General features: G+C 63.6%; 31 protein-coding genes (1 of these 31 running past the window's edge). 24 read left to right on the plus strand and 7 right to left on the minus strand.

Features of this window, described 5'->3' with window-relative positions; genetic code table 11:
• Positions 1-22187: tandem-95 repeat protein (locus Q1L59_RS10630; RefSeq protein ID WP_300332003.1), on the minus strand; the 22187-nt coding region annotated here is incomplete at its 3' end.
• Positions 22188-22382: 195 nt separating this feature from the next.
• Positions 22383-22898, minus strand: coding sequence for a hypothetical protein (locus Q1L59_RS10635; RefSeq protein WP_300332006.1), 516 nt, complete (start codon positions 22896-22898; stop codon positions 22383-22385).
• On the opposite strand from Q1L59_RS10635, the gene Q1L59_RS10640 reads away from it, so the two are divergent.
• Positions 22897-23076 (plus strand): hypothetical protein, encoded by a 180-nt coding sequence (locus Q1L59_RS10640; RefSeq protein ID WP_300332009.1) that lies wholly within the window; start codon positions 22897-22899, stop codon positions 23074-23076. The two genes, Q1L59_RS10635 and Q1L59_RS10640, sit on opposite strands and share 2 nt — an antisense overlap.
• A 322-nt stretch (positions 23077-23398) precedes the next feature.
• Here the strand turns inward: Q1L59_RS10640 and Q1L59_RS10645 are convergent, their stop codons facing one another.
• From Q1L59_RS10645 to Q1L59_RS10660, 4 genes are all read right to left on the minus strand, one after another.
• Positions 23399-23668, minus strand: a complete 270-nt coding sequence (locus Q1L59_RS10645) for an oxidative damage protection protein (protein WP_300332012.1) — start codon at positions 23666-23668, stop codon at positions 23399-23401.
• A 66-nt stretch (positions 23669-23734) separates the two neighbouring features.
• On the minus strand, positions 23735-25054 hold the full coding sequence (gene argA / locus Q1L59_RS10650) for an amino-acid N-acetyltransferase (RefSeq protein WP_300332014.1): 1320 nt from the start codon (positions 25052-25054) through the stop codon (positions 23735-23737).
• Positions 25055-25078: 24 nt separating this feature from the next.
• Complete coding sequence (pap, locus tag Q1L59_RS10655; protein ID WP_300332017.1) at positions 25079-26779, minus strand: polyphosphate:AMP phosphotransferase; 1701 nt, start codon at positions 26777-26779, stop codon at positions 25079-25081.
• On the minus strand, positions 26772-27542 hold the full coding sequence (locus Q1L59_RS10660) for a 16S rRNA (uracil(1498)-N(3))-methyltransferase (RefSeq protein WP_300332019.1): 771 nt from the start codon (positions 27540-27542) through the stop codon (positions 26772-26774). Before Q1L59_RS10660 ends, pap begins: the two co-directional genes overlap by 8 nt.
• Positions 27543-27620: 78 nt before the next feature.
• On the opposite strand from Q1L59_RS10660, the gene Q1L59_RS10665 reads away from it, so the two are divergent.
• The 16 genes from Q1L59_RS10665 (at position 27621) to Q1L59_RS10740 (ending at position 48626) form a co-directional block, all read left to right on the plus strand.
• Positions 27621-28187: a thioredoxin family protein gene (locus Q1L59_RS10665; RefSeq protein WP_300332022.1), complete on the plus strand. Its 567-nt coding sequence runs from the start codon at positions 27621-27623 to the stop codon at positions 28185-28187.
• Entirely contained in the window at positions 28184-29041 is an 858-nt protein-coding gene (locus tag Q1L59_RS10670; RefSeq protein WP_366145647.1) for an inositol monophosphatase family protein, read from the plus strand. Before Q1L59_RS10665 ends, Q1L59_RS10670 begins: the two co-directional genes overlap by 4 nt.
• A 966-nt stretch (positions 29042-30007) precedes the next feature.
• A complete protein-coding gene (locus Q1L59_RS10675) occupies positions 30008-31390 on the plus strand; it encodes a TIGR03013 family XrtA/PEP-CTERM system glycosyltransferase (protein ID WP_300332025.1) in 1383 nt (460 codons plus the stop codon).
• A gap of 78 nt (positions 31391-31468) precedes the next feature.
• Entirely contained in the window at positions 31469-33568 is a 2100-nt protein-coding gene (gene prsK, locus Q1L59_RS10680; protein ID WP_300332027.1) for an XrtA/PEP-CTERM system histidine kinase PrsK, read from the plus strand.
• Positions 33565-34923 (plus strand): PEP-CTERM-box response regulator transcription factor, encoded by a 1359-nt coding sequence (prsR, locus tag Q1L59_RS10685; RefSeq protein WP_300332029.1) that lies wholly within the window; start codon positions 33565-33567, stop codon positions 34921-34923. Before prsK ends, prsR begins: the two co-directional genes overlap by 4 nt.
• Positions 34924-34960: 37 nt before the next feature.
• Entirely contained in the window at positions 34961-37747 is a 2787-nt protein-coding gene (gene prsT, locus Q1L59_RS10690) for an XrtA/PEP-CTERM system TPR-repeat protein PrsT (RefSeq protein ID WP_300332031.1), read from the plus strand.
• A gap of 71 nt (positions 37748-37818) precedes the next feature.
• The gene (locus tag Q1L59_RS10695) at positions 37819-39099 is read left to right on the plus strand and encodes a nucleotide sugar dehydrogenase (protein WP_300332033.1); all 1281 of its coding nucleotides are present in this window, start codon (positions 37819-37821) and stop codon (positions 39097-39099) included.
• Positions 39100-39165: 66 nt separating this feature from the next.
• The gene (locus Q1L59_RS10700; RefSeq protein WP_300332035.1) at positions 39166-40080 is read left to right on the plus strand and encodes a transglycosylase SLT domain-containing protein; all 915 of its coding nucleotides are present in this window, start codon (positions 39166-39168) and stop codon (positions 40078-40080) included.
• A 68-nt stretch (positions 40081-40148) separates the two neighbouring features.
• Entirely contained in the window at positions 40149-40907 is a 759-nt protein-coding gene (locus Q1L59_RS10705) for a serine protease (RefSeq protein WP_300332037.1), read from the plus strand.
• Between the two features lie 192 nt (positions 40908-41099).
• The gene (locus Q1L59_RS10710) at positions 41100-43064 is read left to right on the plus strand and encodes an ATP-dependent DNA helicase (protein WP_300332039.1); all 1965 of its coding nucleotides are present in this window, start codon (positions 41100-41102) and stop codon (positions 43062-43064) included.
• 5 nt (positions 43065-43069) lie between these two features.
• On the plus strand, positions 43070-44407 hold the full coding sequence (locus Q1L59_RS10715) for a hypothetical protein (protein ID WP_300332040.1): 1338 nt from the start codon (positions 43070-43072) through the stop codon (positions 44405-44407).
• Positions 44404-44925, plus strand: coding sequence for a molybdopterin-guanine dinucleotide biosynthesis protein B (gene mobB, locus Q1L59_RS10720; protein WP_300332042.1), 522 nt, complete (start codon positions 44404-44406; stop codon positions 44923-44925). Before Q1L59_RS10715 ends, mobB begins: the two co-directional genes overlap by 4 nt.
• A 37-nt stretch (positions 44926-44962) precedes the next feature.
• Positions 44963-45214 (plus strand): molybdopterin converting factor subunit 1, encoded by a 252-nt coding sequence (gene moaD, locus Q1L59_RS10725; RefSeq protein WP_300332043.1) that lies wholly within the window; start codon positions 44963-44965, stop codon positions 45212-45214.
• Between the two features lies 1 nt (position 45215).
• Positions 45216-45668, plus strand: coding sequence for a molybdenum cofactor biosynthesis protein MoaE (locus Q1L59_RS10730; protein ID WP_300332045.1), 453 nt, complete (start codon positions 45216-45218; stop codon positions 45666-45668).
• 83 nt (positions 45669-45751) lie between these two features.
• Positions 45752-48331 (plus strand): ATP-dependent chaperone ClpB, encoded by a 2580-nt coding sequence (gene clpB, locus Q1L59_RS10735; protein WP_300332046.1) that lies wholly within the window; start codon positions 45752-45754, stop codon positions 48329-48331.
• A gap of 94 nt (positions 48332-48425) precedes the next feature.
• Positions 48426-48626 carry a DUF3460 family protein gene (locus tag Q1L59_RS10740; protein WP_300332048.1) on the plus strand — a complete coding sequence of 67 codons (201 nt, stop codon included), beginning with the start codon at positions 48426-48428 and terminating at the stop codon, positions 48624-48626.
• A gap of 11 nt (positions 48627-48637) precedes the next feature.
• On the opposite strand, the gene Q1L59_RS10745 is transcribed toward Q1L59_RS10740, so the two are convergent.
• On the minus strand, positions 48638-51328 hold the full coding sequence (locus Q1L59_RS10745) for a bifunctional acetate--CoA ligase family protein/GNAT family N-acetyltransferase (RefSeq protein WP_300332050.1): 2691 nt from the start codon (positions 51326-51328) through the stop codon (positions 48638-48640).
• Between the two features lie 247 nt (positions 51329-51575).
• On the opposite strand from Q1L59_RS10745, the gene Q1L59_RS10750 reads away from it, so the two are divergent.
• The 7 genes from Q1L59_RS10750 to Q1L59_RS10780 all read left to right on the plus strand — a co-directional run.
• Entirely contained in the window at positions 51576-52112 is a 537-nt protein-coding gene (locus Q1L59_RS10750; protein WP_300332052.1) for a class I SAM-dependent methyltransferase, read from the plus strand.
• 123 nt (positions 52113-52235) lie between these two features.
• Positions 52236-52985 carry a hypothetical protein gene (locus Q1L59_RS10755; protein ID WP_300332054.1) on the plus strand — a complete coding sequence of 250 codons (750 nt, stop codon included), beginning with the start codon at positions 52236-52238 and terminating at the stop codon, positions 52983-52985.
• A gap of 41 nt (positions 52986-53026) precedes the next feature.
• A complete protein-coding gene (locus Q1L59_RS10760; protein ID WP_300332056.1) occupies positions 53027-54742 on the plus strand; it encodes a phosphate ABC transporter substrate-binding/OmpA family protein in 1716 nt (571 codons plus the stop codon).
• A gap of 13 nt (positions 54743-54755) precedes the next feature.
• The gene (locus Q1L59_RS10765) at positions 54756-55559 is read left to right on the plus strand and encodes an ABC transporter permease (protein ID WP_300332057.1); all 804 of its coding nucleotides are present in this window, start codon (positions 54756-54758) and stop codon (positions 55557-55559) included.
• Positions 55556-56410, plus strand: a complete 855-nt coding sequence (locus Q1L59_RS10770; RefSeq protein WP_300332059.1) for an ATP-binding cassette domain-containing protein — start codon at positions 55556-55558, stop codon at positions 56408-56410. Before Q1L59_RS10765 ends, Q1L59_RS10770 begins: the two co-directional genes overlap by 4 nt.
• A 49-nt stretch (positions 56411-56459) precedes the next feature.
• Entirely contained in the window at positions 56460-57326 is an 867-nt protein-coding gene (locus Q1L59_RS10775; protein WP_300332061.1) for a hypothetical protein, read from the plus strand.
• 120 nt (positions 57327-57446) lie between these two features.
• Positions 57447-57671, plus strand: partial view of a PspA/IM30 family protein gene (locus Q1L59_RS10780; RefSeq protein WP_300332063.1) — the 5' portion only. The gene runs 486 nt beyond the window's last position; 225 of the gene's 711 nt are visible here — the first part of the coding sequence; it begins with the start codon at positions 57447-57449; the stop codon falls past the right edge of the window.

The following is a 57671-nucleotide window of genomic DNA, read 5'->3' on the forward strand; positions in this document are numbered from 1 at the left end:
TCGCTGACCAGCACCGCGCTCAGGCTGTCGCCGTCGAGGTCGCTGTCGTTGCCGAGCACGCCGTTCGCCGCGACCGTCAGGCTGCCGTCTTCGTCTACCGTGTAGGCATCCGCCACCGCCAGCGGTGCGTTGTTGCCTCCGCCAACGTTCAGGAAGACCGTCGCAGTGCTGGTGTCAACGCCATCCTTTGCGGCGTACACGAAGCTGTCCGTACCGCTGTAACCGACATCTGGAGTGTAGGTAAAGGAACCGTCTGCGTTGAGAACGAGCTGCCCGTGTGCAGGCTCGCTGACGAGTTCGGCGACCAACGCATCGCCTTCGACATCGCTGTCGTTCGCCAGGACACCGCCTTCCGCTACCACCGCTAGCGTGCCGTTGCGCGCCACCGAGTAGCTGTTGTCGCGTGCCACAGGGGCATCGTTGACCGGACGGATACTCAGGCTGACGGTGATGTCGTTGCTGATCGTAACGCCATCGCTCACCCGGTAGATGAAGCTGTCGCTACCGTTGTAGTTGGCATCCGGGGTATAGGCGAAACCGCCGTCGGCGTCCAGCACCAGTACGCCATGCACCACGTTGCTGACCAGAATGACGCTCAGGCTGTCGCCATCGACATCGCTATCGTTGGTGAGAACGCCATTGGCGGCCGACACGCTCAGCGTATTGTCTTCATCGACCGCGTAGGCATCTTCTATCGCCAGCGGTGCGTCGTTGACCGCACCGATCGTCAGGCTGACGGTGACGACATTGCTGTCGGCACTGCCGTCGTTCACCTTGTAGCTGAAGCTGTCGCTACCGTTGTAGTTGGCATCCGGAGTGTAGGTGAAACCGCCGTCTGCGCTCAGAGTCAGCGCGCCGTGCGCAACTCCGCTGACCAGGATCACGCTCAGACTGTCGCCGTCGACATCGGTATCGTTGGCGAGCACGCCATTGGGCAGAACCTCCAGCGCTACGTCTTCATCGAACGCATAAGCTTCGCCAACAGCGACCGGCGCGTCGTTCACCGCGTTGATTGTCAAACGAACGGTCGCCACGTTGCTCGTGGCCAGGCCATCGAACACCTGATAGGTGAAACTGTCCTCGCCGTTGAAGTCGGCTGTCGGCGAGTAGCTGAAGACCCCGCCGCCAAGCTCGACCAAGTTGCCGAAGCTCGGCGCGTTGAGCACCTGAACGACGCGCTGCGGACCATCAGGATCGTTGTCGCCACGCGCCAGGTCGATGACCATGGCCTGATCCTCGTCGCCGACGAAGCTGTCATCGCCAGCATACGGGATCTGGTTTACTCCGAAGTCACGCGTTTCGCTACCGCCGCTCGCCATGAAGACGTCGAAGAAGTTGGCGGTGGTATGCGTCCAGCCTCCGGGATTGAGCAAGGTCACGCGATGCGTGCCCGGCCCAACGCCGGCGATACGCCAGGCGCCACCGACGCCGGTGGTCGTGCTCGTTTCGTCGACGTCAAGCGCACCATCGCCATCGGCGTCGATGAAAACGGTCATTTCCGGCAGACCGCTGTCGGAGATCCCCGGGTCATACCCCCCATTGGCGTCAAAGTCATCGAACACCGTTCCACTGATCTCGCCCAAGCGGAAATTACCGAAGTCGCGCTCGGCAATGTCCTCGCCAGCCGCGACGTGCACGGTGTGGCTCGCCGGCCCGGCGATCAGACCAACATTTGGATCGTCGTCAGTGCTGCCGCCACCACCGCCATTGCCGCTCGTGCTCAGGTTGCGAATGGCATTGGCCAGGGCAAGGATGTCGAGCGTGCTGAACGACAAGCCGGTATTGGCCACGTTGTCGTTCTCGTCGTCGCCGTCCAGGATCGTGTTGCCACTACTGGCCAGCAGCGCGGCAAACTCCCCGGTCGTCAGGTTCCGATGCAGATACTGCTGCGCGACATCCTGCGCCAGCGTGGCGATGCCCGCGAGATACGCCGACGCCTGGCTGGTTCCGTACATGGTGACCGTGCCACCCGTCGCGTTGGCACCGAGCATGCGGGTACCGGGAACGAAGGCGTCGAGCTGGGTATCGTCGCGTTGTGAGAACGCGGCGATTCGGCCGGCGCCGGTCGACACGTCGATGGCGCCGCTGCCGTAGCGGTACTGGCCGCCAAAGTCGCCACTCCATACCGCTCCGGCAGCAACTACCGCCGGGTCGGCGGCCGGATAGGCGACGCCGAGCTGCCCGCTATATTCGTAGTAGCTGTTGCCCGCAGCAGCAACGATGATCACCCCGTGCGCTGCGAGCGCGGCAAGTTCGTCGCCGATACCGTACATCGATGCCGCATCAGCCCAGTTCTCACCGTCGCCCAGCGACATGTTGATGACGCCGATGTGATAGCTGTCGGCATGGCTCAGCGTCCACTGCAACGCTTCTTCCAGGTCGCCGAAGTTGCCGCTGCCCGCGTCGGTAAATACCTTCAGCGCGATCAGATCAGCTTGCGGAGCCACGCCTCTGGCCAGCGCATCGGACGACGCGATCAAACTCGAAACGTTCGAACCATGGCCGTGCCGGTCTGATGCGTCGGCATCGTTCTCGGCGAAATCCCACTGGAAAACGATGCGGTCGGCGATGCCATCGGCGTTCGTGTCGGGCCCGAAGAAGCTGTGGTTGAGGTCGATTCCGGTGTCGATGACGACCGTCGTTACGCCCGCGCCATTGAGCGCCGCGTAGTCGGCATTCGCCCGATACGCGTCGAGATTCGTCAGATGCTCGGCCAGCGTGTTGCTCAGCACTTCGTCCGCGCTGACGTCGGCGCGCACCAACTCGTCGGGAAGGCTGAGAACCGCGGTCGACCCGGTGAGCGATACCGTCCGTGCGGGAGAAACGCCCGGATACGTTTGAACCCAACCCGCCTGCATGACTTCCGCAACCGTGTAGGTGCCGGGCAGCAGATTGTCGAAGCGGTAGCTGCCGTCGGCCGCGGTCGTCGTATGACGCTCGCCGCTTTCCAGCACGCCGTTGGCATTGCGATCGAGGTAGATTGTCCAGCCGGCCAGGCCACGATCGTCTTCCGCATTCCATCGCCGATCGCCGTTGACGTCCTCGAACTTGCGGCCGGCAATGCTCCCCGCCTGCACATTGGCGAAGTCGTTGCCGCCGATGTCCGCGCCCGAGGTCGGACTGACGCTGTAGTACCCGCTGCTCGGTGCCGTCTGCAGCCAGCCTTCCCGCTGCACTTCACTGACGCGGTAAACGCCCGGACCAAGATCGGTGAAGCGGTAATAGCCGTAGTCGTCAGTCGTCGCGCTGGCATCGATCGTCCCGTCGCCCCCGCGATCGAGCTCGATCGTCCAGCCGGCAAGCCCGCCTTCGCCTTCATCCTGGCTGCCATCCCCATCCAGGTCATTGAACTTGAGACCACCGATCTGGGCGAGGGCAAAGTTGCCGAAGTCGGCAGTCGACTCTTCGCCACCGACGATGGTGATCTGGCGACTGCCGGCAGCGGGGTTGATCGCCATCCAGCCGCTGCGCATTTCCTCGCCGACCAGGTAGTTTCCAGCGACCAGATCAGCGAAACGGTAAACACCGTTCGCGTCGGTCAGCACGCTGACTTCGCCAGCGTCGAGCGTCCCGCTCTCGTTCGCGTCAAGGTAGATCGTCCAGCCGGCCAGGCCGTTCTCGCCGACGCCGCGGACACCATCACCATTCACGTCTTCATACTTCACGCCAGACAGCGAGCCGCTGCCGCCGGCGATCGTGGTGACCGTGTCGGCGTCCGCCGGTGCCTCCTCCTCGTTCCCGGCGTTGTCGCGCGCGGTGCTGTAGAACGCGTAGGTATGGCCGCGATGCCCGGTATAGATCGCTTCGGTCGACGGCGTATTCAGCCGCCAGATCGAGAAGGCTCCGCCATCCACCGAAACGTGGATCGTGTAGTCGGCAATAGCGGATCCCCCGCTCTCGTCGCTGCCGCCCCAGCTCACCAGGAACTCGGTCGCATCGCCCGTCGCCGGCAGAATGCTCGCCGGCAGAGGAGCCACCTGGCTGCTCGGTCGGCCGGAATCGAGCGTGGCAAAGATCGTCGGCGTGACAATCGGCGCCTGCGTGTCGAAGACGATGCTCGCCTGCGCGTCGACCCGCGTACCGCTGGGACGCCCAGCTTTCGGGCGCACCGTATACGAGACGAAGCCCTCACCGCGATGCGTACCTTCGACGACGACCTGGTGGTTCTCGTCGTAAACCGTGTCGTTGACCGGGAGGAAACCGATGCTCGCGTCGGCCGGCATTTCGCCGGTCGCCGGATCGATCGTTGTCAGCGTCCAGGTGATGGTCGCCGTCGGCACGTCCACGCTGGCCACCACATCGACGTAATAGCCGCGGCTCGCCGTCAGGTCTACGCGACCGCTGTACTGCAAGCGATTGACCGTCAGCTCCTGGCGGAAATCGCCCCAGCCGAAATCATCCGGCCGGAAGGTGCGCGGATCGAGATCGGGATCGAGTATCTGCGTGATGACGACCTGTTGCGCCGGTGCGCTGGCATCCGCTGCGTTCTCGAAACGAATCGTGTACGCCTCGGTCGCACTGGCGGTAATCCAGTTCTCATCACCAAAGCCCTGCGGCCCGAGGATGTCGTTCGGGTCACGTGGACGCACCGCGCAGGGCTGATAGATGATCGTGCGCTCGATGCACTCTTCCGGATCGTACTGCACGTCGGTACCGCCGCCAGGCCGGCAATTCGGTGCGTTCTCGGTCACCTTCTTGATGTCTTCCGGCTTGCACTTGAAGCACTCGTCGGGCGGCGGCCCGAACAACACGCCAGCCAGCGTCTGCGCCTGCAGCGGGACATCGCTGCCGTTCAGGCTGAAGCCGGTCGTCGCGCTCACTTCGCTGGCACCCAGCGTTGCCGAGAGGAGCACCGGCGAAAAGGCGCTGGCGCTCGACCAGACACCGCCCAGGTAGCGCGCGCTGCGCATGCTGGTCTCGCTCGAATCGCCGGCAGCGCTGACGTCTTCGGTCCAGAACGCAGTCAAGGTGCTGCCGACCAGGCCGAGTTCGAGCTGTCCCAGCGTCGCCGCTGCGGCAATCTCCTGCGCCGCGCTCCAGGTGCTGCCGTTCCAGCTTGCGCTGAGCAGGTGCTGTATGCCTGCGCTGTCGGTACTGATCCAGCCGGCAATTACCTTGCCCGCGGCATCCTTGCTCAAGGTGATGCCCCCATCCTGACCAGCGGTGGCGGCAAGCACCGCCGGAGCCGACCAACTGCTGCCGTCGAATACCGAATACATCACTTCGTTGGCGGCACGCGCGGCCTGCAGGGTATCGAGGTCGGAATTGTGGTTCAAACTGCTCGTGTCGGCGCGCGTCCAGATGACCATCCGGCGGCCGCTCGCATCGGTCATCGTGTTGACACTGCCATTCCAGCCGAGGCTGCCGGCGATCGCCAGCGGTGTGCTCCAGGCGCTGCCGTCATAGGTGGCGACGCGCACTTCGCTGCCGATGTCGCCCAGATTATGCGTCCACGCCGCGTAAGTGCCGGCCGCATCGTGCGCCAACGCCGGGCTACCGTCGTCGTACAGGTCGCTGCCGACATCGGCGAGCACGGCGTTGCCATAGTCGGCGCCGGTACCGATGAGCAAGGCCGAATTCCACGACTGCCGGTACAAGGGGCGCTGCTGCCCAGTCGCGTCCAGCGGCACGAGATCGGACTTTTCGTAACCGAGGAAGTAGGGCTCGGGACTGAAGTCGATACCCCACAGCGTCAGGGTGATGCCGATCTCGCCGCCAAGCTTGGTCAACTGAACCGACGGATAGACGTCGACCTCGGCGACGATGCCGCCTTCGACCTCGAGCTTCCAGTCGTCATCGTCCTTGATCTGAATTCCAGCGTAGGCCTTGACGCTCGCCTCGACGGCAGCCTCCGCGATGACATTCGGCCAGATCCACTCCGGGAAAGGCTCCGCGATGGTCCACCGCAGACCACTGAAATCAAGGCCAATGCTGCCCTTGATGCCGTTGCTTGCTTCGACCACACCGGTCTTGTTGATCGCTGCCGTCGCCCACTCGATGAAGCTTGCAGCGGCCTTGGTCGCCGGCGTCGGAATCGCGCCCAACATCTTGAGCAGGCCGTTCTTCCAGTCGAGTTCGCCGCTGATACCGATCTTCGCCGTCGCCTGATGGAAATCCCAGTCGTGCGCCGCCAGATCGACCCCCCATTCCGCCTCCAGGTCGCCATGGCCCTCGAGCGTGATGCCCAGATTGTCGCTTTCCAGGCTAAGCTCAGCACCACCGCCAACCGTCAGGCTGGCTTCACACTCATTCTGCGTCGCTTCCCCGTGCAGGCCGATCGTTGCCTTGACCTCCATGCCGAGCGCATTCCACGGGCCGTACTCCTTGTCGTAACTGTAGGCAACGCTGGCCTGCGGACGCAGGACGGTCGGCGTCGCCGTCCACAGCAGGGCGCCCGTCGCAACATCGACGACATAGTAATAGACGTCGGCATCGTCCTGAATCGCGACATTTTCCTTCTTGTCGACGATCAGCACCTGACCGCTGCCGATGACGACGACTTCCAGGCCGCGATCGGCGACCACGTCATTCGTCAGGCGGATCGGCGCCGACCACTGGTAGCCGCCACCGGCGCGCGGACGCGCTACGGCGTAGAAGATCTCGCTGTCGTTGCCACCGAGAGCGTCGTTGCCGCCATTCTGCTGCCAGACGGCGATCAGGCCAGGATCCGATCCGTCAAGCACGTTGCCTGCCGCCACCAGGTTGAGGTCGGAAGCACCATCGGCCGACACGGCGCGCGCGTCACGCCAGTTGCTGCCGTCGAACCAGGCGTGCCACGCCTTGCCGTCGCGCAACCAGAGGATGTTGGGCGTGCCGTCGGGCGCGTTCGCCAGCACCGGAGCCGAATCGTCGGTGTGTACGACGCGCGTCGTGTCAAGCACGTAGACGTCGCCCGCCGCAGTATCGGCGCTGAAGCTGACCGCAAGACTCGGCAAGGCAAGAGGCGCACCGCCAAGGACTTCGCCGCTGTCATCCAGCCCGTTGCGGTTCATGTCGAACACGCCACTCGCCAGACCCAGGCTGTAGTTGCCGGGCAGCAGGCCGCTCAGCGTGAAACGACCGTTGATATCGGTCGTCGCGTAGCCGCCAAGGGCAAGCCCCTGGCTCGTCGTCCGATACGCGGCAAGCTGCACATTGGCCAGTGCTGCGCCGGTTTCGGCGTCACGCAGCGTACCGCTCAGATTCGAAGCCGGACGCCAGTCGGGGTGTTGCTGGTAGACGGTCGCCATCAGCGTGCGCACGTCGCGTACCGGGCTGCCCTGCTCGGAGACGAGCAGCATCGCCTGGTTGAGCATGCGCACGTAGTCGCCCCAGGTGTTGCCCATGGTCACGCGAATACGTCCCCAGAAGACTTCCCAGGCGGCGTTCCACTCGTTGCTGCTCATTCCTTCCGGTGCCAATGGCTTGATCGACTGCTCGATTTCGGTCCACTTGGCGCTGTCGATGAGCCGGCTGTCGGTCGATTGCAGCGTGGCGACGCGGATATCGAACTGCCCCTCGCTCATCGGCGAACGATAAAGCAACTGCTGCGTGTAGCCAGTGTCCGGACGCAGGATGTCCATCGGCCCATCGATGCTGGCACCCAGGTAATAGATCGGCTGATCGCGCAGGTCGCTGCCGGTGTAGCCGATCGGAACGTGACTGCGGCTTGAAATGATCAGCAGCGGCGCCATCGAGTCGCCATCGCCCTGGTTGGTGTATTGCAGGTTGAAACTGTTGACGCGGCCGATCGTCACCTGTCTTGGACCTTCGATGATGCTGAACAGGTTGGCTCCGCGCGCGTCGTCGATAACCGTCACCGCGTCGTTCAGCACTTCGGTCTGCCCGGTCGCCTGCACGGCGACCACGTCGTAGCGCCCTTCGGCGGCGAGCAACAGATTGAAAGTCGCGTACACGCGGCTGGAGTCTTCGACAAACAGGCGCGTTGCGTCGTACAGGCGACCGTCCGGCGCACGCAGCGCGAAACGAGTCGCCTCGGAGAAGCGGGCGCCATCGATGCGCAGCGTCGCCTCGCCGGAGTTGCCGACGGTGTCGGTGCGTACTTCACTGAGCGAGAACGGGATGACCGCCGAGCTCAGCGTATAGGCGGGCGCACCGCTGACATCGGCGCCGTAGGCGAGGACGTAGTAGGTGCCCGCCTGAGTTTCGGGAATCAGGACGACCGGATCGGCATCGTAGGCTTCGCGCGAAGCGTAATCGAAGCGGCCAAGGCTGGGCATCGAACCAAAACGTACGTAAAGCTCATTGGCGACGTTGCTGCCCGCACTGTCCAGCCTGATCTGCACCGTTTCGCCGGCGCCGACTTCGAGCTTGTAGTACGCGGCCTGGCGATAGGCCAGTTCACCGCTCACCGATCCACCCAAAGGCAGAACGACGGCGTCCAGCGCCACCGCTTCGAGGCTGGCCGAAAGGTTGTCGGCGTCGCTCGTTTCATTGACGTAATTCAGGATGTCCGAGCGCACGATGACGTGATACTCGCCCGGGTCGACGCCGGGCAGCGCCGCGTGCAAGGTCTGCGTGTATTCTTCGCCGCCGGAGAACGGATCGGCCGCAGCGTAGGTGTTCCACACCGAGCCAATGACGGCGTCACCGATGTCCCAGAGCGTGTCGGTGGACAGATAAAGCGTGTCCTTCCACGATCCGACGACGGCGTTCGCCCCAGCGGCGTTGCTCACCCGATAGGTGATGTCGGCAGCCTGACCCGGCACACCATTGGTCGGCACCGTGATCAGTCCGGCCACCAGGTTGGCCGGCGGCGCCAGGCTGACGTTCACCACGCCGGGTGAGCGCGTTACATTGTTCGTCTCCACCGACTCGGTCACGCTGCCCGTGACATCGGTAACGACGAAGGCATAGAGCTGACCGGTATAGCCGGCCGGCACAGTAAACGCCTGCGTGACATCGTAGTGCTCGCCGACCGCGAGGTCGCGGTACTGCAGCACATGACCGAGATACAGGTCGCTGCTGCGCTCCAGGAAGAGATCGCGCGACAGGTAGACCGAGTCATACCAGTAGCGGGCACCGGTGTTGTCGGTGGTCGACTGATTGGTCACCGTCCACTGCAGCGTAAACGGCTGGCCACTGTAGGCGTCGGCGGGCAAGCTGACCGAGGTCACTGCCAGATCGGGACGCAACTCGGACAACGGCCGTTCGCCGCCTGCCCACGCGGCAATCGCCACGCGAGCTGGCGAACTGGCGATGTTATTCGCCTCGCTCGGCGACTCGACAACCGTATTGTGCTGGTCGGTGCGCACGATGACGTAGTAGCTGCCGGCGGTGATCGCCGTCGACAACGTGAAGCTCGCCTGCGCGTCGTACCACTCGCCGGGCGCGAGCACGTTGTTGTGCCGTACCGAGCCAAGACTGATGTCGCCGGCGCCCAGCTCGGGATCGGCCGAGAGAAAGACATCGTCATACCAGTAATTGACGTTGGTCGGCTGCAGGCCAAGGTTCTGCACACGCCAGCTCAGAGAGAGGCTGCCGCCCGCGGTCGCCTCGGCGGGCAAATCGCTCACCGTAACCACCTGCAAATCGGCCGTCTGGCGCAACACGCTCAATGAATTCACAGCACTATTGTTGCCGTTGTCGGACTCGAAGACCTGATTCCCCGCGTCGGTACGAACGAACAAACGGTATTCGCCGGTGGCCAGGGTGATCGGCAGCGCCACCGAAACGTTGTTGACGCTGTACCCGGCGCCGGCCGCCAGGACGCCGGAGTGCTGATGGCTGTAGAGCGGCACGTCGTCGCCGTTACCGAGCACGTCGTCGAGCGAGGCGACGAGCTGGTCGATCCAGCCGTTCTCGACCGAGTCGCCGCTGCCGTCGTTGCGCACCGTCCACGACGCGCTGATCGTCCGGCCCGCCTCGGCGCTGGCGCTGCTGACAAAACTGCCGGGGACGATGACGAGATCGGCCGGCCGCGAAACAATCGCCATCACGTCACTGACGATCTGATTGTTGCCTTCCGGATAGTAGTTGTTTGCCGGATTGTCCAGGCCCTCGAAGACATGATTCTGCACGTCGGTTCGCATGATTACGCGATACTCGCCGGCGATACCGTTGGGCAGCGTGTAGGTGAAGCTCGCGCTGTAGGATTGATCGGTATCCAGCGCTCCCCAGTGTCCGCGGTCGCCGAGGTGGAGATCCGAGGCATCGAGCACGTTGTCGGTCGACAACCAGAAGCGATCGTTCCAGTAGGCGTTCGGCGTCAGCGTGCCGAAGTTGGTCACCGCATAGGTGAAGGCGAAGCTGTGCCCGGCCTGTGCCGTTGCTGGCAGGTCGATCGCATCCGGTTCGAGGTCAGGCGGTGGCGTCAGCGACACGATCTCGCTGGCGTACGAGTTGTCGTTGTTGCCTTCGCTGACATACTCATACACCTGGTTGCCAACATCGGTCACGACAAAGAAATGGTAGGTCGTCGGCACGCCGTCAGCCGGCAACCCGATCGGCAGTACGATCGACTCGCTGCGCGAATACGCTGCGCCCGCCTCCAAGGCGCCGTCGCGCCACCAAGTGCCGAGCACGATGTCATCATTGCTGTAGCTGTCGTCGACCGACATGTAGGCGCGGTCGTACCACTGCGCCGCCGGCGCAGTTGTTCCATCGCCGCGGTTGGTCACCGTCCAGGACACCGTCGCCGCCTGACCCGACCACAGACCGCCGGGTGCGTTCACGCGTACCGAAGACTCCCACTCGTTGTTGTTCGGGTTTCGCGCCACCACCTGCAGGTCCGGCGGCGGCGTCAGCTCGATGACGACCGCGGCGCTGCCGACGTTGTCGCCCTCGTTCTGATTTTCGAACATGTGGTTGTAGTAGTCGGTCTTGACCAGGTAGTAGTAGGGCCCGGACCATCCCTGCGGCACCAGGAAGTGCAGACTGCTGGTATAGCTGTTGCCGACATTGCCGCTTCCCGCCAGATAGCTCGGGTTGCCGACGACGCCAAGCAACAGGTCGCTGCCGTCGAGAACGTTGTCGGTCGACAGGAAAACCGCGTCATACCAGGTGGGAACGCTGCTCGCGCCGATGCCGGTATTGGTCACCGTCCAGCTGATGACCGTGTCGCCCCCGGAGAACGAGTGGTCAGGCGGCGTGACCGCGGTCACCTGCAGGTTGGGCAGCGCCGGATAACGGACGGTCATCGGCTGTTCGCTGACGCGCGCGTTGTTCGCCTCGCCGGCTGGGTGGCTGGACGGCGTTCCAGGCCGCACCTCATAGTGCTGATTGGCGCCGTCCGTCGTCACGACCACCCAGCGGGCGACCTCGCTGACGTTGCCGACATAGTTGTATGGCAGCGCGATGTATTGCGTGCGGATCGCCGACTCGCCCGGATTCAGCGTGCCCTCGAAGAGGAAACTACCGTAGTGAACGTCGCTACCGGCGACGTTGTCGCTCGACAGTTGAACCAAGTCGTACCAGCCGGAAGCAGCGGCTGTTCCCTGGTTGGTCACCGTCCACGTGATCGGTACCAGCGTGTTGCCACTCGGGTTGAGCACCAGATCGGCGGGCATGCTGACGTTGCTCACGACCAGATCGGGTCTGGCCGGCAAGCGCAGCGTGATCGCCTGGCCGGCGACCGTGTTGTTGTTCTCGTTCGACTCGGGCTGATGGCCAAACGCGTCGGTGCGCAAGATCAGGTAATAGGTGCCCTCGATGGGATCCCAATCAAGCGGCAAGGCCAGATTGATCGTGCTGGAGTAGTCGTCAACCTCGCCGTCGTCCGCCGGCAACGGATTGCGGCTGGCCCATGCGGCGTACAGACGCCGGTCGTTGCCGTCGAGAAGCGCATCCGACGACAGGTAGATCGCGTCGTACCAGTTGTTGCGCGCCGGATCGCTGCCGACGTTTTCGACGCGCCAGATCAGCTCGATGGTGTCGCCCCACAGTGCCGCGGCCGGGTTGCTCAGCGAGATCGCCTGCAGATCAGGCGACTGCAACTGCACGACAGCCGTGTAGCGGTCGTCCGTCTGGCCGTTGGCACCGTCCTGGTTCTGGTCCATGGCGTTGCCCACCCGATCGCCAATGTGCGGGCCAAGCACCATCGTGTACTGGCCCTGCTGCGTCTGTGCGGCAAAATTGACGGTGAGCACGTTGCCCGCCACGCTGACGCTGTTGACGGTGATCGTATTGCCGCTCGGCCCGGTGAAGCTGGCGATGTCCGCCACACTGACGCTGGCTGGATCGAGGTCTTCGCTGAAGGTGAAGCTCATCTGGCTGAACGGCGCCGAAGCCTGGGCTTCCGGGTTCTGGCTGGCGACGTGCGCGCCCGTGTGGTCGACCGTGAAGTGCCCGGTGTAGGCGACGTTGCCCAGCCCCTGCAGATCCTGCACGGCGCCGGCGGCCAGCGTGTAGGCAAAACTGCCCGCCACGTTGGGTGCTGAGACGGAGAAGCGCAGCGTGCGTCCATCGACCAAAGTGACTCCGGTGACTTGGGCGCCGTTGCTCAGCGTCAGGTCGGCCGCCTCGACCGAAGTGGCGAGCAGTCCCTCGGATAGCGTCAAGGTCAGCGTCGTCGGTGGATTCAGGAAATTGGCGCCTTCCGCCGGGTTGCTGGCGACGACCGTCGGCGCCTGACCCGGGCTGAGCACGCTGCCATTCACTTTGAGGATGTACTCACCCCGATTGGCTTGCGCGGAACTGGCGGCAATCACCCGCACTTCGTAGCGGCCACTGCTCGCTGCCGTGTATAGAATGTTCGCGTTGCGTTCGTCGCCGTCAGCACCGTTGTCGTCGCTCGCAACCAGATTGCCGCTCGGATCATAAAGTTCCAGCCGCGCGTCGAGCGTGTTCACCGGCTCGCCCGGCGCGTCGAACGGTGTCGTCGTGCGGATGTCGAGCGCCTGACCTGCCGTGACCTCGATGCTGTAGCGATCATCGTGATCGCCGGCTGCCCAGGCCACCGCTTGCTCGAGCAGTCGATCGGCGTCACCGCTGGCAAGCTGGCCGTAGGCGGAAATCATATAGAGCGGCCCGAGGTACACGCCACGACCGGCACCGACGTCGCCAACGACGACCGCTGGCTGCGTCCCGGCACTACCGACCGAGTTGGCAAGAACGCTTGCGCCGGCATCGACGGTCGACGAATACTCGACGTAATAACCGGGCGCAAAATCGCTGACGCCGGCCGACACCGGATGGTCGCCGACGGTAAGGTCGAGCAGCGAGGCATTCGTCTGGTAAGCGTAGCCGATCGTCGTGTCGACCGGGATGATGGCGTCGATGTCCGCCACCGGCACGCCGGTGGTCGCGCCCGCCGAGTAAATCAGCCAGCCGGTCCCGACGACACCACCGCCGGCTTCGACCCACTGCCGCAAGGCCGGCGCGATCGCCGCGATCTGGCCGTGGCTTGTATTGGAATCGCCCAGCATGACCACGTCGTACGCGGCGAGCTCGGCCACGGTGTCGATCTGCGTGTAGGTAACGCTGGTCGCGATGAAGTTGAACCACGTGTCGTCGTTGAGCTGGTTGACGACCTGATTAGCGGCGCCGCTATTCAATACGGCGACGCGGATGCTCCCCTCGCCGCTCCCGGACGCACCGAGATAACCGACGGCTTGCAGCGTCGGGCCGATGTCCTGTACTTCGCTGACGCCGGGGTTCTCGAGACCAATCTCCGCACCACGCGTGACCAGCAAGCTGTAGGGCAGCGTCGCGGCCGAGGAAACGCGCACGGCGTATTCACCAGCCGCTGGCGCAACAAACTGTGAAATCGCCTGATCGACGTTGCCGGCATCGGCGATTCCCAGGGCCAGCCGCGTCCCAGCGAGATCGTACAACTCCAGGCTGAGGCCGCCGGCACCCGGCTGATCGGTACGCGTCACCGCCAGGCTGGCGACCTGCCCAGCCGCCAGGCTGAAACGGTACCAGTCGGCATTGCCAGCGGTGACGGTGCCTAGCGCTGCGAGACGATCGGCCGCTCCTTGCAGGCCAACCGCCGAAGCATCGAGACTTAGGGCAGCAGCCAGGTCATCATTGGCGGCGCCGCCCCAGGCTTCCGCTTCGAACTGCGCATTGAGCAAGAGCTGGACAACATAGTTGCCTGCCCCAGCCAGCCCGCTGATCCGCAGTGTATGAGTGCCGGCCAGAGTGATCGGCAGATTCGCCAGCAGCAGGGTACCGCTGCCGCTCGTCGTGGCGCCCGGAACAAGGTCGCCGTTCGCGTCGAGCAGTTCGATTCGCGCCGACAGCGCGGGATTCTCCAGGGTCAGACGCAATGATGCGAGTTGACCCGCTTGCAGATCGATGGTGAACAAGTCGACATCGGCGGCGGCGTACAGATTGCTGCCGACCTGCGCATCGTTGACCAGAGAGCCGAGCGGCGCAACGCGGCTGAGCGCGAGCGGGGTCACGCCCAAGGCGTCGACCTTGAAGTCGACGACGAAGTTACCTCCGGCGACACCATCACCCGACGGCAGACTGCCCGCGTACTCTCCATCGAGCAAGTTGCTACGCCGGTCGCGGAAGCCATCGGCGTCGGCGACCAGCGTCAGCCGGTAGTTGCCCTCGGCCAGGTTGCCCAGACTGGCCGATAGCGTTCCGCCGGCATAGCTGACCGACGTGGCAATGGAGACGCCGGTGTCGAGATTGACCAGCAGCACATCATCGGCGCCGAGCCCGCTGCTCGCCAGTTCCTCGCTGAAGTTCGCGCTGTAGACCACGCTGCCCGGGGCCAGCGTCTCGCCGCCGAGCAGGCTGCTGACGGTCACTCGCGGTGGCGTTGCGTCCGTTTCAAAAGTCGCGGTAAAGCTGCTCAGCGCCTGGCCCGACACGCTGCTCAGCGCGCCTGCGGCGATGCGCACGGTATACGCGGCGTCGCCGTGCGCGGCCTGATCGATCGCGAAGCGCAAGGTATCCCCGTCGACCACCGTCACGCTGCTCGCGGCGATGCCGTCGATCGTCAGGTCGGCAGCATCGACCGAGCTCAACAACAGCGCCTGCGAAAAGTCTACGGTATAGGTCGCCGGATAAACGGCAAGGAGTGCCTGGTCGGCGGGAGTTGTCGTCGTCACGTTGAACGGCGGCGGCGTAGCGCTGCTGCCCCTCGCGCTCAGCACGTAACTGCCTTTCGTCTGATTTTCGGAGCGCACTTCGATGCGATAAAGCGCGCCGGCCAGCGCCGCGCCGGATACCGTGTATTCGATGCGCGCATTGCGGCCATCCGCAGCGCCGTTCTGGTCGAGTGCGACAAGGTTCCCGTCTGGAGCATAGAGGAACAGTTGCGGGTCAAGCAGGTTGACCGGTTCGCCCGACCCATCGCCCGGCGTCGCCGTTTCGACGATCAGCACATCGCCCGGGTTGACCGCGTACAGATACTGATCCCGGCTGTCGCCGAAGCTCGGCGTTGGCGTGGTGACCGTAACGATCAACTGGTAGCCGCCGGTTCGGTTGGAATACGAGTCGGCAACGACATAGTAGTCGCCGGTATAGGTCGCCGTATAGCCGATATACGAATTAAGGCCAAAATAGTCGTCGTTGTAGGTGATCCGGCTGCCGCTACTGTTGTACAGATGCAAGAAAGGATCGCTGACCCCAGCGTTGTTCAGATTGATCGCCAGAAAGTCGCCGGCGGCCAGACTGACCTTGAAGAAATCCCAGTCCCAATCGCTGCCGACGCTGATCGTTCCATTCACGGTTGCCCGGTACTGGTTGCCGCCGATCGACGAAAAAGAGCCGTTCAGGTCGTTGGCCAAAGGCAGGTCGGCCGCTGAGCCGCCATTCGCAGCGGTGTCGTTAGGTTCGCTCTCGCTGCTGATCGCGCCGACGAAATTGCCCAGATAGCCGAGGACGCGCCCGTCCCCGGCGCCGTCGAGCGAGAGGGTCATCGCCTGGCTGGCCAAGGTATTCGGCTCGAGGTCGAACTGTGCGTTGCGCAAAACCAGCAAGCTGTAGCTGGCCGGATCGCCGCTCACCCGAACGTGGAAGACACCGCCTGCTGCCGGCGTGAAGTTCTTGATCAAACGATCGACATCCACCGAGCCGGCAAGGCTGCTCGCCAGCCAGTGCCCTGCGGCGTCATAGAGATCGAGCGTCAGATTGGCCGCTTGCGTGCGGTTGTCGCGCGCCAGCAGCAGGGTTGCCGAATCGCCGGTCGACAGGCTGAAGCCGTACCAGTCGACATCTCCCGCGCTCAGACTGCCGCGCGCAGCACCGCGCGCCGCGCTACCGGCCAGTGCGATGAAGCTGCCGTCGAGATCCTGGACATCCTCGCCAGCTTCAACTTCGAGCCGCGTGTTGAGGAAGGCCTGCACCTGATAGGCACCACCGCCGGCCTGCGAAACCGCCCGGATGGTATACGTACCCGCGCTGGTCACCGGCGCCGTCTGCACGACGACGTTCTGCCCGTCGAGCAAACCGACGGCCTCGGCAAGCGGGCTGCCGTCCGGCGCCAGCACGACGATGCCGCCGCGCACACCGGCCGCCTGCGGAGAGAGGATGACGCTCAGCGTCTGCCCGGCGTCGAGGTTCAAGGTGTAATCGTCGCTGTCCCCCGTTCCGTAGAAAACGCCCGTTGCCAGCGGATCGTAGATCAGCGAGCCGTCCGGCTGGATGCCGACGAGTGGCGTTGGATAGGCTGTTGGGCCGACACGGTCGGTGGCAAAGCGGAGAACGAAATCGCCACCCGGCACACTGTTGCCGGACGGCAGGCTGCCCGAATATTCGCCGTCGAGGAGCAGGCCGCCAGTGTCGCGGAACGCGTCGTTCCGACTGAACAGCGTCAGCGTGTAGTTGCCCTCGCTCAGGCCGCTGAAGTCGAGCCGCAGCGTACGGGTCTGGTCGTCGTAAACGAAGCCCGTTGCACTGAGCAACGCACCCGAGGTTTCGTTGCGCAGTTGCACGTCGGACGCGTCAAGGACCGCGGCGAGCAGATCCTCCGAGAACTGGATCTGCACCTGCAGGTCGCCGGGAACGACGACCTGGTCCTGCGCGATGCTGGCGGCGACCACCTTGGGCGACGAATCGTCAAAGAGGAAGGTGGACGCGAAATACTGCACCGCTCGCCCACTCAGGTCGAACATCGTCTCGCCGCCGAGGATCGCCGTATATTCCCCGACGCCATCGAGCGCATTGGCGATATTGAAAAAGACGGTATCGGCATCGGCCATCCAGACGCTTTGCGCAACCGACTCATCGCCGTTCGGGTCGCGGATCACCAGATCCCAGTTGTTGACATGGTCGACGCGCAAGGGCGCGGAAAAATCGAGCCGCAACCAGTTGGGATAAGCAGCGACGGACAGGCCGTCGGCAGGTGCGACGCTGACCACATGCAAGCCCTCGGCGACGCCTGTCGCGCCGCTGCTGTAGAGCACGTACTCGCCGCCCGTCTCGCCCGCGTCGCGCACCACGACCCGGTAGTCGACCGGGTCGCTGCCCGGGACGGTAAGACCCAACCAGGCATTGCCGCCGTTCCAGGCGTTGTCGTTGTCGAAATCGAGCGCTACCGGATTCCCGGCGAGGTCGAACACCTCGATACGCGGATCGAGGCCGTTGACGAATTCGCCGTTCGCGTCGCTGCCCGGCGTGTGCGTCCACAACTCGACGACATCGCCGCCATTGAGGTGCAGCAGGAAGCCGTCGGTCTCGCCGCCGACAATCGCCCCGAGCACCCTGCCCGACGGACCGATCGCCTGATCGCCGCCATTTTCCAGGCCGAAGTCGGCGTTGCGCGTCAGGACCAGGTTGTAGTCACCCGGTGCGGCGCCGAAGACGCGGACGTAAAAGGTCCCGCTCGGTCCCAGGCCGGGGTGGGCAACGAAGTTGGCGATGACGCGCGCGACTTCGCCTGCACCGGGAAGATCAGACGCGACGAGGTTGCCGTTGGCGTCGACGATCTCCATACGCACATTACCCGCCGACTGCGGATTCTGGTGATGCAGCGCGAGAGTGGCGCTTTCGTAGTCGTTCAGCGTGAACGAATACCAGTCCTGATCGAGTCCAATACGCTGGCCCGGCGCGCCGAGAACGCGCACCTCGCCGACGGCGTAAGCGTCGTCGCCGCCGCTCGCATAAACACGCAGATAACGCGCCGAAACCGCCCCGGCAAAATCTACCCCGTCAACGTATTCCTCGCTGCCGGCCACTGTGCTGATCGTATCCATCCCGTAGCCGACATCGCCCAGGTCTGCCGCGACCGCCAGCAGGCGGTTCCAGGTCTCCCCGTCGGCCGACCAATCGACTGCGTAATCGTCATTATTATCAACGCTGAGCAAAAGATCTGCGACTTCGCGTGCGGCGCCGAGATCAAGAACGACGGCCAGGCCATTGCCGTTCTGCGGATCAAACGTCTGACCCCACCACCAGAAATTGCCGCTCCTGTTCCAGTCGCTGCCCTGCACCGGAATGATTCCGTCGGCGAGCAGGCTGGGCTGGCTTTCGTAGCCACCGCCCTCACCCTGGACGGATACCGAGGACACTGCCAGCGGGTTCTCGGTGGTAATGACGACATCATCCCACGAGCGGTACTTCAGCGCGGCGGGATCGTCGAAGTACTGGAAGCGTATGCGGAACAAGCCGTCAAGCGACCATCCGGCCGCCGCCGCAGCGGCGTCAAGGTCCACGCTGTAGGTATTCCACAGGTCGCCGTACTCGGCGGCCAACTGAACGAGCGGGAACCAGTTCTCGCCATCGGGGCTGAGCGCGACACCGTCAGCGTTGACGTGCCCGCTGAAGCCAACGAAGCGGCCCGCCTCGCCAGTCGCGAAACGCTCGGCAGCGGCGTCAAGACCGATTTCGCGAAAACTCAGCGTGGCCTGCGTCAAACCACTCAGATCGACCGCCCACTCCGCTTCCTGCAGTACGCTGTACTTGTTGCCGGCGCCATCGACGTTCGACGAGGAGTTCATCGTCAATTGCCCACTCCCCCCGAGGTTCCAGTCTATCGAGGGCGGGTTCGGATCGCCGGTGATCGTGCGCAGCGTCCACATCGCCTCCGGGTCGCCGGCGAAGGCTTGTTCGGCGACGACGTTGAGCGTCTGCACGCTCAGATTGCCCAGCACCGCGCCGCGCTGTGCACCGTCGCCCAGGTCGATGACGGTCGCACCCAGGTTCTCTGCCGAGGCCGCATCGTTGTTCGTCCCCCAGCCCGCCCGTTCGAGCTCGACCGCCGAGTTGAGCAATACATCGAGTTTGAAGTGACCGGACGTCCAGTTCCCCTGCGCGGGGTCTTGCAGATTGCTGAGCACGATCCGGTAGCGCCCGGCGCTGTCCACCGGCAGGTTGTTCAGACCAACCGCTTCGCCCGCTCCCGTTGCTTCGTAGGCGCCGAGTTGAGTACCGTCGGGAGCAAAGGCCTCGATCCGCGCGCGCAGATCAGGTGCCACCTCGTACAGACCGACCGACAGCCGCTGGCCAGCGTCAAGATCGAGGAAGTAGGTGTCGTAGTCCTCACCCCAAGGCTCGTAGAGGGCACCTTCGCGCGCGGGTTCTGCGCTGCCATAAACCAGCGACCCCGCAGGAGCCCGTCTGACCAGCGGCGTTTGATACGCGGCTTCGTCAATGTCCACGCCAAAAACTAGCGCGCGATCGCCGCCTGCCTGCCCATCGCTATCGCCATCGAGCAGATTTCCCGCCACGTCGCGGAAACCTGTGGACTGGCTGAGCACGCTCAGCCGGTACGCGCCTTCGGCCAGCTCGGGAAACGCGACGTAAACCCGATCGCCTTGAAAATCCAGCAACGAGGCAGCAACCGACCGACCGCTGAGCGTATCGACCAGCCGCACATCCTCCGGCCCCAGCCCAACTGACGACATCATCTCGCTGAAGCCGATACTGAAACCGAAAGCGCCCGCCAACATGCGGTCGCCATCATTGACGCTTTGCCAGGTAACGGTCGGCGCCTGCAGGTCGACATCGAACTGCCGTGTATCTCCCGCGTTGCCAACACTATTGCTCAGATCGTGAATCACATCGGCCGCCAGAGTCATGCTGTAGTGCATGTGCACCGACTGCGCGGCAAGAACGAAGCGCACCGTGGCCGGATCGACGAGCAACGCATCAAGCACCTCGACCGGGTTGCCGTCGCCATCGCTGACGCTCAGATCGCTGGGCGACAGGCCGTCAATCCGCACCGCCTGCGAAAAAGTGAAGTCGACCGCACTCGGGAAAGCCCCGAGTCGCGCCCCGTCAGCAACGGAAACGCCGACCAGATCCATCGCTTGCACGTCCGCCGTGCCAGTCGCCCCGGCCACGTGCAGCGTGTAATCGCCGCTGCCGGACAACGAGCTGACCCGCAAACGGTATGCTCCACCGGCGTCATCCGGAACAAGGTATTCGATCCGCGCATTACGCCCATCGAAGGCGCCATTGTCATCGCTGGCAACCTCTACGCTGGCCAAGCCAGGGGAATACAGTTGCAGGCGCGGGTCAAGACTGTTCAGCGGCGCGCGCACGTCGGCCGGATCGTCGGCGGCCCCACCGAAGGTGGTCGTCGTAATCACCAAGTGATCGCCGGGGTTGGCCGCGATCAGATACTGGTCGCCGGCGCCGAGCGGGTCGCCCGCAGCCCAGGCCACCGCCTGCTCGAGCATGCGATCGGCATCGCCGCTACGCAGCCCGGAACCTAGCGAAAAACCGAAGGCATACGCCGGACCCAGGTACACCGCGTGACCAAACCCGCGGTTGGCCGCTGCAGCAACGGCTCGCGGAGCTTCCTCGCCGCGTTGAACCGTCGCCAAAACAGTTGCATCAGGATCAACCGGCGGCAGCGCCACCGGGTTTTCGACGTAGCTGCTGCCGTCAGGTCCGCTGCCGACGAAAAAGGCGCCAAGCCCCTCGTTGATCGGATGCAGAGCACCACTCGGCGTCACCCAGACCTCGCTGGTATAGCCCTGCGCATAGTCCCATGCCGAGGCATTCACTGGCAGAACGGCGTCGATCGCCGCTCGGGCTTCGGCAGACAACGATTGTGCAGCCAGCAGGCTGAAGCCCGTTGCCACCACACCACCGCCATTGAAAACGTAGGGTTCCAGAATGCCGGCATAAGGAGCGAATTCGCTCAGTCCAGAGGCCGTGCCGCCAACCACGACGACATCGTAGCTCGACATTTCACCCAGCGTATCGATGTCCAGCGGGGCGACCAGGCTGGCGGCAAACCGACCCTGCGCATCGTCATTGAGCTGACCGACCATCGCGTTCAGCCCACCGTCGAGCCCCGGCTGCATTGAGGAGACGACCGCAATGCGCAGTGCGCTGCTGCCTCCGCCAAGATGACCGATGACATCGGCCAACGGACTCAGCGGCTGCGCCTGTAGGGCGCTGTCGTTCGGCTCAACATCCATGCGCGCCTGGCGCAGCGCCACCAGGCTGTAACGCTCGCCGCCACTACCGCTGACCCGCAGGTAGTAGGTACCGGCAAGTGCCGCGAAACCGTCGACGACCTGATCGCTAGTGGCTGCGCCGCGCCGGCCAGCCGCGACGGAACGGCCTGTCGCATCGATAAGCTGCAGCCCAAGCGCCCCGCCACCCCCGGTATCGAGCGCGGTCAAGGCGAGCGAGAGACGCTCGTCGGCCGGCAGTTCGAGGCGGTAAAAATCGGCCGTCCCCGGTTCGACGCTGCCGACAACCGCCGCCCGCTGCCCACCTTCTGGCAGGTCGAGCCAGGCTGGCGCCAGATCCTGCGCGCCCGTGAGATCGTTGTCGCTGACCCCGCCAAGCAGTTCGCGCTCCAGGCTGGCGTTCAGAAAGACGTCGGCATTGAAGTTGCCGCTGCCGGCCAGGTTCTCGACGCGCAGCAGATAGTCGCCGCTGTCCGCCACCGGGAGTGAATCGAGCAGAAGCTTCTCTCCGGCCTGCTGGGCGACCGCCTCGCCGAGCGGATCGCCGCCAGCCGGTCCGAAGATCTGAATCTTGCCTTGCAGCTGCGCATCCGCTTCAAAAAGCACGGAGATGCGCTGCCCGGCGTCGAGTGACAGCGTGTAGTCGGTCGTTCCGAGCTCGGCGAAGTGACCCGCGGTGTCACCTTGCTCGACGCGCTGAATGAACGACCCCAGCGGCGCCACCGGAGTGAAGTCGGCGGAGAGCAGGATGCGTGGTTCGAGGCTTTCGAAGAGGAAGCGGTTGCCTGCAGGCGCAGCGCCCGCGGCAGTGCCCGCTCGTGTCTTTTCCCGACCGGCAGCGCCGAAAAAACGATCGAGCGTCGATTTCAGCAGAGCTGGAATCACTTTGCGCTGGGAAAACATCTTCGACATTCCGTTCATGGCAACTGCCTCCTCGCCCTGGCGGGCGACCAAAAGGGAAACCGCTTCAAACACCCGGACCAAAAAACAACAGGCCGCTCTCGAACGAGGCAGGCCTGTTTGGGTCACACCACAAATTGTCTGTATCTCGTCGCTGCCGAGCAGTTACGCTCCCAGCGACCAAGGCGCCGACGCCAGTCATCTCTGTTCATCGGCTCACTGCGGAACACCACCCCGTCGTCGCCGTGCAGAAACGAGCACGACAGCGAGCGCGCAAACTATCAGACTCAGGCCGCCAGGCTCCGGCACGGTGGGCGAACGCTCGACCACGACGCGCATCGGATCGCCCGAAGTCACCGAGGCGTACTGAAACTCGGTCAGAGCCGCATCGGTCAGCGACGACGGACCGGCCCCTTGCTCGAAGCCGATTTCGTAGCTACCGGGAGCCGCGTTGGCGAGAATGTTGAACGAGGCCGAGAGCAAAACACCTTGCGCCAAGCGGTTGAGGAGCGTTTGCGGATCGAGCCCGGAATTCAGGTCAGCCCAATCAAACCGATAGAAGCCGCCTGAAGCGTCATGGTTAACCGTCAGATCCGGCGGCAAGCTGGCCAGAAAACTGGTCAGTCCGATCGGTGCATCGGCGCCAAACCTCAACGTGGAACTGGCTGGATCAAAGCTCAGCGGGGCAGCGCCCCAGTTCAGCACCAGGTTCCAGCCAATGAGCGAGCCCATGTCCACGCTGGCTGGAGAATCCGGCACGATGCGCATCGTCGTGGTCACGGTACTGCCCGGCAAACCGCTCGCAGAAGTCGCGGTGACGACCGGCGAGGCGACGGCAGCTCCCGAGCAAAGCAGCAACCCGAGAGCGAAACAGGCGGTCAGGGAACGGATTTGGGAAAACATGTGTTGACCTCTTTTCGGCAAAGACAGCAAGCAAACTTCCATGGTTGATCTATTAGCAAGATTCGCACCACACAGCCCATTCGATGTTAACTCAATCGGGTCGAATGCACTGGGAGCGCGCCGCCCGGGTCAACTGTAAAAAAACTCGACACACTTTACGTCGGCCACCCATCGCTCTCTATCTGGATCGCCGCTGCCCGCAATGTACTAAGTCGCATCGCGCCGGGCTCGGCGGTCAGCGCAAATCCGTCGTTTGCGCGCCCGCCGACCGACGCTTGGCGACGGCCGACGGCGCAAGACGAGCGGGCGGCAGGCACGCTGGGCCAGGCTCACGTCGGCGGGACGTAACCCTGCACGCGATCTGCCCCGCTACCGAAGAAGTGCTGCTCCATCTGTTCCGCCAGGTACTTCCGGTGCGCGGCGTCCGCCAGATTCAAGCGGTTCTCGTTAATGATCATCGTCTGCATGCGCACCCACTGCTGCCAAGCCTCTTTCGAGACGCTGTCATAGATCCGCTTGCCGAGCTGGCCCGGATAGGGCGGCAGGTCCAGTCCTTCTGCCGGACGGCCAAGCTTGACGCAATCAACCATTCTTGTCATGTCACCGACTCCTCATCCCGCTGCAACGGCAACCCGACCGCCTACCGACGGCGGCCACACGCACCGCTACAGATCTTTCACCAAAACACTCGATCGACGCTGCAGATTGTAGACCAGGCGCTTCTCGACCGGCAGATCATCAACCGAACGAACCGCGAAACCGCGCTCCTTGAACCAATGCGAGGTTACCGTGGTCAGGACGAAAAGGCTTCTGACGCCAACGGCGCGCGCGCGCGCCTCAATCCGCTTCATCAGGAGCGCGCCATAGCCCCAACGCCGATAGTGAGCATGAACCGCCAGGCAGGCAAGCTCAGCCTGGTCTTCCCCATACGGATAGAGCGCGGCACAACCGACGATCATGCCGTCGTGTTCAACGACGGAAAAGCGATTGATCTCGCGCTCGAGCAACTCGCGCGAACGACGTACCAGCGCGCCGATCTCCTCGAGCGGCTCGATCAGGGCGACCAGACCGCCAATGTCGTCGGGCCGCGCTTCGCGCAGTTGCTCGAGCGCTTCGCGCGTGATCACCGTGCCCACGCCGTCGTGCGTGAATAGTTCGCGCAGCAGCGCGCCATCCTCGCCATAGCCGATCAGGTGGACCCGCCCGACTCCAGCCCGACTGGCGCGTACGGCAGGCGGCAGATAGCGTTTCAGATCGGCCGACAACCAGTCGCCAATGCTGATCAGCCGTTGCGCCCCTTCTACCGTCAACTCTTTGAGCAGCACGCGGTCGATATCGCTGGCACCCCGACTGTCGGTAAGAAAGATCAGCTTGTCGGCAAGCAACTCGGTGGCCACGGTTTCAGCCACCTCTTCCATCGGAAGATTGAAAATTTCGCCCGTCCGGCTTGAGGCGATACACGACAGGAGAACGATGTTGCCCAGGGCAAGCTGGGCGCGGATGCCCTCGCCGTCGATCTTCCTCACCTGACCCGAATACTGCAGATCGACCCCGTCGACGACGCCAACCGGCTTCGCCGTAATGAAGTTTCCGCCAACTACCCGAATCGTGCTGTTGGCCATCGGCGTATCAGCCAATCCCTGTGACAGCAGCGCCTCGATTTCGACGTAAATCCTGCCCACGGCATCAATCACGCAGCCGAGCGCGGCGGCGTCGGTAACGCGGTAGTTGCCGTGGTAAACCGATTCCAGTCCGCGCTCGCGCAGCAGCTTCTCGATTTGCGGGCGCGCCCCGTGCACGAGCACGAGGCGTACCCCCAAAGCAGCCAGCAAGTTGACGTCGTAGGCCAGCGTGCGCGCCAGCTGTCCGGCGATTGCCTTGCCGCCGAAGGCGACGAGGAATGTCTTGCCGCGAAACAGGTTGACGTACGGGGCGACCGAGCGAAACCAGACGACAAACGGGTTGGAGCTCAAGTCTTCAGGCATCGCACACCCCGTACAAAGCCATCGCTACTTGCCTTTGTCGGACTTGGCGTGCTTGACCTTGTCGGCCTTCGACTCCTTGACCTTCTCGCCCTTCGCCTCGCGCGTCGCCTCGTGTGCTTCGTCCTTGGCCTTCTCCGCTTCCGGATCGGCTGGTTCTTCGCTTTTCGCCCCCTTGCCCTCATCCGCCTTGGCTGGTTCGACACGGCCGTCTTTGCTGGCGGGCAGCGGCGGCAGCTTCAGCGGATCGACCTTCAGTTCCTTTTCAAGGCGTTCGCACAGGGTACGCAGAACCTTGACACGAGCAAACAGCTTGTCGTTCGCTTCAACCAGAATCCACGGCGCCGTACCGGAACTCGTGCGATCGATCATGTCGCAGACTGCCTCGTGATAGGCGCCCGCCTTCTCCCGGTTGCGCCAGTCCTCCTCCGTGATCTTGAAGCGTTTGTGCTCGACCTTGGCCCGCTCGTCGAAGCGCCGGAGTTGCTCGTCGTCGCTGATCTGCAGCCAGAACTTGACGACGATGCCGCCGGCCCGCCACAAATCGTGCTCGAAATCATTGATCTCGGCATACGCACGCAACCAGTCGGCCTGACTGCAAAAGCCTTCCACCCGCTCGACGAGGACGCGACCGTACCACGTGCGGTCGAAGATGACCACCCGGCCCAGACGCGGCATGTGCCGCCAGAAGCGCCAGAGGTAGGGCTGGGCACGCTCCTCCTCGGTCGGCGCGGCGATCGGAATGATCTGGTATTGGCGCGCATCCATCGCCGAAATGATTCTCCGGATGGCGCCTCCCTTGCCGGCCGCGTCCGATCCTTCAAAAGCAAGAATGAGCGCCCGCTTGCTGAACTCGGGATGGCGCAGGAGTTCAGCCAGACGCCCTTGCCAGGCCGAGAGCTGGCTCTCGTATTCCTTCTTGACCAGACTTTGCGTCATGTCGAGGGAACTCAGCACATCAAGGCTGTCGATGCGCGGCGACACCGGCGGGGCAACCGGCGAGCTCTGCTCGCGCTTGTCCGCCAGTCGTTTCTGCAGCGATTCGAGGATCGTCTTGCCGATGGTCAGCGAGCGATAGCGGTCGTCGGTCCCCTCGACGATAATCCATGGTGCCCATGGCGTGTTCGTCGTGCGCAGCAAATGTCCCGCCACTTCCTGCAGCTTGTCATAGGTCTTCAGGCGATCCCAACTGGCTTTGGTCACTCGCCAACGGGTCAGCGGATTCGCTTCGATCGACTTCAAGCGCTCGCGCTGAGCGTCCTTCGACAGGTGCACCCAGAACTTGAGAACGAGTGCCCCTTCATTGACCAGCATCGCCTCAAAGCGGTTGAGCTGATCCATGCGCTGATCGAAATCGCTGCGCGACACCGTGTTGTTGATGCGTTCGGTAATCGGCTGCGAGTACCACGAGCCAACGAAGATGCCGACCCGGCCCTTGGGCGGCAGAGCGCGCCAGTAGCGCCACATCGAAGGACGCGCACGTTCATCGGCGGTCGGCTCCGAGAAGGCGTGCGCGGACAGATAGCGCGGGTCCATCCACTCGTAAAGCGTGTTGATGGTTTCGCCTTTGCCCGATCCGTCGACGCCGGTGATCAGCACGATGACGGGAAAGGTGCCGTTCTCGCGCAAGTGATGCTGTGCCTCAAGCAATGCGGCGCGCAGCTTGGGTTCTTCTGCGCGGTAGGTCTCCTTATCGATCTTGTGTCCCAATTCTGCCGATTCAAACATCTGTCGTCTCCTCCTTCAAGTCACCCCACAAAAACTGGATTGCCGCTAGGGCAGCCAGGCCAGCCGTCTCGGTGCGCAGAATCCGCGGCCCCAAGCGCACCGAAATGAAACCGGCAACCTCCGCCAGTTTCGATTCCTCAGGCGCCAGACCACCCTCGGCGCCAACCAGCAACTCAAGCCTGCCACCCGCCCGCGCAAGCGCCGGGCCGGGCAGCGAGGCCAACGAACAAGGTGCTCCCGGACTGAGCGCAAGACGCAAGGCGCCGTCATCGACCAGGCGCGCGAGCCAACCGTCGAGACGCTCCGGGAGCGCCACCTCGGGCACGCGGTTGCGCCCGCACTGCGCGCACGCGGCGAGCACGATACCCTGCCAATGGTCGACGCGCCGGGCCGCACGCTCGCCAGCAAGGGCAACCGCGCTGCGCCGCGAGACGACGGGGACGATGCGCGTCACACCGAGTTCGACGGCCTTCTGCACCGTCAAATCCATCTTGGCGCCAGTCTGCAGCGCCTGAACAAGGGTGACCGCCAAAGGCGACTCTCGCTCGCGCGGCAGCCACGTGCGCAACTCGACGACCAGTTGCACACGCCCGACCCCGACAATGCGTGCATCATACTCGCCGCCGGTGCCGTCGAACACGGTCAAACTGTCGCCTCGACGCAGCCGCAAAACCCTTGCCGCGTGCTGCGCGGCCTGCGCCGGCATTTCGACGTGCGCACCAACGGCCAGCGGTGGAGGACAAAAAAAGCGGGGGCCACTCACCGTGGTATTATAAGAGTTTCCCTGTCCGATGTCGTTTTGATGTCGTTCTGATGTCGTTTGTTTGGAGGCAGTGCGGTCATGGCGCTCAGCGCACCGGTCTGTAACTTTGGCTGGCAAGCCGTCGATTTCGAGCTCGCGGATACCCGTGGGACGCGCCACACGCTGGCCTCGCTACGCGGACCGAGTGGCCTCTTGCTGATGTTCATCTGCAACCACTGCCCGTATGTCAAAGCGGTAATCGACCGCATCTGCTGCGACGCGCGCGAGGTGCAGAAACTCGGCTTCGGCGTTGCTGCCGTGATGAGCAACGACGCCATCGAATACCCGGAGGATTCCCTCGCCAACATGCAACGCGTGGCCAGTGAAATGGACTTCCCGTTTCCTTACCTGCATGACGACACGCAGCGTGTCGCGCGCGCGTATGGCGCCGTGTGCACACCCGACTTCTTTGGCTTCAACGCCGACCTGAAGCTCCAGTATCGCGGCCGCCTCGACGCCAGCGGGCGCCTTCCGGCGCCGGCTGGCTGCCGCCGTGAACTCGTCGAGGCGATGCGCCTGATCGCCGAAACCGGCGGCGGACCGCGCGAGCAGAATGCCAGCATCGGTTGTTCGATCAAGTGGCGAGCTGGCGGCGAGCCTGCATGAATGCGCTGAACGCCAATTCGCAAGTGGCCACCCTGGTGACCGATGGTGAACTCAAACGGATGCTCGACGCAACCGTTGCCTTGGTGCGCGAAGTGGCGCAGCGCGAGATCATGCCACGCTTTTTGCGCGTCAGTCACGGGCAGCGCAAGGACGATGGTTCCCTCTGTTCCGAGGCGGATCTGGCCGCCGAACAGTTCCTTCATGGCCGTCTGCAGGAAGTCTGTCCGTGTCCGGTGATCGGCGAGGAAATGCCGCCGGCAGCGCAACAGGCCGGCTGGCACAATGGCAGCCAGGACCAGCTCGGCGTCTGGTGCATCGATCCGATTGACGGGACGACCAATTTCATCAACGGTCTGCCTTGCTTTGCCGTCTCCATCGCCTGGATACGGCAGGGACGGACCCGCCTGGCAGTAACCTTCAATCCGATCACGGACGAGATGTTTTATGCCCGCGAGGGCAACGGCGCCTACCTCAACGGCCGCCGCCTGCCGTTGCGTGAGGTGACAGGCGACATCCGGCGCGCCGTCGGCGGCGTGGATTTCAAGCGCATCCCGAAACAGCTCGCCGACCGGATTGCCGTCAGCCCGCCGTTTTTTTCGCAGCGCAACTTCGGCAGTTCGACGCTCGACTGGTGCAACCTGGCCGCCGGCCGCCTCGACCTCTACCTGCATGGCGGCCAGATGCTCTGGGACTACGCCGCCGGCAGCCTGATACTGCGCGAGGCCGGCGGGCAGATGTGTACGCTCACCGAAGACGACTATGATGCGGAGGAGGTCTGGCGTCGCCCGGTGATCGCCGCACTGAATCCGGAAGTCTTCGTCGCCTGGCGCGACTGGGTCCGGCAGAACACCTGAATGCCACCGGCAAGCGTTCTGCTGCCCGCCTGCACGAGGCGGCGCCGATTCTGCCGCGTTCGGCAGAATGGGGAATCCAGGCAGCGCAGACATGGACATCCTGGGCAAGGCCTGAACGCGCTGCTCCGCCCGGCTGGACGAACGATGCGTCGTCACACGCACCGGCGAGGCCAGTGATGACGGCGCTCTGGAGCGTCCTTGCCCTCTGCTTGGTATTCGTTCTCGGTGCGGCGATCCCGCTCCTGCGCGATCGTTACAACGACCGAACGCCACCGCTGAAGAGGCCGGAGACGCTGCGCGATTGGCGTCGCCAAGCTTCCGACCAGCCGGACGAGCCATCCCGTTGAGCCCGCTGCGGCGCGCCATGTCGACCACTTCCCGACTCGGCGCCGGATAGCACGGGTAAGCGGCCCGGCCGACGCGCCGGAGTGCCCACGAGCGCGAGGCGATCATCGCCATCGCTCCACACGCACACCCCGCCGGCGTCATCGGCGACCGTTCGGGGCCGCGCGCTGAGTCGTTCAACACGCAGCCGGTTCGCGCCAGCACCCGACCTTGCTGGGCGCCAGTTGGTCGTCGCCATGCCGTGTCGTGCACCGGTAGATGGCAATCCGAACGAGCGCTCGCGATCGACGCCAGCCGGCGCGATTCCCAATAGCCCGCCGGCCATAGTAGAATCGCTTGCAGTCGTCCAGCCGTCTCTTCCCCTGGTCATTCCCAGCTCGCTCCGAGTCGCATACCGTCCTCCCGGGACAGGAACGCAAGCCGCACGCGCAGCTCGAGAACGAAGCACCTGCCATCTTCCATGCGCAGCGTGCATTTGTTCACGGCTTGCCAGCAATCGCGATGATAGCCTTCGTCTCCGAGGTTTGCCGTTGCCTTGCCAGCGTGGGGGATCGCGGGATCCATGGCCAGCAGCAAGGTAGTCGAAGGCGGTAGGCAGCGTATGCTTGCGAGGGGTCGATCGTGATTAAGGTGTTCAATCATTGGTTTCACCGGAAGACTGTTGCTCAAGTCGGCATCGATCTGGTCTTCCCGGTTGCCTGTGTTCTGCTGGCTGCGCTGTGGATCGAGCGCAGCCGCGAGTTCGGGCTCGACAAGGTCGCTTTCTATGCAGTGACCTTCGCGCTTACAATGACGGCTATCAATGCGTGGTTGGGGTTTTATCAGCGCGTGCACTGCCGCACCCGGACCGAAACACAAGCACGTGCCGTTCTCTCACTCTACCTAGCCATACCGCTTGCCTACGTCGCATTCTCGATGGTTTCGGTTGCCGAAGTCGATCGCGGCTTCATGCTGCTCTCAGGCCTGTCGGCACTCTTCGCCACACTCGTGCATCGCGTCTATTCGGCGCACCACCGGACGGGCTCGCTGATGAGCCACCGGGTATTGGTTTTCGGCGTTGGCGATGAGGCGGAGCACGTCAGCCGCGTGCTGCGCGAATCCGACCCGGACATCCAGATCGTCGGCTTTTACCCCTGTCCGTCGGACGCCGAGCCGGCAGTTCCGCCGCGCGAGATCCTGCCGCGCGAAGTTTCGCTGCTCGACACCGCGCATTCGCTCAAGGTACACGAGATCATCGTCGCCGTGCGCGAGCGGCGGGGCGGAGCACTCCCTTTGCGCGAACTGCTGGATTGCAAGTTGTCCGGCGTCAAGGTACTCGACCTGCCTACTTATTTCGAGCGGGCGCTCGGACAGATCAGACTCGACTCGCTGCGTGTGGGCTGGCTGATCTTCGGTGATGGCTTCCGGCAAAACTGGCGGCGAGCCGCCGTCAAACGCTTGTTCGACATCATCGTGGCGTCGATTCTCTTGCTGCTCGCGCTGCCCATCATGCTGATCACCGCGGTCATGGTGCTGGTCGAAGACGGCTTCCCCATTTTCTACCGCCAGGAGCGCGTCGGTCTCGGCGGCCGTCTGTTCAAGGTCGTCAAGTTTCGCAGCATGCGCAACGACGCCGAAAGCGACGGAACACCGCGCTGGGCGACCGCCAACGACGATCGCGTCACACGTGTCGGTCGCTTCATCCGGAAAGTCCGGATCGACGAACTGCCGCAGCTCTACAGTGTGCTCACCGGCGACATGAGCCTTGTCGGTCCGCGGCCTGAGCGTCCATACTTTGTCGATAAGCTGACCCGCGACATCCCGTTCTACGCCGTTCGCCACAGCATGAAACCAGGCATCACCGGCTGGGCGCAAGTACGCTACCACTACGGTTCGACGGTTGATGACTCGATTCAGAAAACTCAGTACGACTTGTACTACGTCAAGAACCACACTCTTTTTCTTGATATAGTTGTTCTCTTTCAAACAGTCGGCGTCGTGCTCAGCGGCAAAGGCGCCCAGTGACAAAGTCCGGCGTAATCATGACTTGCGCGGACAGATGAGAATTTCGGAGGTCTGTCGGCGGTGATGGACGGAAAATTGATGCTCATCCATGCGTGGAGCTACGGACTGGCGTCGGCAGCGGCGGCTTTCCTGACGCTCTACCTTGCCTCCACCTGGCGCGCCGGGCGGCGCAGCCGGACGATGTTTGTCGCCGTCGCTATCTCCACCGTCTGGGCCGTACTCGGATTGGCGTTCTCGCTGACCGGCCAGATGCTTTTCCTGGCCGGCCATGTCCTGATCGATCCGTTCCGTTTCGCCGGCTGGTACGCCTTCCTCCTCTTGCTGATCACCCCCGAAACGGCCGAGGAGCGGCGCTTTCCCGAGCGTTTCGCCTGGCTGCGCGGGCTCGCGCTGCTGCTCTTCGCGGTCGGTGTCGGTGGGCAGGCGCTCTATCTGTTCAGCGTCAGCCTGTTTGTCCCGGCACAACGCCTCGTTCTCTTTTCGTCACTGGCGATGAGCGTTTTCGGGCTCGTTCTCATCGAACAGCTCTTCCGCAACGTCGCACCGGAGTCGCGCTGGAGCATCAAACCCTTGTGCATCGGACTCGGGGCAGTTTTCGCGTTCGACCTCTACCTCTACTCGGATGCGCTGCTGTTCAATCGGATAGACCCGGACGCCGCCAGTGCGCGCGGGTTTGCTCACGCGCTCGGCTTGTCGGTCGCAGTCCTCTCGGCAACCCGCAGCCACTCGTGGAAGAGAAAACTGGTCATGTCGCGCCGCGCCGCGCTGCAGTCGGCAACCCTGGTCATCGTCGGTCTCTACCTGCTTTTCATGGCGTCGGCGGGCTACTATGTTCGCCTCTTCGGCGGCGAATGGGGACGCGCCCTGCAAGCAGCGTTCGTCTTTGCTGCGCTGCTCATTCTCGCTGCCCTCACCGTCTCAGGCTCGATGCGCGCTACGCTGAAGGTTCTGGTGGGCAAGCACTTCTTTTCCTACCGCTACGACTACCGGGAAGAGTGGCTTCGCTTCACCCAGACGCTGTCGATTCAAGGTGGGTTTACCGGTCTCGGGCAGCATGTCGTGCGCGGCCTCGCCGACATGGTCGAGAGCCCTGGCGGAGCGCTCTGGCTACAGGATCCAAACGAGCGCTTCTTCGCCCAGACCGCCTGCTGGAACGTCCCCAACCTTTCGGCAACCGAGGATCAGGGCGGCCCCCTATGCCGCTTTCTGGTCGAAAGCGGCTGGGTCATCAACATGGAGGAGTATCGCTCGCTACCGCGCCGCTACGACGGCTTGGCACTTCCGTCATGGTTGGTCGAAATGCCCGACGCCTGGCTGATCGTCCCCTTGACCGCAGGCGTCGATCTGATCGGATTCGTTGTCCTGACTACCGCCCGGACGCGGATTGACGTGAATTGGGAGGTGAACGATCTGCTGAAGACCGCCGGCAGACAGGCTGGCGCTTTTCTCGGCCAGATGCAGGCGAGCGAAGCGCTCCTTGAAGCACGCAAGTTCGATTCCTTCAACCGGATGTCGGCATTCGTGGTACACGATCTCAAGAACGTCGTCGCACAGTTGTCGCTGATGCTCAAGAATGCCGAGCGCCATCGGGGTAACCCCGAGTTTCAGGAGGACATGCTGATGACCGTACAGCACTCGGTCGAGCGCATGCGGCAGTTGATGATGCAGTTGCGCCAGGAAGCAACGCCGCTCGACGGACCGCGCGGAGTCGATCTGGCCGATGTCGTGCGGCGTGTCCAGGCTGCCAAGGCGGGCCAGGGTCGGACTGTCGACCTGACCATCGAGGATCGCCCGATCGCGCGCGGGCACGAGGATCGGATTGAACGCGTCATCGGCCACCTGGTGCAGAACGCCCTGGACGCGACCGACGCAGGCGGCGGCCAGGTGTGGGTCCGATTGGCCCGCGAGGGAGCGCACGCGCTCGTCGAGGTCGGCGACACCGGCCATGGAATGAGCCCGGACTTCGTCCGCGAGCGTCTGTTCAAGCCGTTCCAGACGACCAAGCCGACGGGCATGGGGATCGGTGCCTACGAGAGTTTCCAGTACGTTCATGAACTCGGGGGCAAACTCACTGTAGACAGTGCGGTCAACGTAGGTACTCAGGTGGATCTTCTCCTGCCCCTGGTCGACACCGACGAGCAGGTCCAGTCACAAGCGTCATCGAGAGACCACGCATGAGCGCCGAGAAGCAACCCTATCTACTGATCGTCGAAGATGATCGGGCCCTGCAGAAACAGCTTCGCTGGGCCTTCGACCAGTATGAGACGATAACCGCTGACGATCGTGAGAGTGCGCTCGTCCAGATGCGCCGTTACCAACCGCCGGTGATCACGATGGACCTCGGGCTCCCGCCGGACCCGGATTCGGTTTCCGAGGGATTCAAACTGCTTGACGAGATCCTCAGTACGGCGCCCGATACCAAGATCATCGTACTTACCGGGCAGAACGATCGCGCGAACGCCTTGCGCGCCGTTGCCCTGGGCGCCTATGACTTTTTCGCCAAGCCCTTTGAAGTCGAAATGCTCGGCCTGACGCTGCAACGCGCCTACCGCCTGCACGAGTTGCAGCAGGAACTCAGGCGATTGCAGGCGATGCAGCAGCCCGACTTCCTGTCCGGCCTGATCACCCGCGACCCGGACTTGTTGCGCGTTTGTCGAACCATCGAGCGAGTCGCCGTCACCGACGCAACCGTGTTGCTGCTTGGCGAAAGCGGCACGGGCAAGGAACTCCTGGCGCGCGGTGTGCATGACTTGTCACCACGCAGCCGCGAGCGATTCATCGCGATAAATTGTGCGGCGATCCCCGACAACCTCCTGGAAAGTGAGCTTTTCGGCTACGAGAGAGGCGCTTTCACCGGTGCCGCGAAAACGACCATCGGCAAGATCGAGACGGCCAACAAGGGAACCTTGATGCTCGACGAGATCGGCGACTTGCCCCACGCTCTGCAGGCGAAGCTGTTGCGCTTCCTGCAGGAGCGCGTCATCGAAAGGATCGGAGGGCGGCAGGAGATTCCGGTGAACGTCCGCATCGTCTGCGCGACGCACCAGGATCTGAAATCGCTGATCAACGACGGCCGCTTCCGCGAGGACCTGTACTACCGGCTGGCGGAAATCGTTGTTACCATTCCGCCTCTGCGTGCGCGGTCAGGCGACGCAGTTTTGCTGGCACACGCGTTTGTCCGTCGTTTCGCCGAGGAGCAGAACCGCGGCGGGCTTTCCCTGCGCGAGGACGCGCTGCATGCGATCGAGGCGCACAAATGGCCAGGAAATGTGCGCGAGCTGGAAAACTGCATCAAACGCGCCGTGATCATGGCCGATGGCAACCAGATTACGGCGGCCGATCTGGGTTTGGCCAGCGGGCCGGGAAACGAAAAGGCCGTACTCGATCTGCGCCATGCGCGCGACGACGCCGAGCGCCGGGTGATCATCACCGCGCTGGCGCGCGCAGACGGCAATGTCGTAAAAGCGGCAGAACTGCTTGGCGTCAGCCGGCCGACGCTCTACGACATGATGCATCGATTTGGTTTGAAGTGACTTTTCTCTCGAAGTTGATTCTCTGGCTGGAGGCCTGATGAATACTCGTAACTCGCTGCGTGCGTTGCGCCACACTGGCGTTTCGGCAATTCTGGCGGCGCTTCTCGTGGCGGGGTGCGGCAGCAATAGCCCGGATAGCGTAATGGCGTCGGCCAAGGACTACTTGGCGAAGAACGATCCGAAGGGCGCCGTCATCCAGTTGAAGAATGCCTTGCAGAAGAACCCGGATCTAGCCGAAGCGCGTTTCCTGCTCGGCAAGGCGTTGCTCGATACCGGCGATCCGACGGGTGCCGAAGTCGAATTGCGCAAGGCGGAAAACCTCGGCCATCCGGCCGAACAGGTGGTTCCGCTGCTGGCGCGCACCTTGCTGGCCCTCGGTCAGGCCGAGAAGGTGAGCAAGGATCTGAGCAAGACGGAACTGACCACGCCGGCGGCCAAGGCCGACCTGCAGGCGTCGATCGGTCAGGCGTACATGATGCAGGGCAAGCTCGAACTGGCTGAGGCCGCATTCACTGCTGCCCTTGCCGCGCAACCCGACTATCCGCCTGCCGTACTCGGTGAGGCAAGACTGAAGGCCAGCCGCAACGACTTTCAGGGAGCGCTCGTACTCCTTGAATCGGCCCTGGAAAAGTCGCCAAAACTCTACGAAGCGTGGCTGCTCAAGGGCGAGTTGCTGAACGTGCAGGGGAATCCGGAGGGAGCCCTGCAAGCCTTCCGGAAGGCTGTCGAAGCGAAGCCCGACCATCTCGCGGCACATTCGAGGATCGTCGGGCAGCTCCTGTCTACCGGCAACATCGAGGACGCCAACAAGCAGGTCGAAGCAATGAAGCAGGTGGCCCCCAACCACCCGCGAACGCTTTACCAGAGCGCCCTCCTGGCCTACCAGAAAAAGGATTTGCCAAAGGCGCGCGAGACCATACAGATGATGCTCAGGCTGGTTCCCGAAAGCCCGCTTGGGCTGCAACTCGCCGGCGCCATCGAGTACGAGCTGAAGGCCTATCCGCAAGCGGAAGCCTATCTGGTGAAAGCGGTGTCCAAGACGCCCGAGCTTGGCATTGCGCGCCGCTTGCTGATTGGTAACTACCTGCGGGCCGGCCAACCGATGAAGGCGCAAGCCGTGCTCGAACCCGTGCTCGACAAGATCGACAAGGATTCCAACATGCTCGCCCTGGCCGGGCAGGTATTCATGCAGACCGGGCAGGTCGAGAAAGCGGGCACCTACTTCGCCAAAGCTGCTGCGCTCGATCCGAAAAATGCTGGCAAACGGACCTCATTAGCCCTGGTCAACCTGGCACGAGGTGATTCCGAAGGTGCCTTCCGTGACCTCGAAGAGGTCGCCGCAACAGACACCGGGAGCCGTGCCGACCTGGCCCTGATCGCCGCCCACATCCAGCGCCGTGAGTTCGACGCAGCCCTCAAGGCGATTGCGGCGCTCGAGAAGAAGCAGCCCAATCAACCGCTGCCGCACAATCTGCGCGGCGCAGCGCTGCTCGGCAAGCGCGACATCGCTGGCGCGCGCAAGAGCTTCGAGCAGGCTCTGACGATCGATCCGGCGCACTACCCGGCGGCGGCCAACCTGGCGAAGCTCGACCTCAGTGAGAAGAACCCCGAAGCGGCCCGCAAGCGTTTTGAATCTGTGCTCGCCAAGGACCCGAAAAACCTGTCGGCCCACCTGGCACTGGCCCAGATGGCCGCCAACGCAGGCGGCAGCACCGAAGACGTGGCGGCCCTGATCCGCAAGGCGATCGCCGCCAATCCGACGGATACGACAGCCCGCCAGGCGCTGATTGCGCACTACCTGTCGCGCAAGGAGATGAAGAGTGCGCTGTCGGCTGCTCAGGATGCGATCGCGGCTATCCCGGACAAGCCGGAACTCCTCGACATGGCGGCTCGTGCGCAACAAGCGGCTGGCGATCACAATCAGGCGTTGGCAACCCTGGGCAAGCTGGCTGCGATCAATGCCGACTCCCCCGTCCCCTACCTGCGGATGGCTGAGGTCGAAATGGCGACAAAGAACAAGGACGCCGCCGAGCAGAGCTTGCATAAGGCGCTCAAGATCAAGCCTGACTCGCTGGAAGCGCAGCGCGGACTGATGATGCTCGAGATCTCCCGCAACCGCACCAAGGAGGCTTTGGCGATCGCCCACGAGGTCCAGCGCCAAAGGCCCAAGGAGGCGATCGGCTACCGTTTCGAGGGTGATGCTCAGGCAACGAAGAAGGCGTGGCCGGAAGCCATCGCCGCGTATACCAAAGGTCTCAAAGCCGTTCCCGATTCGACTGAGCTGGCGGTCAGGCTGCACGCCGCCCAGCGCTCCGCCAACAGCCCGGCAGCAGCCGACAAACTGGCCGAAGCATGGCTGAAGGAGCATCCCAAGGATGCCAGCTACAGGCTCTACCTGGCCGAGGACGCCGGCCTGCGCAAGGACTACGCAAGCGCCGCGAGGTACTACCGCAACGTGCTTGAACTGCAGCCCAACACGCCAGCCGTCCTCAACAACCTGGCCTGGGCAAGTGGCCAGATCAAGGATCCGAAGGCGCTCGAATACGCCGAAAAGGCTAACAAGCTCGCCCCCGACCAGCCTGCCCTGATGGACACGCTGGCGGTTCTCCTGACCGACAAGGGGGAGACTACGCGCGCCATCGAGCTATTCAAGAAGGCACTCGAGAAGACGCCTGAGGCCCAGCAGATTCGTCTGAACTACGCCAGAGCCCTGCTCAAGGCGGGCCAGAAGAACGCAGCCAAGAGCGAACTCGACCAGCTGGCCAGACTCGGCGACAAATTCCCGCAACAGGCCGAGGTCAATCAGCTCATGCAAGGGCTGTAGGCCGCCAAGGCTCTACGCACCTCGAAACGGCGCCACCCAAGAAACATAAGATATTGAAAGGTAGATGATTTATGACGATAGTCGCGGTAGTGGGTCTAGGTTACGTGGGATTGCCACTGGCTGTCGAGTTCGGCAAGACGCGCCGAACGATCGGTTTTGATCTGTCGGAAAGCAAGATTGCCTGCTACCGTCGTAAAGTCGATCCGACCGGCGAAGTCAGCAGTGACGACCTCGCCGCGGCGACCTATCTTGAGGTAGGCACCGACCCGCAGGCGCTGGCGGAAGCCGATTTCGTCATCGTCGCCGTACCGACTCCGGTCGACCAGGCGCACCAACCCGATTTCAGCCCGCTCGCCGGGTCGTCGGAAGCCGTCGGCAGATACCTCAAGAAGGGAGCGACAATCGTTTTCGAGTCGACCGTCTACCCGGGGGCAACCGAGGAAATCTGCATCCCGATCATCGAGAAGTTCTCGGGAATGAAATGGAAACAGGATTTCTTCGTCGGCTACTCGCCGGAAAGGATCAACCCGGGCGACAAGGAGCGAACGCTGACGAAGATTGTCAAGGTGGTTTCTGGCGACACCCCGGAAACGCTTGAACGAGTCCGCGCCATGTACGCCAGCATTATCAAGGCGGGCGTGTATTCGGCGTCGAGCATCAAGGTTGCTGAAGCGGCCAAGGTGATCGAGAACACCCAACGCGATCTTAACATTGCGTTGATGAACGAACTGGCCATCATCTTTGATCGCATCGGCATTGACACGCTGGAGGTGCTGGAAGCCGCCGGCAGCAAGTGGAACTTCCTGCCTTTCCGGCCGGGACTGGTCGGCGGCCATTGCATCGGGGTCGATCCCTACTATCTGACGCACAAGGCGGAAATGCTGGGTTATCACCCGGAGGTGATCAACGCGGGCCGCCGAATCAACGACGGAATGGGCAAGTTCATTGCCGAGCGTACCGTCAAGCAGATGATTCGCAACGGCTGGCAGGTCAAGAACGCACCGATCATCGTTCTCGGGCTGACCTTCAAGGAAGACTGCCCCGATCTGCGCAATTCACGAGTGATCGACGTGATCCGCGAGTTGGAGTCGTACGGCGCGCGGGTCATCGTGCACGAGCCGGTGGCTGATCGCGACGAGGCGCGCCATGAATACGGCGTCGAGCTCGTTGCCTGGGAGCAGTTGCCGCGCGCAGCGGCGATCGTTGCTGCGGTAGCGCATCGCCAGTTCAAGGAGCGCCCGTTGGCTGATTTTGCCGACAAGCTGCAGGCGAATGGCGTTCTCACCGACGTCAAGAGCATGTTCAATGAAGAGTCGCTGGCCGCGCACGGCATCAGCGTGTGGCGCCTCTAGGACGACGCAAGGCGCACTGCGAACACTTTTTCCGGACACTCTTGTGCTCCCTGCTGATCGGTTCCCATGAAGCTCCCGTTTTCATCCTCTTTGCCAGCCCGCCGCGCCGTTCTCGTTGGCAGCCTCCTGCTTGCCGCAGCGCTACCGCTGGCCGCCGCCGACAACGTGCGCACAGAAGCCGACGCCGAGCGCCTCGCCGCCCTGCGCAAGGAGGCGCTGAGCTACGAGCACGGAGAAGGCGTGCCCAAGGACTACGCGCGAGCAGCCAAGCTGTATTGCGATGGCGCCCGCCTGGGCGACGCCGAAGCGCAGTTCAATCTTGGTTGGATGTACGCCAACGGGCGCGGCGTGGAACGTGATGATGCACGTGCCGCGTACTTCTTTGCCCTTGCCGCAAAGCAGGGACACCCACACGCAGCACGCATGAGCCGTTTCGTCGGCAGCCCGACAACCACCACACCGGAGTGCATGCGACCACCGGAGATGCCCGAGATCCCGGCCGAACCGGTGCTGCCTACCAGTGAGGCACAGAAGAAGGTGATCGGTCTGGTCAACCAGTTGGCGCCGGAATACGGCGTCAGCCCACGTCTCGCTTTGGCGGTGATTCAGACTGAATCAAACTTCAATTCCCAGGCCTTGTCGAATAAGAATGCACAGGGTCTGATGCAGCTGATTCCCGATACCTCGGCGCGTTTCAACGTGAAAAAGCCTTTCGACCCCGAGCAGAATCTGCGTGGCGGACTGGCCTACCTGCGTTGGCTTCTGGCCTATTTCGAAGGCGATGTCAGCCTGGTGGCCGCCGCCTACAATGCCGGCGAGGGCGCCGTAAACCGCTATCGCGGCGTACCTCCGTATGCCGAGACGCGTGGCTACGTCAAGCGGATCATCAGCCTTTTCCGACGCGACGACCATCCCTACGACGCTCGGGTAACCAACCCCTCACCCGAGTTGCCGCGCATCCGTTTGCTGAAAGGATCCTAGGCATCCAAACAGCGACGCAAGCTCGCCGGTCCGAGTTGACCTTCGCGCACCGGCGACAGCAGCGCCGGTTGGGCTTCGTTTGGCTGCTGCTCCTCGCGCTCGCCCGATTGGCCTTCGCCGACACCGACCTGCCGCAAATCATCGAACGAACCAAACCCTCGATCGTCGCCATCGGCACCTATCAGGCAACGCGCAGCCCACAGTTTGTCATGCGCGGCACGGGCTTCGTCGTCGGCGATGGCAGACACGTTGCAACCAATGCTCACGTCCTGGCCGAACTGACCGATATTGCAGCCGGGCAAATGCTGGTCATCCTCGCACAGACTCCGGCGCGCGTAACGCAACAGCGGGCAGCCCGGGTCAGCGTCATCGACCAGGCGCATGACCTGGCCCTCTTGCGGATCGACGGCAGCCCACTACCGGCGCTCGAGCTGCACAGCTCGGGCCCGGTGCGGGAAGGACAAGCGGTCGCCTTTACCGGCTTTCCGATCGGCGGAGTGCTCGGCCTGTCGCCAGTGACGCATCGCGGCATCATCTCTTCGATCACGCCAATTGCCCTGCCCGGAGCCAACGCCGGGCAACTCAACGCGAAGCTTGTGCGGCAAATCAGGGACGGTAGTTTCGACATCTATCAGCTTGACGCAACCGCCTACCCAGGGAACAGCGGCGGCCCGCTCTACGAAATGAGCCGCGGCGAGGTCATCGGCATCATCAACATGGTTTTCGTCAAGGATCGGAAGGAATCGACGCTCAGCAAGCCATCCGGAATTAGCTTTGCCATCCCGGTGCACTTCCTGCGCGAGCTGTTGCGCCAGGTCGCCAACTGAGCGATCGCAATCGGGTGGCAGGGCGCGCCGCGGCTTGCCGACAGGCTGGACAAGACGCGCAGAAGAGACGAAAACCCGGCCGACATGGGCGGCAGCGCGCGCTTCCCTGGCAAGCGACGTGCGCTCCCGTCGAGCGGATAATTTCCCGCCGCTCGCCTTGGCGGTCGGTCGCTGGCGCTCGCATCTGGTAGCATGCCGGGTGACTTCGACGAACTGCACAACACCACTTTGCTGGCCGACACCTTTTCTGCCGATGGCCCGCTCGCCGCGGGCATCCCCGGCTACCGCCTGCGCCGTCAGCAGATCGAGTTAGCGGAGTGTATCGCCGCAGCGATCGCCGAACACCGCGTGCTGGTCGCCGAGGCGGGAACGGGAACCGGAAAGACTTACGCTTACCTCGTCCCCGCTCTCCTTTCGGGCGGCAAGGTGATCGTTTCAACCGGTACCAAGAACCTCCAGGATCAACTCTTCACGCGCGACATTCCGACCATCCGCCGAGCGCTTGCTTCGTCGGCCAAGGTTGCGCTGCTCAAGGGCCGCGCCAACTACGTCTGCCACTACCACCTGGCACGCGCCCTTGCCGAGGGCCGCTTTCTTTCGCGCGAAGATGCTGCGTATGCACAGAGCGTTGCCCGTTTCGCCAAACGGACCGTTTCCGGCGACAAGGCGGAATGTCCGGATGTTCCCGAGAGTGCCGTCGTCTGGAGCCTGTTGACCTCGACGCGCGACAACTGCCTCGGGCAGGACTGCCCGCATCACAAGGAGTGCTTCGTCCTCGCCGCGCGCCGCGAGGCGATGGCAGCCGATCTGGTGGTGGTCAATCATCACTTATTTTTCGCCGACGTCATGTTGCGCGACGAGGGTTCGGCCGAGCTGCTGCCGGCGTGCAACACGGTAATCTTCGATGAAGCGCACCAGTTGCCGGAAGTCGCCAGCCTGTTCTTCGGCGAAAGCGTGTCCACGGCGCAGCTGGTCGAGCTGGCGCGCGACACCCGGCTCGAGGCGGCAGCGGGCGCACGTGACTGCCTTGATCTTCCCGCGCACTGTACCAGCCTCGACAAGCTCGCCAAGGACTGGCGTCTGAGCCTGCCCGTCGAGCCGGCGCGGCATGCGTTGGCGCAGCTTGCCGGCCGCCCGACATTCGCCACGGCGCTTTCGGCTGTACTCGAAGCACTGGAAGCGCTGACCCGCCTCCTCGCCACCCAGGCCGAGCGCAGCGACGGGCTGATGAACTGCTGGCAGCGCGCCACCGATCTGCTCATTCGCCTGCGCAACTGGCAGGCCGGCGACAGCCACGACAAGGTGCGCTGGGCAGAGACCTATACACACGCGCTGCAGCTCAACGCGACACCACTGGTGATCGCCGACATCATGCAGAAGCAGATGAGCGGACGACCACGCGCCTGGGTGTTCACCTCGGCAACGCTCGCCGTGCAAAATGATCTCACCCACTACTGCCGCGAAATGGGCCTGACCGATGCGCAATCGGCCCGTTGGGAAAGCCCTTTCGACTACCCGCGGCAAGCGCTGCTCTATGCGCCGATGAATCTGCCCGAGCCCAATACCAGCGACTACTGCGCGGCCGTGGTTCGCGCCGCATTCCCGCTCGTCGAAGCGAGCCAGGGACGCGCCTTCTTCCTGTGCACCTCGCTGCGCGCCATGCGTCAAGTGCACGAATTGCTGCTCAGCGAATTGAGCCGCGCCGGACTCGACCTGCCCTTGCTGCTGCAAGGCGAGCAGAGCAAGAACGAACTGCTCGAGCGCTTCCGGCGTCTGGGCAACGCCATCCTGATCGGTAGCCAGAGTTTCTGGGAAGGGGTAGACGTGCGTGGCCAGGCGCTTTCACTGGTGGTCATCGACAAGCTTCCCTTCGCGCCGCCGGACGATCCGGTACTCTCGGCGCGAATCGACAAGCTCCGACGCGAAGGTCGCAACCCTTTCCTCGAATACCAGTTGCCGCGCACCGTGATCAACGTCAAGCAGGGCGCAGGACGGCTGATACGCGACGAAACCGACCGCGGCGTCTTGATGATCTGTGATCCGCGGATGATCGGCAAGCATTACGGCAAGCGCATCTGGCGCAGCCTGCCACCGATGCGCAGGACGCGCGAGCTGTCCGAGGCCGTTGCTTTCTTCACCGACCAGGAAGCCCACTGAAGCGCATGAACAACGAAATCTGCCCGGCATTAGGCGTAGCGCATCCGGCTGACGGCCCGGCCCGACCCGACTTTGCGCGGCCAAGCCCGCACCGACTCGGCGGCGAGCCCGATTTCCTGCGCCTCGAGCGAGCAGCCGGCCAACACGCACTGCGCGCCGACCCGCGCTACGCAACGCGCGCCAATCTCTTTGCCGACAGCACGGTGCATGCTAGCAGCGAACACCTCCGACTGATGGCGCGCACGGTTGCTGCCGTCGAGCACGTTGCAGTGCTGCCGGCGTTTCGCCAGCGCGTGCTGGCTCATGCAATGCCGATTGCCCAGCATCCCCCGCGCTGCGCCGGAGTGTTCCTCGGTTACGACTTTCATCTGACGACGAACGGCCCCCGGCTGATCGAAATCAACACGAATGCCGGCGGCCCACTCCTCAACACCCTCCTGCTCGCCAGCCCGCCCGCCGACCCATGCGCGCCCACCACGATGCACGCGGCCGCCGCCCGGATCGAAGCGGTCTTCATTGCCATGTTCCGCGAGGAATGGCGACTTGCTCAGCCAGGAGGCGAGGGGCGCCCGTTGCGCCGAATCGCCATCGTTGATCGAGAGCCGGCGGCACAATACCTGGCGCCGGAGTTCGAGCTGTTCCGGCATTTCTTCGAGGCGCATGGCATCGCCGCGCTCATTGCCGACCCGCGTGAATTGTCTTTTGACGGGCAACGCCTGAGTTGTCGCGGCGACCGGATCGACCTGGTCTACAACCGGCTGACCGACTTCGTCCTGCACGACCCGCAGCATGCCGTGTTGCGTGCGGCCTATCTGGCCGATGCCATCGTCCTCACGCCGCATCCGCAAAGCCACGCGCTGTTTGCCGACAAGCGAAACCTCGTAGCGCTCGCCGACAGCGACTGGCTGGAACGAATCGGGGTCGCCGACGACGATCGCGAAATCCTGGCGGCGACCATTCCTCAGACCGCAGCGGTCCGGCCAGACAACGCCGAAGCCTTCTGGCGCAGTCGCCGTCAATGGTTCTTCAAACCGGCGGCCGGCTTCGGCAGCAAGGCGGCGTATCGCGGCGACAAGTTGACGCGCCGCGTTTTCGGCGAGATCGTTGCGCACGGCGGCTACGTCGCACAGGAAGTCGTCGCGGCGCCCGAGCGGCAGGTGGCTGCCGACGGCGTGGCCGAGCACTTCAGGATCGATCTGCGCAACTACGTTTATCAGGGGCACGTCCAACTCGTTGCGGCACGCCTCTATCGCGGGCAGACGACGAACTTCCGGACGCCGGGCGGCGGCTTTGCTGCCGTCTTCCCGCTCGCCGGGTCCAGCAGAAAGGACAGCCGCACATGAAGCTTTTCGGCATCGCCGGCTACTCGGGTTCGGGCAAGACGAGCCTGATCGAAAACACGTTGCCCCTGTTGACCGCGCACGGCCTGCGCGTTTCGGTGCTCAAGCACACCCACCACGACTTCGACATCGACCGGCCAGGCAAGGATTCATACCGTCATCGGCAGGCGGGCGCGCACGAGGTCCTGCTGGCGGGCAGCGCCCGCTGGGTCCTGTTGAAGGAGTTGCGCGCAGCGCCCGAACCGACGCTGAGCGAATACGTCGCGCGCTTTGCGCCGTGCGATCTCGTCCTGGTCGAAGGTTTCAAGAAGGAGGCCATACCCAAGCTGGAAGTCCATCGACCGGTGACGGGTCAGCCGCCCTTGTGGCCCGACGACGCTCAGATCGTCGCCGTCGCCTCGGACAGCCCTCCGCCCGGTAACCTGCGGGCAGGAGTCGCCTGGCTGGATGTCAACGACGCACCGACGATCGCGCGCTACATTCTCGCCCGCGCTATGCCACTGGCCATGGCGATCGACTGAGGACAGTGCGCACAAACGAGCAAGGAGGCAAGGACGAATGCTGAGGATTCTCTATTTTGCCGGGCTGCGCGAGCAGCTTGCGACGAGCCAGGAAGAACTGCCCCTGCCGGCCGGTGTTGGCGATGTCGCAGGTCTGCTCGACTTCCTCGCCGCACGCGGTGGCAAATGGCAACAACTGCGACGTGCCCGGAACCTGCGCTGTGCGGTCAACCAGGAAATGGCTCGCTTCGATTGTCCTTTGCGCGGCGACGAGGAACTTGCCTTCTTCCCCCCGGTGACCGGAGGCTGAAATGCAAGTCCGCGTGCAGGAGAATGATTTCGAGGTCGCCACAGAACTCGCGGCAATCCGCCGCAACCGGCCGCAGATCGGTGCCATCGCCTGTTTCGTCGGTCTTGTACGAGACATCAGCGAGCACAGCGAAGTCAGCGAACTGACCCTGGAACACTATCCCGGGATGACCGAAAAGGCACTCCAGGTGATTGTCGACCAGGCAGCGCAACGCTGGCAGATCATCGACGCACGGGTCGTACACCGCGTCGGCCGGCTACGGCCCAGCGATCAGATCGTCCTGGTCGCCGTCGCCACTGAGCATCGTGGCGACGCTTTCGCCGCCTGCGAGTTCATCATCGATGACCTGAAGACACGCGCCCCGTTCTGGAAGCGCGAGGTCACGCCGAGCGGAGCGCGCTGGGTCGAAGCGCGCCAGGCCGACGAGCAGGCGAGCGAGCGCTGGCGACCTTGAGCGAGCGAACAGCGGGTCGTTGACTTGGCGCAGAACGTCCCCATTTCTGCGCCATCTCACCGACTTCCCGCAAGGACAAGACCATGCGTTTCGACAAGCTGACCAGCAAATTCCAGCAAGCCCTGGCCGATGCCCAAAGCCTCGCCATCGGGCAAGACAACCAGATGATCGAGCCGCAGCATCTGCTGCTCGCCTTGCTGCAACAGGACGACGCAGCAACCGCTTCACTGTTGGCGCGCGCCGGGGTCAATGTGCCGCCGTTGCGAGCATCGCTGAGCCAGGCCGTTGGCCGGCTGCCGAAAGTCCAGGGGCATGGCGGCGAAGTTCAGATCGGTCGCGATCTGAGCAATCTGCTCAACCTGACCGAGCGCGAAGCACAGAAGCGGGGCGACCAGTTCATCGCCTCCGAGCTATTTCTGCTCGCGCTGTGCGACGACAAGGGCGAATGCGGCCGTCTGGCAAAACAGCACGGACTGGTCAGGCAGGCGCTCGAACAGGCGATCAGCGCAGTGCGCGGCGGGCAATCCATCGACAACCAGGAGGCTGAAGGGCAGCGCCAATCGCTCAGCAAGTACTGCATCGACCTTACCGAACGCGCACGCCTGGGCAAGCTCGACCCGGTCATCGGGCGCGACGACGAAATTCGGCGGACCATCCAGATTCTCCAGCGGCGGACGAAGAACAACCCGGTACTGATCGGTGAACCAGGAGTGGGCAAGACGGCGATCGTCGAAGGTCTGGCGCAGCGTATCGTCAATGGTGAAGTCCCTGAAACGCTGAAAGGCAAGAAGGTGCTCAGCCTCGACATGGCGGCACTGCTCGCCGGCGCCAAGTATCGCGGCGAGTTCGAGGAGCGGCTGAAAGCCGTGCTCAAGGAAATCGCCCAGGACGAAGGCCGGATCATCGTCTTCATCGACGAACTGCACACCATGGTCGGCGCCGGCAAGGCGGAGGGCGCGATCGACGCCGGCAACATGCTGAAGCCGGCGCTGGCGCGCGGTGATCTGCATTGCGTCGGCGCAACAACGCTCGACGAGTACCGCAAGTACATCGAAAAGGACGCGGCGCTCGAGCGGCGTTTCCAGAAGGTCCTGGTCGACGAACCGACGGTCGAATCGACGATCGCCATCCTGCGTGGCCTGCGCGAGAAGTACGAGCTGCACCACGGAGTCGACATCACCGATCCGGCGATCGTCGCCGCGGCCGAGCTCTCGCAGCGCTACATCACCGACCGCTTCCTGCCCGACAAGGCGATCGATCTGATCGACGAAGCGGCAGCGCGGATCAAGATGGAGATCGACTCCAAGCCGGAGGCGATGGACAAGCTGGATCGGCGGATGATCCAGCTCAAGATCGAGCGCGAAGCGGTGCGCAAGGAGCGCGACGAAGCCTCGAAGAAGCGCATGCACCTGATCGAGGAAGAACTCGTCAAGCTCGAGCGCGAATACAGCGACCTGGACGAAATCTGGAAAGCGGAAAAGGCACAGGTCCAGGGTAGCGCGCAGATCAAGGAGGAAATCGACAAGCTGAAGCTGGAGCTTGCGCACCTGCAACGCGACAACAAGTGGGACAAGGTGGCGGAAATCCAGTACGGCCGTCTGCCGCAGCTCGAAGCGCAACTGAGCGCCGCTGAAAAGCCGGACGGTGGGCAGCGGCCGAACCGGCTCCTGCGTACCGAGGTCGGCACCGAGGAAGTCGCCGAAGTCGTCTCGCGTGCGACCGGGATTCCAGTCGCCAAGATGATGCAGGGCGAGCGTGAGAAGCTGCTGCAGATGGAGGAGCGAATCCACCAGCGCGTCGTCGGCCAGGACGAAGCGGTACGCTTGGTGGCCAACGCGATTCGTCGTTCACGCGCCGGGCTGGCCGATCCGAACCGACCGTACGGATCCTTCCTCTTTCTCGGCCCGACCGGTGTCGGCAAGACCGAACTGTGCAAGGCGCTGGCCGCTTTCCTGTTCGACTCGGACGAACACATGATCCGCGTCGACATGAGCGAATTCATGGAGAAGCACTCGGTGTCGCGCCTGATCGGCGCACCACCGGGCTATGTCGGCTACGAAGAAGGCGGCTACCTGACCGAAGCGGTGCGCCGCAAGCCCTACTCGGTCGTTCTGCTCGACGAAGTGGAAAAAGCGCACCAGGATGTCTTCAACGTCCTGCTCCAGGTGCTCGACGACGGCCGCATGACCGACGGTCACGGACGGACGGTCGACTTCAAGAACACGGTTATCGTGATGACCTCGAACCTCGGCAGCCAGATGATCCAGCAGATGGCCGGCGACGACTACCAGCTCGTCAAGCTGGCGGTGATGGGCGAAGTGAAGACCAGCTTCCGGCCCGAGTTCATCAATCGCATCGACGAAGTGATCGTCTTCCATGCGCTCGACGAGCAGCACATCCGTTCAATCGCCACGATCCAGCTCGCTTACCTGAAGCAGCGTCTGGCCCAGCTCGACCTGTCGCTCGAAATCAGCGACAGCGCTTTGGCCGAAGTCGCGAGCGCCGGTTTCGATCCGGTCTATGGCGCGCGCCCATTGAAGCGGGCGATCCAATCGCAAATTGAAGACCCCTTGGCGCGCGCGATCCTCGAAGGGCGTTTTGCCGCCGGCGAAACGATACGCATCGCCAGCAGCGGCGGCAGCATGCGCTTCGAGAAAGCCTGACCAAGGCCGCGCCAGGGTCGCCGAACAGTCGGTATAATCGACCGTGGCGCGCTTGGCGCGACGAGCAACAAGTTAATCTCCGGGAGCAGTTGACATGGCCTTGTACGAGTCCGAACACACCAAGTTCATCCGCGAAATGATGCAGAAACACCCCGAATGGCAGGAAGACCAGCGACGCGGACGGGCCATCTGGTGGGACAGAAAGATTGCAGCACACGACGAGAAGACGCGCCGGGACGCGGTCGAGCCGCATCGACCGTATCCCTATGACGTGAATTTCGTGCCTAAGCCGTAGGCTTAGCGGCGCTAGTTGTTCAGCGGCTTGACGACCCGTTTGACCGCCGGGTCGTCAGGATGCGGGTGAATCGAGAAGCCGAGCTTGGTCATCAGGCTGAACATCTTGGTGTTCATCGAGAGAACATCGCCCACCACCGTACGGTAGCCTTTCTGGCGCGCGCAATCGATCAACGCGCTCATCAGCTTGCGGCCAACCCCGTGCTTCTGCCAATCGTCGGCCACCGCCAGCGCGAACTCAACCGATTCGCCGTCCGGGTTGGTGACGTAGCGTGAGACGCCAATCTGCACTTCCTTACCGTCGGCGTCGAGAATCGTCGCCACCAAGGCCATTTCGCGGTCGTAATCGATCTGCGTGAAGCGCACGAGCATCGCCTGCGTCAACTCGCGGATCGTATCCATGAAGCGATAGTACTTGCTCTCCTCGGACATACTGATGACGAACTGCTGTTCGCGCTCGGCATCCTCCGGGCGAATCGGGCGAATCGTCACCACCCGACCATCGGGCAGTTCCCAATCCTGAATCAGATGAATCGGATAGGGATGAATCGCCATATGCGAATAGCGATCGCCCGACGACGCCGCGTAATCGATGATGATCCGCGCATCGGCGGCGATCGCTCCGTTTTCATCGACGATCAGCGGATTCAAGTCGAGTTCCTGCAACCACGGAAGCTCGCAGATCATCTGCGAAACGTGCAGCAACACCTCGACCAGCGCATCGAGATTGACCGGCGGCATGTTGCGGAACTCGCCGAGCAGTTTGGAGGCACGCGTCGAAGCGATCAGGTCACGCGCCAGGAAGCGGTTGAGCGGCGGTAGCGCAACCGCGCGGTCGCTGAACACCTCGACTTCCGTTCCGCCGGCGCCAAAGGTGATGATCGGACCGAAGATAGGGTCGCGCGAAACGCCAATCATCAACTCGCGACCGTGCGAGCGAGCAAGATAAGGTTCGATCGACAGGCCATTGATGCGCGCCGTCGGATGCCGCTTCTTCACCGTCTCGATGATGTCGTGGTAGGCGTTGCGTACTGCCGGCGCATTCGGAATGTTCAGGCGAACGCCACCAACCTCGCTCTTATGCACGATGTCGGGCGAATCGATCTTCATCGCGATCGGAAAACCGATCTGCTCGGCGAGCAGCAGCGCCTCGGTCGGCGTATGCGCGACCATCGTCTGCGCAACCGGAATCCGGAAAGCACGCAGAATCGCCTTCGACTCCATCTCCGAGAGCAGCTTGCGGCGTTCGTGCAGCACCGCTTCGATCAGCATCTTGGCGCCTTCGGTCTCCGGGCGCGAATGTTTAGACGACGGCGACGGCGTCTGCAACAGCAGCTTCTGGTTCCAGTAATAGGTCGAGATGTGGTAGTACAGCTCGACTGCCGTCTCCGGCATGCGGAATGCGGGAATGCCGGCATCCTCGAGCATCGTACGCGCTTGATGGACCTGCTCCTCGCCCATCCAGCAGGTCAGGATGGGCTTCGCGGTCAACAGGTCGACGTCGATCACCGCCTTGGCGACTTCCACCGGCTCGGTCATCGCCTGTGGCGCCAGCATGACGAGAACGCCGTCGACCGCCGCATCCTCGGCAACCGCCAGGATCGCATCGTGGTAACGTTTTGGCGTCGCATCGCCTTCGATGTCGACCGGGTTGCGCTGTGACCAGGTCGCGGGCATCGCCGCGTTGAGCGCCTGAATCGTGCTCGCCGACAGTTCGGCGAGTGGAATGTCGAGGTCGCCCGCCCGGTCGGCCGCCATCGCCCCCGGCCCGCCGCCGTTGGTGACGATCGCCAGGCGCTTGCCCTGCGGCCGGAACTTGGACGCCAGCGCCTTGGCTGCGTAGAACAACTGGCCAATATTCTTCACCCGCACGACGCCGGCACGCCGCACGGCGGCCTCGAAGACCACGTCCGAACCGGCCGCCATCCCGGAGTGCGTCTCGACGGCGGCCAGGCCACCGGCGTGCCGACCAGCCTTGAGGAGAACGATCGGCTTGATCCGTGCCGCCGAGCGCAGCGCGCTCATGAAGCGGCGTGCATCGCGAATACCCTCGACGTAAAGCAGAATGTAGTGCGTCAGGTTGTCGTAGATCAGGTAATCGAGAATCTCGCCGAAGTCGACGTCGGCCGTACCGCCCAGCGAAATGACGCTGGAAAAGCCGACGCGGTTGCTGCTCGCCCAATCGAGGACGGCCGAGCAGATCGCACCCGACTGCGAGACCAGCGCCAGATTGCCGACGTTGGCGCGCACCCGGGCGAAGGTCGCGTTCAGCCCGAGATTGGGCCGGATGATGCCCAGACAGTTGGGCCCGAGCAGGCGAACGCCGTAACTACGCGCGATCTCCATCATCTTGCGTTCGAGCGCTGCGCCGGCATGGCCCGCCTCGGCAAAACCCGAGGTGATCACGATCACGTTCTTGACGCCGCTGCGCCCACATTGTTCGATGATCCGCGGCACCGTCTGCGGCCGAGTGACGACGATCGCCAGTTCGACGCGCGCGCTGATCTCCTCGATCGACCGATACGCCTGCGCATCGAGAATCTTCTCGTGCGCCGGGTTGATCGGGTACAGGCGCCCCTTGTAGCCCGATTCAAGGATGTTCTTGAAGAGGACATTGCCGACCGAGTTCTCTTGCTCGGAGGCGCCGATGACGGCGACCGATTTCGGTTCAAACAGGGTGGTAAGGTAATGACGTTCTAACATGATGATCTTCACCCCCGCTTCCGGAGGAAATGAGGTGATGGTTGTTGCACCGCACCAATCTAACACAGTTGCCCGAGCAAGTCTCTACGTGGAAACCCGGATTGCCGGCACAATGTGACATCAAGCACACGTGCAGCGTTTTAGCCAACGCTTGCCGGCACGTCCGGACGAACAAGACTTCCTTAGACGCACGGTCTTGCCGCGCGACAAGACAATGCCCATTATCATAATGTAAGAAACCACCGGCATGACAATTTCTCTTCGGCAAACTTTACCTTCAGCCTGGGTGCAACGCTTTGCCCGACTTATCCCCAGCGGTGAGGTACTCGACCTCGCCTGCGGGAGCGGCCGCCATGCACGCCTGTTGGCCGCTTACGGCCATCGCGTCGAGGCTGTGGACCGCGATCCGCAGGCGCTTGCCGAACTACGCCAGGTCCCCGGCGTCACGCTGCGCCAGAGCGACCTTGAAGGGCCCGTCTGGCCGTACACCGGTCGCCTCTTTTCAGGTATCGTGGTTACCAACTATCTTTTCCGACCACGCATCGATCAGCTCTTCGCGTGCCTGGCCGACCCCGGAGTGCTGATCTACGAAACCTTCATGCACGGCAACGAGCGCTACGGGCGACCATCGAATCCCGACTTCCTGCTCGCCTCGCAGGAACTGCTCGGCTGGGCACAGCGACGCGCCTGGCGCGTCGTGGCGTACGAAGAAGGCTACCGTGACGATCCGGCACCGGCCGTCGTGCAATCCCTGTGCGCCGCGCGTGGCGCCATCGACGCCTAAGCTCACCGTGCCCAGACGCAGAACCTTTCCTTCGTCAGCGGGCGTTTCGTTCGTATAATTCCAAGCATCTTCCCCCCCGTTCGCGTGCAGTCGCTTGACGGGTTCACCATAGCAGGAGTTGGCATGAAGGGGTTTCTGAATCTGCTGGCCAAAGCAAGACTGATCGAACTGTCGGATGAGGAGCGAGCCCTCGCCGAGGCCGGGTCGCCGGCGGCCACTGGCGGGACACCAACGCCAGCAACAGCGGGCAACGCATCCGACCTGCCGCCGCCTGCGGCCAGTCGCCCGGCCGACCCCGATGATCCGCTTGCGCTGCCACCGCTGGCACCGCCCCCGGTGGCGACGGCGGGCACCGGGCAGGCCACCGACGACTTCGAGGGGGTGGCTCTGACCGACATTTTTGCCGCCGCCGGCGTCGCCGACTCGCCCTACCCGGCGGAAAAGCTGCTCCGCCTGCTCGCCGGCCTGCGCGCCATGGATGCAGCAACCCGCAAGGCAGCGGTGCTCGCCATGGATGCCGCCGACGACAACTGGCAGATCGCCGACAGCGTCAGCGACGCCGAGCAAAAGATCGCTGCACTCGAAGCCTACAAACATCAATTGACCGCGCAGATCGACAATCGCGCGCTGCAGACGGGCGAACTGGTCAACCAGATCAAAACTGCCCTGGACCAATCGACGGCGGCAATTCGCAAGCAGATCAGCGAGCTGGAGCAACTGCTCGAGCGCGAAGTAACGCGTGCGGCGCAGGAAACGACGAGCGTCGAGGCGGGCTTGCGCCAGGCACGTGAGGCGGCCGCGCGCGAAACCCACCGCCTTGACGCCGAAATCGAGCGTCTGCGCGAAATCCCTGCCACGTTCAAGGCGGCCTGACCCCACCCGCTACGCAGCGCACTGCTATAAGGAGAAAGCAAATGGCTCAACTCACGCCGCTGGCCAAAGGGCTGATCTCGGTCATCGTCATTGGTGTCGCCGGTTCATTGGCCTGGAATTTCGGACTGAAAGAACGTGTCGGCACTGGCGCTGGCGGCAATCCCGGCACACCGCCGGCAGCCAGCGCGCCAGCGCCGGCCAAGCCGACCCCGGCCAAACCCGGGAGTAGCGCCGAGCCCGCCAAGGCAAGCGCGCGCGCCGACGACCGGAACGCACCGCTGGGTAGCCCGACGAATCCCTTGAAAGTCAGTCTGGTCAGTTTTCACGGCTATGCGCCAGCGCTGGTCGCCAACGGCAACGCGCTCGAAACGCAGGCCGGATCGTTGTACGCGAAGAAGGATCTGAACGTACGCTTCGTCATTCAGGATGATATCCCGACGCTCGCCACCGTCTTCGAATCGGGCGCGGCGCAGTGCGCTTGGCGCACCTCCGACTTCTGGGCGCAGGAGCAGCCGAATCTGCGCAACGCCGGCCTCGACGGACGCGCCGTGATGATCGTCGACAACACGCAAGGCGGTGACGCGGTCATCGCCAAGGATGCCGCGGTCAAATCGATCGAGGACCTGGCCGGACGCACGGTTGCCCTGCTCCAGTTCACCCCCTCGCACGGCATGCTGATCGACGCGCTCGACAACTCGTCGCTGACCGCACGCAAGAAGGACAGCGTGAAGACGGTGTTCATTAATGCCGAGGAAGGCACGGCCGGCGTGCGCGCCGCTTTCGAGGCCGGACACGTCGATGCCGCGGTGCTCTGGGATCCCGATCTGGCGCTCGCCTTGCGCAACGTCAAGGGAGCACACGTCGTCTATTCGACGAAGACGGCAACCAATCTGATCTTCGACGTCATGGTCTGCGACGCACGCTTGCTCGCCAAGCCCGACGGACAGGCGGTCGTCCAGAAGTTCGTCGAAGGCTGGATGGAGGGGGTCACCGCGGCACGCGCCAACCCGGACAACGCGGTCGAGGCGCTGGTCCGCACCGAGGAGTTCTTCCGCCTGCTCGCCGACAAGGAAGGCAAAGCCTTCGTCAAGAGCCTCTTCGCCAACGTCGTGTGGACCGGTGTCGAGGACAACGCCAGAATCCTCGGTCTGGTCGGCGGGACGAATCACTACGAGCGCGTCTACAAGCGTTTCGACGAAATCTACCGCAAGGCGGGCGCGCTGGCCAATCCCAAGTCGCCGGTCATCGCGCCGCAGGACAGCTTCGACTACCGCTACATCAAGGCGATGCTGGCGCGCGACCAGGCGGCAGCGACGGCGGCGGCGCAACCGCAGACGACCTTCAGCCAGTCGTCGCTGAAAGAAGCCACGCAGCAGCAAGCCATGGTCACCAAACCGGTCACGGTCGGTTTTGCCTCGGGTAGCGCCGAGTTGACCAAGCGCGCGCAGAAGACGGTCGATGGCGAGATGGTTCCGTTCATCGAGAACAACGGCAAGGCGTACTTCGAAGTCAGCGGCAACTCCGACTCGACCGGCACGCGCGAGTCCAACCTCCGGCTGTCGGCGGCACGCGCCAAGGCGGTAGTCGATTATCTCGTCACGCAATGGGAGTTCCCGCGCGAGCGCTTCAAGATCGTCGGCAACGGTCCCGACCGGCCACTGTGCAACGAAGCCAGCGCCGCCAGCGAAGGCCTCTCGCTGGAAGAGTGCCGGGCGCTCAACCGGACGACACGCGTTGCCGTCTTCGGCGGCCGCTGACGGAGCCAGCAAGGTGCCCAGGGACGAATTCTGGAACCCCTACGCGGCGCCTGAGGCACCGCGCCGGCGGCTGCTCGGGCTTGCCGCCGTGCTCGGCCTGCTCGTCTTGTGGAGTGCGGTCGCCGCTTCCGGTCTGGTCAGTCCGAGCAAGTTGCCCGCCCCCTGGGATGTCGTCGCCGCCTTCGGCTATCTGGCCTGGCACGACGGGCAGAGTATGCTCCTCACGGCAACGCTGTGGTCGGTCGGCCGACTGCTCGTCGCCGGCGTGCTGGTCATCATGATCGGCATCCCGATCGGCATCGTCATGGGAGCCGCGCCGCAGGTCAATGCCGCTCTGTCGCCGCTCGTCGACCCCTTCCGCTCGGCGCCGGTGGTCGCTCTGCTACCGATTCTGGTCATGTGGATGGGAATCGGCGAAGCGATGAAGATCGCCTTCCTGTTCATCGGCGCCGTCGTCTACCTGATCCCGATGGTGCGTGATGCGATTCAGGCGGTCCCGCAAAGCTACTGGATCGGTGCGCGCGACCTCGGGGCCACACCCTGGGAGTGCATTCAGCGCGCGGTCATCCCGCTCGCCATGCCACGCATCGCCGATGCGGTGATTGTCGCCTTCTCGGTCATGTGGACCTACATCACCGTCGCCGAGTACGTCAACGCACGCGAAGGGCTCGGCCAACTGATCCAGAACGCCCGCCGCTTCAGCGCCTGGGATCAGGTCTTCGCCGGCATCATCGTGATCATCGCGCTTGCCCTGGCGACCTACCAGTTCATGGTCTGGCTGAAGCGCCGCCTCTATCCGTGGGAAACGCAACAATGAACGCGCCAGCGCCGGCAAGCCCGGCAACGAACAGTGTCAGCGTCGTTCTGCAGGACATCGTGCAGGAGTATCCGGCGCCAGCCGGCGGCGTCACGCGCGTCATCGACCGCGTCAGCCTGAGCTTCGATCAGCCCGGCATCAACATGTTGCTCGGCCCATCCGGCTGCGGCAAGAGCACGCTGCTGCACATGCTCGGCGGCGTCCGACCAATGGGTAGCGCGACTCCGAGCAGCGGGCGCGTGCTGATCGACGGCGTCGAGTGCCATGGCGCGCACGATGACTCGGTGATGGTTTTCCAGCGTTACGCCAACCGCCCCGATCTGTCGGTCTTCGAGAACGTTGCCTTCCCCTTCCGCCTGCAACTCTGGCGCAAGCGCGTGCCGGAAGGCGAATGGCGCAAGCGCGTCGCCGACATGCTGGCAGCGGTAGGTCTATCCGACAAGGCGGCGCTGCGCCCGGCACAACTTTCCGGCGGGCAGAACCAGCGCGTGGCCCTCGCCCGGGCACTCGTTCTCCGCCCGCGAATTCTGCTCATGGACGAACCCTTCGGCGCCCTTGACGCGCAGACGCGCGAGGAAATGCAACTTCTCCTGATCGAGCTCTACCGCACCTGGCCTTGCCTGGTCGTCTTCGTCACGCACGACGTGACCGAAGCGCTGACCCTAGGCGACCGGGTGATCGTCCTGTCGACCCAACCGGCACGTGTCGCTGACGACTTCGCGATCAGTGAAGCGCGCCCACGTTCGGCCGCCTGGCAGCGCTCACCGCAGGCGCAGGCGTTTGCCGAACGCGTGCTCAGCCAGTTGCACCAGGCCAGCCCGGGTAAAGGGCAGGTCCGGGTGACCGTCTGAACGCTCGGCGACCAGCCCTGCCGACCCTTTGCCTGCACGCGCTCCCCAGATGGCCGACAGCAAACCGCCCTACGTCAAGGAGGTTCTCACCAGCCAGGCGAATCTCTACGCCTTCCTCGGCTCGCTGGCCGCCGGCGCGCTCCTGTCGATTCCCTTCGGTTTCGGTGTCGGCGCCATTCCGCTGATTGCCTTCGCCGCCGGCGAGGTTCTCGCCGCACTGCACATCCCGTCGCTGCCGTCTTTCCGCGAAAAGGTCGACCGCCGCTGGCGCGCCGAGACGCGACAAGCCTCGCGCGCCCAACTGATTGCCGAATTGCAGAAGCGCGCGGCCAAACGGGAAGGCTTCCAGGCGCGCTTGCGCACCTATCAACGCATGATGGAGCGCGTTACCTCGCTTTACCAACGTGCCGAAAGCGGCCACTCCCGCCTTGCCCCACGTGACGTGGAACAGCTTGACGACGTTACGATCGAGTATCTTTGCCTCTGGCTGGCCATTCTGGTCATCGACGACCGGATGGAAGCGATCAACCTGCGCGAAGTCGACGGCAAGCTGGCCGCCGTCAACAAGGAACTCGCGGCACCGCTGCCCGGAGCCGACCTGCGCCAGTTGCAGAAAGCGCGGGCTGACTACAACGCGCTGGTCGAACGTCACCACCGCATGCTCAGCCGGCGGCGGGCACTCGAAGCGGCGATGCTGACGATGCCCGACCAGATCGACGAAATCTACCAGACGATCATGACCCTGCCGGCCTCGGAGGAAGTTGGCGCACGCCTCGAAGAAGCGGTGAGCCGACTACGCGTGCAGGAGGACATCGAGACCGACCTGGCGGAAGCGTTGCCCGGCGTGACAATGCCCAGCTCGCTCACCAGCGGGCACGGCAAGCGCCTCGCGGCAGTCGCCGGAAGCCGGGGCTGAGATGACGCCATGCGCGGCAGTATTCGCAGAGGGCGATCGGCGCCTGAGCGATTAGACCACGCCAGGTCCACTGGACAAGTCACAACCGCCGGCAGACCGGCACAGGAAAGGAAGCAGGAGATGGCCGAAATCAATTTCATGGGGCGTCTGTCCAACCTCTGGGCAGGATTCGTCTCGTTGTGGATTACCGATGTCGAAAAGCGCCACCCGGAAATCGCCTACCAGAACGCGATCGACTCGATGATTGCCAAGTACGGCAAGCTGAAGAGCGCCACGGCGGCGATCATGCGCCGGCGCGAAGAGATCTCGGCCCGCCTGGACAGCGAACGCCGCGAGCTCGAGTCG

Source organism: Accumulibacter sp. (assembly GCF_029255125.1).
GTDB lineage: Bacteria > Pseudomonadota > Gammaproteobacteria > Burkholderiales > Rhodocyclaceae > Accumulibacter.

Bases quoted from the DNA above. Each gene is read 5' to 3' on its own strand.
- prsR (WP_300332029.1), top strand. From the start codon at position 33,565: ATGAGCGCCGAGAAGCAACCCTATCTACTGATCGTCGAAGATGATCGG.
- argA (WP_300332014.1), bottom strand. From the start codon at position 25,054: ATGCCTGAAGACTTGAGCTCCAACCCGTTTGTCGTCTGGTTTCGCTCG.
- Q1L59_RS10665 (WP_300332022.1), top strand. From the start codon at position 27,621: ATGGCGCTCAGCGCACCGGTCTGTAACTTTGGCTGGCAAGCCGTCGAT.
- Q1L59_RS10775 (WP_300332061.1), top strand. From the start codon at position 56,460: ATGGCCGACAGCAAACCGCCCTACGTCAAGGAGGTTCTCACCAGCCAG.
- Q1L59_RS10755 (WP_300332054.1), top strand. From the start codon at position 52,236: ATGAAGGGGTTTCTGAATCTGCTGGCCAAAGCAAGACTGATCGAACTG.
- prsK (WP_300332027.1), top strand. From the start codon at position 31,469: ATGCTCATCCATGCGTGGAGCTACGGACTGGCGTCGGCAGCGGCGGCT.
- Q1L59_RS10770 (WP_300332059.1), top strand. From the start codon at position 55,556: ATGAACGCGCCAGCGCCGGCAAGCCCGGCAACGAACAGTGTCAGCGTC.
- Q1L59_RS10710 (WP_300332039.1), top strand. From the start codon at position 41,100: ATGCCGGGTGACTTCGACGAACTGCACAACACCACTTTGCTGGCCGAC.
- clpB (WP_300332046.1), top strand. From the start codon at position 45,752: ATGCGTTTCGACAAGCTGACCAGCAAATTCCAGCAAGCCCTGGCCGAT.
- Q1L59_RS10760 (WP_300332056.1), top strand. From the start codon at position 53,027: ATGGCTCAACTCACGCCGCTGGCCAAAGGGCTGATCTCGGTCATCGTC.
- Q1L59_RS10750 (WP_300332052.1), top strand. From the start codon at position 51,576: ATGACAATTTCTCTTCGGCAAACTTTACCTTCAGCCTGGGTGCAACGC.
- prsT (WP_300332031.1), top strand. From the start codon at position 34,961: ATGAATACTCGTAACTCGCTGCGTGCGTTGCGCCACACTGGCGTTTCG.
- Q1L59_RS10670 (WP_366145647.1), top strand. From the start codon at position 28,184: ATGAATGCGCTGAACGCCAATTCGCAAGTGGCCACCCTGGTGACCGAT.
- Q1L59_RS10700 (WP_300332035.1), top strand. From the start codon at position 39,166: ATGAAGCTCCCGTTTTCATCCTCTTTGCCAGCCCGCCGCGCCGTTCTC.
- Q1L59_RS10645 (WP_300332012.1), bottom strand. From the start codon at position 23,668: ATGACAAGAATGGTTGATTGCGTCAAGCTTGGCCGTCCGGCAGAAGGA.
- Q1L59_RS10640 (WP_300332009.1), top strand. From the start codon at position 22,897: ATGTCCACGCTGGCTGGAGAATCCGGCACGATGCGCATCGTCGTGGTC.
- moaD (WP_300332043.1), top strand. From the start codon at position 44,963: ATGCTGAGGATTCTCTATTTTGCCGGGCTGCGCGAGCAGCTTGCGACG.
- Q1L59_RS10695 (WP_300332033.1), top strand. From the start codon at position 37,819: ATGACGATAGTCGCGGTAGTGGGTCTAGGTTACGTGGGATTGCCACTG.
- Q1L59_RS10740 (WP_300332048.1), top strand. From the start codon at position 48,426: ATGGCCTTGTACGAGTCCGAACACACCAAGTTCATCCGCGAAATGATG.
- mobB (WP_300332042.1), top strand. From the start codon at position 44,404: ATGAAGCTTTTCGGCATCGCCGGCTACTCGGGTTCGGGCAAGACGAGC.
- Q1L59_RS10635 (WP_300332006.1), bottom strand. From the start codon at position 22,898: ATGGGCTCGCTCATTGGCTGGAACCTGGTGCTGAACTGGGGCGCTGCC.
- Q1L59_RS10730 (WP_300332045.1), top strand. From the start codon at position 45,216: ATGCAAGTCCGCGTGCAGGAGAATGATTTCGAGGTCGCCACAGAACTC.
- Q1L59_RS10715 (WP_300332040.1), top strand. From the start codon at position 43,070: ATGAACAACGAAATCTGCCCGGCATTAGGCGTAGCGCATCCGGCTGAC.
- Q1L59_RS10745 (WP_300332050.1), bottom strand. From the start codon at position 51,328: ATGTTAGAACGTCATTACCTTACCACCCTGTTTGAACCGAAATCGGTC.
- pap (WP_300332017.1), bottom strand. From the start codon at position 26,779: ATGTTTGAATCGGCAGAATTGGGACACAAGATCGATAAGGAGACCTAC.